Annotated in this window: 41 protein-coding genes (2 of these 41 running past the window's edge); 24 read left to right on the forward strand and 17 right to left on the reverse strand. The window is 73.2% G+C overall.

The window, feature by feature from the left end:
* The 11 genes in view from ABD333_RS06130 to ABD333_RS06180 are tightly spaced (at most 20 nt apart) and all read left to right on the forward strand, a layout consistent with a single transcriptional unit that may run on beyond the window.
* Positions 1–391 carry the 3' end of an isochorismate synthase gene (locus ABD333_RS06130; RefSeq protein WP_344538445.1) on the forward strand. Its footprint begins 806 nt before the window's first position, so 391 of the gene's 1,197 nt are visible here — the last part of the coding sequence; its start codon lies beyond the left edge, outside the window; it ends in the stop codon at positions 389–391.
* Positions 388–2,055, forward strand: a complete 1,668-nt coding sequence (locus ABD333_RS06135) for a (2,3-dihydroxybenzoyl)adenylate synthase (protein WP_344538447.1) — start codon at positions 388–390, stop codon at positions 2,053–2,055. Before ABD333_RS06130 ends, ABD333_RS06135 begins: the two co-directional genes overlap by 4 nt.
* Positions 2,056–2,060: 5 nt before the next feature.
* The gene (locus tag ABD333_RS06140; protein ID WP_344538449.1) at positions 2,061–2,729 is read left to right on the forward strand and encodes an isochorismatase family protein; all 669 of its coding nucleotides are present in this window, start codon (positions 2,061–2,063) and stop codon (positions 2,727–2,729) included.
* Positions 2,726–2,962 (forward strand): phosphopantetheine-binding protein, encoded by a 237-nt coding sequence (locus ABD333_RS06145; protein WP_344538451.1) that lies wholly within the window; start codon positions 2,726–2,728, stop codon positions 2,960–2,962. The genes ABD333_RS06140 and ABD333_RS06145 overlap by 4 nt, the downstream gene beginning before the upstream one ends.
* A gap of 20 nt (positions 2,963–2,982) precedes the next feature.
* Positions 2,983–3,834, forward strand: coding sequence for a siderophore-interacting protein (locus ABD333_RS06150; protein ID WP_344538453.1), 852 nt, complete (start codon positions 2,983–2,985; stop codon positions 3,832–3,834).
* A gap of 18 nt (positions 3,835–3,852) precedes the next feature.
* Entirely contained in the window at positions 3,853–4,854 is a 1,002-nt protein-coding gene (locus tag ABD333_RS06155; protein ID WP_344538455.1) for an ABC transporter substrate-binding protein, read from the forward strand.
* A complete protein-coding gene (locus ABD333_RS06160) occupies positions 4,851–5,891 on the forward strand; it encodes a FecCD family ABC transporter permease (protein WP_344538456.1) in 1,041 nt (346 codons plus the stop codon). The genes ABD333_RS06155 and ABD333_RS06160 overlap by 4 nt, the downstream gene beginning before the upstream one ends.
* A complete protein-coding gene (locus tag ABD333_RS06165; RefSeq protein ID WP_344538458.1) occupies positions 5,888–6,934 on the forward strand; it encodes a FecCD family ABC transporter permease in 1,047 nt (348 codons plus the stop codon). Before ABD333_RS06160 ends, ABD333_RS06165 begins: the two co-directional genes overlap by 4 nt.
* The gene (locus ABD333_RS06170; protein WP_344538459.1) at positions 6,931–7,752 is read left to right on the forward strand and encodes an ABC transporter ATP-binding protein; all 822 of its coding nucleotides are present in this window, start codon (positions 6,931–6,933) and stop codon (positions 7,750–7,752) included. Before ABD333_RS06165 ends, ABD333_RS06170 begins: the two co-directional genes overlap by 4 nt.
* Before the next feature lies 1 nt (position 7,753).
* Entirely contained in the window at positions 7,754–18,082 is a 10,329-nt protein-coding gene (locus tag ABD333_RS06175) for an amino acid adenylation domain-containing protein (protein WP_344538461.1), read from the forward strand.
* On the forward strand, positions 18,079–19,455 hold the full coding sequence (locus ABD333_RS06180; RefSeq protein WP_344538463.1) for a DHA2 family efflux MFS transporter permease subunit: 1,377 nt from the start codon (positions 18,079–18,081) through the stop codon (positions 19,453–19,455). Before ABD333_RS06175 ends, ABD333_RS06180 begins: the two co-directional genes overlap by 4 nt.
* 10 nt (positions 19,456–19,465) lie before the next feature.
* On the opposite strand, the gene ABD333_RS06185 is transcribed toward ABD333_RS06180, so the two are convergent.
* Genes ABD333_RS06185 through ABD333_RS06215 form a run of 7 tightly spaced genes read right to left on the reverse strand, consistent with a single transcriptional unit; the run spans position 19,466 to position 26,314 of the window.
* Entirely contained in the window at positions 19,466–20,590 is a 1,125-nt protein-coding gene (locus ABD333_RS06185; RefSeq protein WP_344538465.1) for a M20/M25/M40 family metallo-hydrolase, read from the reverse strand.
* Positions 20,587–21,429, reverse strand: coding sequence for an acetylglutamate kinase (gene argB, locus ABD333_RS06190; protein ID WP_344538467.1), 843 nt, complete (start codon positions 21,427–21,429; stop codon positions 20,587–20,589). The genes ABD333_RS06185 and argB overlap by 4 nt, the downstream gene beginning before the upstream one ends.
* An 11-nt stretch (positions 21,430–21,440) precedes the next feature.
* Positions 21,441–22,466: an N-acetyl-gamma-glutamyl-phosphate reductase gene (argC, locus tag ABD333_RS06195; RefSeq protein WP_344538468.1), complete on the reverse strand. Its 1,026-nt coding sequence runs from the start codon at positions 22,464–22,466 to the stop codon at positions 21,441–21,443.
* A complete protein-coding gene (locus ABD333_RS06200) occupies positions 22,463–23,317 on the reverse strand; it encodes a RimK family alpha-L-glutamate ligase (protein WP_344538470.1) in 855 nt (284 codons plus the stop codon). Before ABD333_RS06200 ends, argC begins: the two co-directional genes overlap by 4 nt.
* Positions 23,314–24,618 carry a DegT/DnrJ/EryC1/StrS family aminotransferase gene (locus tag ABD333_RS06205; protein ID WP_344538472.1) on the reverse strand — a complete coding sequence of 435 codons (1,305 nt, stop codon included), beginning with the start codon at positions 24,616–24,618 and terminating at the stop codon, positions 23,314–23,316. Before ABD333_RS06205 ends, ABD333_RS06200 begins: the two co-directional genes overlap by 4 nt.
* Positions 24,615–25,703, reverse strand: coding sequence for a BtrH N-terminal domain-containing protein (locus ABD333_RS06210; RefSeq protein WP_344538474.1), 1,089 nt, complete (start codon positions 25,701–25,703; stop codon positions 24,615–24,617). Before ABD333_RS06210 ends, ABD333_RS06205 begins: the two co-directional genes overlap by 4 nt.
* Positions 25,700–26,314 (reverse strand): hypothetical protein, encoded by a 615-nt coding sequence (locus ABD333_RS06215; protein ID WP_344538476.1) that lies wholly within the window; start codon positions 26,312–26,314, stop codon positions 25,700–25,702. Before ABD333_RS06215 ends, ABD333_RS06210 begins: the two co-directional genes overlap by 4 nt.
* A 254-nt stretch (positions 26,315–26,568) precedes the next feature.
* On the opposite strand from ABD333_RS06215, the gene ABD333_RS06220 reads away from it, so the two are divergent.
* The gene (locus ABD333_RS06220) at positions 26,569–27,297 is read left to right on the forward strand and encodes a sulfotransferase-like domain-containing protein (RefSeq protein WP_344538477.1); all 729 of its coding nucleotides are present in this window, start codon (positions 26,569–26,571) and stop codon (positions 27,295–27,297) included.
* A gap of 17 nt (positions 27,298–27,314) precedes the next feature.
* The gene (locus tag ABD333_RS06225; protein ID WP_344538479.1) at positions 27,315–28,241 is read left to right on the forward strand and encodes an arginase family protein; all 927 of its coding nucleotides are present in this window, start codon (positions 27,315–27,317) and stop codon (positions 28,239–28,241) included.
* Here the strand turns inward: ABD333_RS06225 and ABD333_RS06230 are convergent.
* From ABD333_RS06230 to ABD333_RS06270, 9 genes are read right to left on the reverse strand one after another with little or no spacing between them, the layout of a single operon-like run.
* Positions 28,231–28,800, reverse strand: coding sequence for a GNAT family N-acetyltransferase (locus tag ABD333_RS06230; RefSeq protein WP_344538480.1), 570 nt, complete (start codon positions 28,798–28,800; stop codon positions 28,231–28,233). The two genes, ABD333_RS06225 and ABD333_RS06230, sit on opposite strands and share 11 nt — an antisense overlap.
* Positions 28,801–28,838: 38 nt before the next feature.
* Positions 28,839–29,840 (reverse strand): aspartyl/asparaginyl beta-hydroxylase domain-containing protein, encoded by a 1,002-nt coding sequence (locus ABD333_RS06235; RefSeq protein WP_344538482.1) that lies wholly within the window; start codon positions 29,838–29,840, stop codon positions 28,839–28,841.
* A complete protein-coding gene (locus ABD333_RS06240; protein ID WP_344538483.1) occupies positions 29,837–30,862 on the reverse strand; it encodes a transketolase family protein in 1,026 nt (341 codons plus the stop codon). The genes ABD333_RS06235 and ABD333_RS06240 overlap by 4 nt, the downstream gene beginning before the upstream one ends.
* Positions 30,859–31,710 carry a transketolase gene (locus ABD333_RS06245; protein WP_344538484.1) on the reverse strand — a complete coding sequence of 284 codons (852 nt, stop codon included), beginning with the start codon at positions 31,708–31,710 and terminating at the stop codon, positions 30,859–30,861. The genes ABD333_RS06240 and ABD333_RS06245 overlap by 4 nt, the downstream gene beginning before the upstream one ends.
* A complete protein-coding gene (locus ABD333_RS06250; protein WP_344538485.1) occupies positions 31,707–35,663 on the reverse strand; it encodes a non-ribosomal peptide synthetase in 3,957 nt (1,318 codons plus the stop codon). Before ABD333_RS06250 ends, ABD333_RS06245 begins: the two co-directional genes overlap by 4 nt.
* Positions 35,660–38,956 (reverse strand): non-ribosomal peptide synthetase, encoded by a 3,297-nt coding sequence (locus tag ABD333_RS06255; protein ID WP_344538486.1) that lies wholly within the window; start codon positions 38,954–38,956, stop codon positions 35,660–35,662. The genes ABD333_RS06250 and ABD333_RS06255 overlap by 4 nt, the downstream gene beginning before the upstream one ends.
* Positions 38,953–44,481 (reverse strand): amino acid adenylation domain-containing protein, encoded by a 5,529-nt coding sequence (locus tag ABD333_RS06260; RefSeq protein WP_344538488.1) that lies wholly within the window; start codon positions 44,479–44,481, stop codon positions 38,953–38,955. The genes ABD333_RS06255 and ABD333_RS06260 overlap by 4 nt, the downstream gene beginning before the upstream one ends.
* Complete coding sequence (locus ABD333_RS06265) at positions 44,478–45,779, reverse strand: MFS transporter (protein WP_344538490.1); 1,302 nt, start codon at positions 45,777–45,779, stop codon at positions 44,478–44,480. Before ABD333_RS06265 ends, ABD333_RS06260 begins: the two co-directional genes overlap by 4 nt.
* Positions 45,776–45,940 carry a lysine biosynthesis protein LysW gene (locus ABD333_RS06270; protein ID WP_344538491.1) on the reverse strand — a complete coding sequence of 55 codons (165 nt, stop codon included), beginning with the start codon at positions 45,938–45,940 and terminating at the stop codon, positions 45,776–45,778. Before ABD333_RS06270 ends, ABD333_RS06265 begins: the two co-directional genes overlap by 4 nt.
* 412 nt (positions 45,941–46,352) lie before the next feature.
* Here ABD333_RS06270 and ABD333_RS06275 point away from each other — a divergent pair, with 412 nt between their 5' ends.
* Entirely contained in the window at positions 46,353–47,057 is a 705-nt protein-coding gene (locus tag ABD333_RS06275) for a LuxR C-terminal-related transcriptional regulator (RefSeq protein ID WP_344538492.1), read from the forward strand.
* A gap of 167 nt (positions 47,058–47,224) precedes the next feature.
* On the opposite strand, the gene ABD333_RS06280 is transcribed toward ABD333_RS06275, so the two are convergent.
* On the reverse strand, positions 47,225–47,599 hold the full coding sequence (locus ABD333_RS06280; RefSeq protein ID WP_344538494.1) for an ectoine synthase: 375 nt from the start codon (positions 47,597–47,599) through the stop codon (positions 47,225–47,227).
* A gap of 471 nt (positions 47,600–48,070) precedes the next feature.
* Here ABD333_RS06280 and ABD333_RS06285 point away from each other — a divergent pair, with 471 nt between their 5' ends.
* The 10 genes from ABD333_RS06285 to ABD333_RS06330 form a co-directional block, all read left to right on the forward strand.
* A complete protein-coding gene (locus ABD333_RS06285; RefSeq protein WP_344538496.1) occupies positions 48,071–48,754 on the forward strand; it encodes an RNA polymerase sigma factor in 684 nt (227 codons plus the stop codon).
* A gap of 1 nt (position 48,755) precedes the next feature.
* The gene (locus ABD333_RS06290) at positions 48,756–48,989 is read left to right on the forward strand and encodes an anti-sigma factor family protein (RefSeq protein WP_344538498.1); all 234 of its coding nucleotides are present in this window, start codon (positions 48,756–48,758) and stop codon (positions 48,987–48,989) included.
* A gap of 95 nt (positions 48,990–49,084) precedes the next feature.
* Positions 49,085–49,345, forward strand: coding sequence for an anti-sigma factor family protein (locus ABD333_RS06295; RefSeq protein WP_344538500.1), 261 nt, complete (start codon positions 49,085–49,087; stop codon positions 49,343–49,345).
* 181 nt (positions 49,346–49,526) lie between these two features.
* A complete protein-coding gene (locus ABD333_RS06300) occupies positions 49,527–50,411 on the forward strand; it encodes an AfsR/SARP family transcriptional regulator (protein WP_344538502.1) in 885 nt (294 codons plus the stop codon).
* 121 nt (positions 50,412–50,532) lie between these two features.
* Positions 50,533–52,101: an FAD/NAD(P)-binding protein gene (locus ABD333_RS06305; protein ID WP_344538503.1), complete on the forward strand. Its 1,569-nt coding sequence runs from the start codon at positions 50,533–50,535 to the stop codon at positions 52,099–52,101.
* A gap of 17 nt (positions 52,102–52,118) precedes the next feature.
* Entirely contained in the window at positions 52,119–52,556 is a 438-nt protein-coding gene (locus ABD333_RS06310) for a hypothetical protein (protein WP_344538505.1), read from the forward strand.
* Positions 52,553–53,710, forward strand: a complete 1,158-nt coding sequence (locus ABD333_RS06315) for an FHA domain-containing protein (protein WP_344538507.1) — start codon at positions 52,553–52,555, stop codon at positions 53,708–53,710. Before ABD333_RS06310 ends, ABD333_RS06315 begins: the two co-directional genes overlap by 4 nt.
* 167 nt (positions 53,711–53,877) lie before the next feature.
* Positions 53,878–55,428 (forward strand): beta-propeller fold lactonase family protein, encoded by a 1,551-nt coding sequence (locus ABD333_RS06320; RefSeq protein ID WP_344538508.1) that lies wholly within the window; start codon positions 53,878–53,880, stop codon positions 55,426–55,428.
* Positions 55,429–55,453: 25 nt separating this feature from the next.
* Positions 55,454–56,035: a DM13 domain-containing protein gene (locus tag ABD333_RS06325; RefSeq protein ID WP_344538510.1), complete on the forward strand. Its 582-nt coding sequence runs from the start codon at positions 55,454–55,456 to the stop codon at positions 56,033–56,035.
* Between the two features lie 202 nt (positions 56,036–56,237).
* Positions 56,238–57,671: the 5' portion of a beta-ketoacyl synthase N-terminal-like domain-containing protein gene (locus ABD333_RS06330; RefSeq protein ID WP_344538512.1), read on the forward strand. It continues 8,451 nt past the right edge of the window; only the first 1,434 of its 9,885 coding nucleotides appear in the window; its start codon is at positions 56,238–56,240; its stop codon lies beyond the right edge, outside the window.

Raw genomic sequence — 57,671 nt, forward strand, 5'->3', positions numbered from 1 at the left:
CGGGACGCCCACGATGTGGCACCTGTCGAGCCGGATCACCGGCCGGCTGGCCGATCCCGCCGACCCGGCCTCGTCCGCGCTCGGCCTGGCCGAGGCGCTGCATCCCACGCCCGCGGTGTGCGGGGTGCCCACGGCCCTCGCCCGCGACACCATCGCCGACCTGGAACCGGAGGACCGCGGGTACTACGCGGGCCTCGCCGGCTGGACCGGCCTGGACGGCGACGGTGAGTGGATCATCGCCCTCCGGGGCGCCGAGGTCTGCGACCGCACCGTCCGGCTGCACGCGGGCGCGGGCGTCGTCGCGGGCTCGGACCCGGCGGGCGAGCTCGCCGAGACGACCGCCAAGTTCGCGACGATGCTGCGCGCCCTCGGTCTGGAGGGCGCCGCGTGACCGGCGACGACGCGCCCGGCGGCGAAGGGCCCGGCCCGGACCACGTTCCGTGGCCCGCCGACGTGGCGGCCCGCTACCGCGCCGCCGGGTACTGGCGCGGCCAGACGTTCGGCGCGCTGCTCACCTCGCTCGCGCACGCCCACGCCGGGCGGCTCGCCGTCGCCGGTGAACGAGCGGGGACGGTGACGCGCTGGACCTACGCCGAACTCGACGAACGCGCGCACCGGATCGCGGCCGGACTGGCCGGCCTGGGCATCGGTCCGGGCGACCATGTGGTGCTCCAGCTGCCGAACATCCCCGAGTTCATGCCCGTCGTCTTCGGGCTCTGGCGCGCGGGCGCCCGGCCGGTGTTCGCCCTGCCCGCCCACCGCCGCACCGAGCTGCGGCACTTCGCCGCGCAGACCGGGGCGGTCGCGATCCTCACCGTGGAGTCGCACGAAGGGCACGAGCACGCGGCCACCGCGCGCGCCGTCGCCCGGGACGTGGCGTCCCTGCGGCACGTGCTGGCCGTCGGCTCGGCGGAGTTCGACGACCTGGCGGCGACGGCGCCTCGCGAGCTGCCCGATCCCGACCCCGCGGGCGTGGCGTTCCTGCAACTGTCCGGCGGCAGCACCGGCGTGCCGAAGCTGATCCCGCGCACCCACGACGACTACCTCTTCAGCGTCCGGGAGAGCGCCCGCATCTGCGCGCTGCGCCCGGACAGCGTCTACATGGCGGCCCTGCCGGTGGCGCACAACTTCCCGTTGAGCTCGCCCGGCGTCCTCGGCGCGCTGCACACCGGCGCGGCCGTCGTGCTGGCCCCCCGGCCGGACGCCGGCACCGCTTTCCGCCTGATCGAAGCCGAACGGGTGACGATCACCGGCGTCGTGCCGCCGCTGGCCGCCGCGTGGGTGCAGGCCGCGAGCGGCACCGGGCGCGACCTGTCCAGCCTTGAGGTGCTGCTGGTCGGCGGCGCCAAGTGCGGACGCGAGCTGGCCGGGCGGATCGCCCCCGCGCTCGGCTGCCGTCTGCAACAGGTGTTCGGGATGGCCGAGGGCCTGGTCTGCTACACGCGGCTGGACGACCCCGACGAGCTCGTGCTCGGCACCCAGGGGCGCCCGATCTCGCCCGACGACGAGCTCCGGATCGTCGACCCCGGCGACCCTGACGCGTCCTCCGCCGACGTGGTCGGACCGGGGGAGGTGGGAGCCCTGCTGACGCGCGGTCCGTACACGATCCGCGGCTACCACCGGGCCGCCGCCCACAACGCCGCCGCGTTCACCCCGGACGGCTTCTACCGGACCGGCGACCTGGTCCGGCGCCGTCCGTCCGGGCACCTGGAGGTCGTCGGGCGCGCGAAGGAACAGATCAACCGGGGCGGGGAGAAGGTGGCGGCCGAGGAGGTCGAGGACCACCTGATGGCCCATCCCGCGGTGCTCGACGCCGCCGTCGTCGCCGTGCCCGACGAGTATCTCGGCGAACGGACCTGCGCCTACGTCGTCCCGGCGGCGGGCGCCGCGCCCACCGCCCCCGAGCTGCGCCGCTTCGTCCGGGAGCGCGGCGTGGCGACGTTCAAGGTCCCGGACCTGGTCCGGGTGGTCGACGCGTTCCCGGCGACCGGCGTCGGCAAGACCAGCAAGCGCGACCTGAGGGCGGCGCTCGCCGCCCTCCGCGAGGACGGGTGATCTTCATGTCCCTGCCAATGATCCAGCCCTATTCGCTGCCCACCGCCGAGGAGGTCCCCGCCGGCCGGGTGGAGTGGCGGCCCGACCCGGACCGGGCGGCGCTCCTGGTCCACGACATGCAGCGCTACTTCCTGGCGCCGTACGCGGGCGCGCCGCTGCCGGACGTGACCGCCAACATCGCGCTGCTCGTGGCCGCCGCCCGCGCGTACGGCGTGCCGGTGTTCTACACCGCGCAGCCGGGACGGCAGGAACCCACCGACCGCGGCCTGCTCACCGAGTTCTGGGGCGAGGGCATCGGCGCGGTGATCGACGACGACCCCGCCGCCGCCGACATCGTGTCGCCGCTGGCACCCGCTCCGGGCGACCGCGTGCTGACCAAGTGGCGCTACAGCGCCTTCCAGCGCAGCACGTTCGCCGAACAGCTCGCCGTGCACGACCGCGACCAGCTGCTGATCACCGGCGTCTACGCCCACATCGGCTGCCAGGCGACCGCCGTGGAGGCGTTCATGCGCGACATCAGGCCGTTCCTGGTGGCCGACGCGGTCGCGGACTTCTCCCGCGAACGGCACGACCAGGCCTGCGAGTACGTCGCGCAACGGTGCGGCGCGGTGACCACGGCCGCCGCCGCCACGACGGCGCTGACGGCGGCCGCCCCGGTCGGGGGGAGCCGATGAGCGCCCCCGCCCTGACCGCCGAACGGGTCCGCGCCGACATCGCGGCCATGGTCGGCTGCGATCCCGCGGAGATCGGGGCCGGTGAGAACCTCTTCGACCTCGGGCTGGACTCGATGCGGCTCATGACGCTCGTCGAACGCTGGCGCGAGGCGGGAGCGCCGCACCTGGAAGTGCCCGACCTGGCGGAACGGCCCGAGCTCGCGTACTGGACGTCCCTGGTGGCGGGCACGTGAGCGCCCTGCCCGGAGGTCACGTGAGCCGGCCCGACCATCGGCACCGCCACCTGGAACGGATCGCGGAGGTGAGGGCCGGGACGACGCGTGACCGGGTCGGCTACCCGATCCGGATCCGCGAGGTCGAGGTGCTGCGCACCGCGCCGGTCGGCGCGGGCCTGATCCGGGTGACCCTCGGCGGGCCCGGCCTCGGCGGATTCGAGGCGCACGCCCCGGACGAGCACGTGAAGCTGATCTTCCCGGAGGAGGACGGCGGCCTGCGGCTGCCCGAGCCCGACGGGCTGATGCTGAAGTGGCCGCGCCCCTCCCCGACCTCCCGCGAGTACACGGTGCGGCGTTACGACGCGGCGGCGGGCGAGCTCGACATCGACGTCGTGCTGCACGAGGGCGGCCTCGGGTCCGGCTGGGCGGAGACCGTCGAGCCCGGCACGCCGGTGCACGTCGCGGGACCACCCGGCGGCGTGATCGTGCCTCACGCGTACGACCGGTACCTGCTGGCCGGCGACCTCACGGCCCTGCCGGCGATCGCCCGGTGGCTGGAGGAGCTGCCGCGGACGGCGGCGGGCTGGGCGTTCGTCGAGGTCGCCGGCGCCGCCGAGGAGATCGAGCTGCCGGCGCCCGAGGACGTCGAGGTGCGCTGGCTGCACCGCGGCGGCCGTCCGCCCGGCACCGCCGGGCTTCTCGAACGCGCCGTGCGAACGGTGCGGGTGCCCGAGGGCGAGCGCCTGTACGCGTGGCTCGCGGGCGAGGCGGGGGAGTTGAAGCCGCTCCGCCGCTGGGTCCGGGACGAGCTGCGGCTCGGCAGGAACGACCACGACATCACCGGCTACTGGAAACGCGGCGTCGCCGACTACGACGACGACGATCACTGAACGAGTAAGGAAACCCCCATGTCAACTCGTCGAACAGCCCGTCTCAGCGGAGCCCTGCTGCTCTCGCTCGCCCTGGTCGCGACGGGCTGCTCGTCCGGCGACGCCGGCGGCTCGTCCGGCGCCAAGGGCGCCACCCGGGTCATCAAGGCGGACAACGGCGACATCAAGGTGCCGGTCAAGCCGGAACGGGTCGTGGCGACCGGCTACGCCGTCCCCGCCCTGATCGAGGCCGGCGCCCCGCTGGTCGGGATCTCGACCTGGAAGCGCGGCGTGCCGATGATGGACGCCCAGACCAGGGCCACCTACGACAGGCTGGAGAAGGTGGCGGGCGAGGCCGCGGCCGAGACCAACTACGAGGCGATCGCCAAGGCCCGGCCCGACGTGATCGTCATCGGCGTGCCGGCCCCGGTCCTCGGCGACATCGACGTCAAGCGCCTGCGGTCCATCGCGCCCGTCGTCGCGATCGGCCCGACGGTCCCGTCCGCCTGGCGCGACCTGTCGCGCCGCCAGGCCGACGCCGCGGGCGTGCTCAAGGGCCTCGACGCCTCCAAGTCCGCGTACGAGACCAAGGCCGCCCAGCTCGCCACCAAGTACAAGGACGTCCTGCCGAAGCTGAAGCTCGCCCACATCGGCGCGTACGGCGAGGTGGCCAAGGGCAACTTCCAGCGCGAGTTCGACAGGTCCTGGGGCACGAACGTCGCCAACGACGTCGGCGCCAAGTACTACGGCCAGGTGAAGGTGAAGGGGCCGGGCTCGAAGTCCGTGAGCGAGTACCCCTCGATCGAGGAGCTCCCGGCGGCGCTCAAGGACGCCGACGCCATCACCTACTCGGTCAACCCCGACGGGTCGATCCCGCCGCCCGTCAAGTACGTGCTCGACTCCGACCTCTGGAAGAACCTTCCCGCGGTCAAGGCAGGCAAGACCTACGCCTTCCGCTACACCGAGGCCGCGAGCTACAAGCAGGCCATGCAGACCCTCGGCGCGGTCGACCAGGCGTTCGCTCCGCTGCTCAAGCAGTGACGGCCGTCGAACAGCGGCCGCTCTCGCCGCCCGGATCACCGGGCGCCGCGCCGGGCGCCGCGACCTCGCAGGTCGCGGCGCTCGTCGCCGGGCTGGCCGGACTCGTCGTCGTGGCGCTGCTGAGCATGGCCGTCGGCTCCCACGCCGTCGCGCCCGGCGAGGTGGTGCGGGCCCTCGTGGCCTACGACGGCTCCAGCGACCAGATGATCGTCCGGGACGTGCGGGTGCCCCGGGCGCTGCTGGCCATCGGCGTGGGCGCCGCGCTGGGCGTGGCGGGCGTGCTCGTCCAGGCGTTGTCGCGCAATCCGCTCGCCGATCCGGGAATCCTCGGGGTCACCGCGGGCGCCGGCTTCGCCATGACGCTGGGCGCCGCCCTCGGGATCGCCACCTCGCCCGGCGCCGAGCTGGTGATGACCACGGCCGGCGCGGTGCTCGCCACCGTGCTGGTCTCCTCGGTCGGGCGCACCTCGCCGCTGCGGCTGGTGCTCACCGGAGTCGCGCTGACCGCGGTCCTCAAGGGCGTCTCGCTCGGGATGCGGCTGATGCTGCCGGACGTCTTCGACAAGTACCGCTTCTGGACGGTCGGGTCGCTCGCCGGACGCGAGCAGATCCCGATGGCCGCGCCCCTGGTCACGATCGGGCTCGCCCTCGTCGCCGCGCTGCTGCTCGGGCGCTCGCTCAACGCCGTCGCGCTCGGCGAGAGCGTGGCGCGCACGCTGGGCACCAACGTCACGCGGGTGCGCTTCGCCGCGCTGGCGCTGATCACGATCCTGTCGGGCGCCGCCACCGCGGTGGCCGGGCCGATCATGTTCGTCGGCCTGATCGTGCCGCACGTGGCCCGCGTCCTCGCGCGAAGCTCGGTCCCCTGGCTCACGGTGTACGCGGCGATCCTGGGGCCGATCCTGCTGCTGGTCGCCGACGCCGTCTCCCGGGTCCTGCTGCCGACCGGCGAGATGCCGGTGGCGGTCGTGACCGCGTTCCTCGGGGGGCCGGTGCTGATCTGGGCCGTCCGCAGGTACGGGGCGGGGACGCTGTGAGCACCGTCGTCCTGCGCGGCGCGGGCCGCGCCCTGCCCGTCCGGCGGCGCACGCTGGCCCTGTCGGCGATCATGACCGGGCTGATGCTCGGCCTCGGGCTGCTCGGCCTCTGCTACGGCGCGGACTGGACGGCACCGGGGGAGGTGGCCGCCGCGCTCGCCGGGACCGGTGACCACGTGGTCGTCGTCCGTGACTGGCGGCTGCCGCGCGTGCTGGCCGCCCTCGTCTTCGGCGCCGCCCTCGGGGTGTCCGGCGCGATCTTCCAGAACATCACCCGCAACCCCATGGGCAGCCCGGACGTCATCGGCCTCGACGAGGGCGCCTACACCGGCGCGCTCGTGGCGATCACGCTGCTGTCGGGGACGTCGGTGCAGCTCGCGTCCAGCTCGGTGCTGGGCGGGCTCGTCACGGCGGGCGCCGTCTACCTGCTGGCGACCGACCGCCGCGGGCGTACCAGGGGATCGGTGGCGTCCCTGTCCGGGCTGCGCCTGATCGTCATCGGCATCGCCGTGAACGCGATCCTCAACGCCGCCAACTCCTGGATCGTGCTGCGCGCCGAACTGGAGGTCGCGATGGCCGCGCTCGGGTGGAGCACGGGCTCGCTCAACGGCGTCGACTGGGCCGACCTGACGATCCCCCTCTGGATCATCGGGGTGCTGCTGGTGGTCATCGCCTCTCGCGCCCACTCCATGCACCAGGCGGCGCTGGGCGACGCCGTCGCGGCGGCCACCGGGGTCGGCCTGGACCGGCTCCGGCTGGTGATGGTGCTGGCCGGCGTCGGCCTCACCGCGACGGTGACGGCGGTGGCCGGGCCGATCGTGTTCATCGCGCTGGCCGCCCCGCAGATCGGACGCCGGCTGGCCCGCGCCCCCGGCGTGCCGCTGCTGCCCGCCGCCCTGACCGGCGCCGTGCTGCTGCAGACCGCCGACCTGATCGCCCAGGCGCTGCTCGCGCCCGAGTCGCTCCCGGTCGGCGTGGTCACCACCGCGATCGGCGGTTGCTATCTGATCTGGCTGCTGACCCAGGAAGTGAGGCGACGTTGACACGCCTTCGCGCCCAGGACCTCACGCTGCGCTACGGCGAACGCGTGGTCTCCACACGGCTGGACCTGGACGTTCCCGACGGGAAGTTCACCGCCATCGTCGGCCCCAACGCGTGCGGGAAGTCGACGCTGCTGCGCGCGTTCGTCCGGCTGATGAGGCCCGCCGAGGGCACGGTCGGGCTCGACGGCCGCGACCTCGGCTCGTACGGCGGCAAGGCCCTGGCCAGGCGGCTCGGCTTCCTGCCGCAGGACCCGGTGGCGCCCGACGACATCACGGTGCGGCAGCTGGTCGCCCGTGGCCGCTACCCGCACCAGTCGCTGCTGGCGATGTGGTCCGAGGACGACGAGAAGGCGGTGGCCGAGGCGATGGAGGTCGCCGAGGTGGCCGGCCTCGGCGACCGGAAGGTGCACGAGCTGTCGGGCGGCCAGCGGCAGCGGGCGTGGATCGCGATGGTCCTCGCCCAGGGCACGCCCTGCCTGCTGCTGGACGAGCCGACGTCGTTCCTCGACATCACCCACCAGTACCGGCTGCTCACCCTGCTGGCGCGGCTGCGCGACGAGGGCCGGACGATCATCGCCGTGCTGCACGACATCAACCAGGCCGGGCGCTTCGCCGATCATCTGGTCGCGATGCGCGACGGCCGGATCGTCGCCCAGGGCGCCGCCGCCGACATCGTCGACGCGGCCCTGCTGGACAAGGTCTTCGACCTGCCCTGCGTCGTCATGCCCGACCCGGTCACGGGCGCGCCCATGGTCGTGCCGACCCTCGCCCCTCAGCCGGTTGCCCACGAGCCCGCTCCGACGAGCCCAGGAGTCTGAGTTGAGCACTGCCCCCGCCCCCGTCGACACCGCGGCGACCGCCGAGCGGGCGCTGGAGCTGACCAGCGCCCAGCTCGGCATCTGGAACGCCCAGCGTCTGGAACCGGACTCGCGCTACTACGTCGTCGGGGACGTCATCGAGGTCTCCGGAGACCGGCCCGTGAACGTCCGCCTGCTGGCCGAGGCGATCCGCGCCACGACCGGCGAGGCGGACAGCCTGCGGCTGCGGGTGTTCGACACCCCGGACGGGCCCCGGCAGGTGATCGGCGGGGAGCCCGCCCGGGCGCCCGAGATCGTCGATCTGTCCGCCGAGCCAGATCCGGCCGCGGCGGCGCAGGCGTTCGTGGAGGCCGAACGGGAACGCGCCGCCGACACGTCCCGGGGGATGGTGGGCGCGCCGCTGTTCTTCCAGACGGTGATCCGGCTGTCCGACCGGGAGGCGTGGTACACCCAGCTCGGTCACCACCTGGTCTTCGACGGCTATACCGCCGCGATGCTGGCCCGCCGTACGGCCGCGCACTACACCGCGCTCGTCAACGGCGACGAGGCGCCGCCGTCGCCGTTCGGCCGGTTCGCCGACGTGGTCGAGGCCGACCGGGACTATCTGGCGAGCGAGGAGTCCGGCCGGGATCGCGCGTACTGGCTCGACCGGCTCACCCCGCTTCCCGACCTCGGTGCGGGCACCGGCCCGGCGGCGGGCCCGCCGGACCGGACGCTGACCGCGCGCGCGGTGATGCCGCCCGAGGCGTTCGCGCGGCTCCGCGCGTTCGCCGATCGCGAGCACGTCGCCTGGGGTGAGGCGCTGATCGCCTGCTACGCCGCGTTCCTGCACCGCATCCAGGGATCTTCGGACGTCGTGTTCGCGCTGCCGCTGATGTGCCGCACCGGCGCGGCGCTGCGCACGCCCGCCATGGCGGTGAACGTGCTGCCGCTGCGCGTCGCCGTCCACGGCGGTGACCGGCTGGGCGAGCTGAGCAGGCGGGTCGCAGAGGCGATGCGGGAGATGCGCCGCCACCAGCGGTACCGGGGCGAGAACCTGCCACAGGACCTGGCCGTCCCTGGCGCGGGTGCACTGCTGCACGGACGCGGTGTCAACCTCAAGCTGTTCGATCTGAAGCTCGACTTCGCCGGGGCGCGTGGGGTGATGCGCAACGTCGCCGGCGGGCCGCCCGAAGACCTGGGATTGAGCGTCCTGCCGGACGGTGAGGGCGGGCTGCTGCTCGGCTTCGAGGTGGACGCCCGCGCCAACGACCAGGACGGCGTCGACCGCAAGCTGAACGTTCTGCTGACCCTCCTGGACGCGCTGACCGGGCCCGAGGACCCCGCGATCGGGCAGGTCCGGCTGGTGCCGGATGCCGAGCGGGCGAGGCTGCTCGGCGCCTGGTCGGCGCCCGCCCTTCGCGGCGAGCCGCCGGCCGTGCCGGGCGCGCTGAACGCGCTGGCCGAGGCGCAGCCGGGCGAGATCTCCCTCGTCTGCGGCACCGACCGGCTGACCACGGCGGAGCTGGCCGAACGCGTGCACCGGCTGGCCCGGGCGCTGCGGGCCAGGTCGATCGGGCCGGACGACGTCGTGGCGCTCGCCCTGCCGCGTTCGTCCGCGTTCGTCGTCGCCCTGCTCGCCGTCCTGGACGCGGGCGCCGCGTTCCTGCCGCTGGACCTGGAACACCCGCCGGGACGGCTCCGGGAGCTGATCGACGACGCCCGGCCCGCGGTCGTCCTGACCCCGGAGGTCATGGACGAACTGGTGACCAGCGGAGCCGCGCTGTCCGGCGCCCCGCTGGCCGAGGCCGAACTGGCCGCGCCGAGACATCCCGAACACCTCGCCTACGTCATCTACACGTCCGGCTCGACCGGGCGGCCCAAGGGAGTGCTGGGAAAGGCCGGCGCGCTCGCGGGACTGCTGCGCCACCAGCGAGCGACGATCATCGCCGAGGCGGAGCGGGCGGCGGGCGGGCGGCGGCTGCGCACCGCCCACACCTACTCGTTCGCGTTCGACTCCGCGCTCGATCAACTGCTCTGGATGCTCTGCGGGCACGAACTGCACCTCTACGGCGCCGATCTGACGCGCGACGCCGACGCACTGCTCGCCGCGTACACCCGGGACCGCGTCGACGTCGTCGACACCACTCCCTCGATGGCCGCGCCGCTGATCGACGCGGGACTGCTCACGGGCGGGCACCGTCCGGCGCTGCTCATGCTCGGCGGCGAGGCCACGCCACCGGCGTTGTGGGGCAGGGTCGCGGCGTCCGGCGTCGCCGCGCGCAACATGTACGGGCCGACCGAGGCGACGGTCGACAGCGTGACCGCCCGCATCGACGGCGGCACACCGACGATCGGGCATCCGCTCGCGGGCACGCGGATCTACGTGCTCGACAACGCGTTGCAGCCGGTGCCGCCCGGGACCGGGGGCGAGCTGTACCTGGCCGGACCGCATCTCGCACGCGGTTACCTGGACCGGCCCGGGATCACCGCCGAGCGCTTCGTCGCCGACCCGTTCGAGGGGCCGGGCGAGCGGATGTACCGCACGGGCGATCTGGCCCGCTGGGTGCCCGGGCGCGGCGTGGAGTACCTCGGCCGTGCGGACGACCAGGTCAAGATCCGCGGCCATCGGGTGGAGACCGGCGAGGTCGAGGCCGCACTGGGCGCGCTGCCCGGGATCAGCGCCGCCGCGGCCGTGGTCCAGTCCGCCCGGCTGATCGGGTACGTCGTCCCGGCCGCATCCCACCGTGAGGCCGTCACGCCGGAGTCGGTACGCGCCGCCCTCGCCGAGCGGGTGCCGGGCCATCTGATTCCCTCGGCCGTGGTCGTGCTGGCAGAGCTGCCGCTCACCGTCAACGGCAAGGTCGACCGTTCCGCACTGCCCGCCCCGACGTCCACGGGTGGCGGACGAGCGGCGCGCGACGAACGGGAACGCCTGGTCTGCGAGGCCGTCGCCGGTGTGATGGGCCTCGACCGGGTCGGGATCGACGACGACTTCTTCGCGCTGGGCGGCGACAGCATCACAGCGATCGGCGTCAGCGGCCGGCTGCGGGCGGGCGGCCTGGAACTGCGGCCGCGTGAGCTGCTCGCCCGGCGGAGCCTCGCCGACCTCGCCGCCGCGAGCACCCGGATCGAGGACGCCGCCGCCGTGACGCCGGGCGATCCGGTTGGCCCGGTGCCCGCGCCGCCGATCGTGCGCGGCCTGCTCGACCCGCACCCGAACGTCGAGGTCATCGCCGGGTACGCGCAGTGGACCGCGATCACGCTGGCCGAGCCGCTCGCCCGCGAGGCCCTCGTCGATGGTGTCCAGGCCGTTCTGGACCGGCACGACGCGCTGCGGCTGCGCCTGGCGGACGAGCTGATCATCAGTCCGCGCGGCGCCGTATCCGCCGCCGGCGTCGTCACCGAGGAGCCGGTGGACGATGACGTCGAGGCCGTGGCGGCCCGGCTGTCCTCCTCACTCGATCCGCAGGCGGGTGAACTGCTGCGGGTGTGCCTCCTGCGTTCGGCGAATCGGTTGGTCGTCGTCGCCCACCATCTCGTGATCGACGGCGTCTCGTGGCGGATCCTGCTCCCTGACCTGCACGCCGCCTGTGAGGGCCGCGCCGCCGACCTGCCGCCCGTCGGCACGTCCTGGCGGCGGCACTCGATCCTGCTCGCCGAGCAGGGCGAGTCGGGCGCGCGCCGGTCTGAGCTCGATCACTGGCGCCGGGCCGTCGACCCCGCCTGCCGCCCGCTCGGCCTCCGGCCGCTGGACGCTGCGCGCGACACCGCGGCGACCGCCGGGCGAACCACCACGACGGCGTCCGCCGAAGTGACCACGGCGGTGCTGACCAGCCTGCCCGCGGCCTACCGCGCCGGAGCCGACGACGTGCTGCTCGCCGCGCTCGTGCTCGCGCTGCGGTGCTGGCGCCGCGACCACGGCCTGCCCGCGACGGACGCCCTGACGATCACGGTGGAGGGCCACGGACGCGACCCGCTGGCGGACGGGATCGACCTGTCGCGGACCGTCGGCTGGTTCACCGGCGAGTACCCCGTCCGCGTCCCGGCCGAGGGCGACCTCCACGACGCGCTGGCCGGAGGCGACGCCGCCGGGCGGCTGGTGCGCGCGGCCAAGGAGGCCAAGCGGGCCGTGCCGGGCGGCGGACTCGGCTATGGCGTGCTGCGTCACCTCGATCCGCGGACGCGCGCCGAGCTCGCGGCGACGCCGCCGCCCGAGGTGCTGCTGAACTACCTCGGCCGTTTCACCGCGCGGCCCGGCCCTGGCTGGCACCTGCCGGACAGCGACGCGTTCTCCGTGATCGAGCCACCGGGCAAGGCACTGGAGCAGGCGCTCGCGCTCAACTGCTTCGTCCACGAGGAGGGCGTGCCGCGGCTGTCGGTCGAGTGGACCGCCGCGAGCCGTGTGCTGGACGCCGGCTCGGTGGCGGCGCTCCAGCGGGCCTGGGACACCGCGCTCACCGCGCTGGCCGCCCACGCCGAACGGATCGGGCCGGACGGCGGCGGGCTCAGTCCCTCCGACCTGCCCCTGGTGGACCTCGACCAGGCGGCCATCGACGTCCTCGAACGCCCCGGACGTGTCGCGGACGTCCTTCCGGCCACGCCCCTCCAGGTGGGGCTGTCGTTCCACACGCTCGCGCGCGGCGACGACGACACCGACGTCTACGTCGTCCAGGCGGTGATGTCGCTGGTCGGGACGCTGGACAAGGGGCGCATGGCGGCGGCGGCCGAGGAGCTCCTGCGCAGGCACCCGGCGCTGCGCATCCACCTGGCGACCACGCTGCCGGGCGACATCGTCCAGGTGGTGCCCGCCAGGGTCCGGTTGAGCTGGCGGTACGTCGACCTGTCGGGACACGCCCCGGACGCGCGCGCCGGCCGGCTCGCCGCGCAGCTCAAGGTCGAGCGGGAACGCCCGTTCGACCCGGAGCGGCCACCGCTGATCCGCTTCCTGCTGTGCGGGACCGGCCCCGGCGACCACCGGCTGGTCATCACCAACCACCACGCGCTGCTCGACGGATGGTCCATGCCGCTGGTCGGCCGGTCCCTGCTGGCGATCTACGCCGAGCTCGGCGGGGCGCCGGCGGCCCCCGCCGCGACGTCCCTCGCCGGCTACTACCGGTGGCTGGCCCGCCAGGACCGCGAGGCCTCGCGGCAGGCGTGGCGCGACGAGCTCGCGGGCGTCGACGACGGTACCCTCCTCGCGCCCGCCACGGCGGACGCCGCGGTCGAGCGGCCCGGCCGGGTGACGGCCGGCCTCGGCGCCGAGCTCAGCGACCGGCTGCGCGCGTTCGCCCGGGAGCGCGGGGTCACGCTGACGGCGGTGCTGCAGACCGCGTGGGGACTGCTGCTCGGCAGGCTGACCGGGCGGCGGGACGTGGTCTTCGGCTGCCCGGTGTCGGGCCGCCCGGCCGAGGTGGACGGCGTCGAGTCGATGATCGGCCAGCTCGGCACCACGATCCCGGTACGGATCCGGTGCACGCCGTACGACACCGTGGGCGCGGTCCTGCGCGACGTTCACGCGCGGAACGTGGCGCTCAGCGACCATCACCACCTCGGGCTGCCGGACATCCAGCGCCTCGCGGCAGCCGGCGACCTCTTCGACACGATGCTGGTGATGGAGAACTTCCCGCTGTCGAGCAGGCGGCGGACCACCCTCGCACCCGGCCTCGACCTCGCGGGCGTGGACATCATCGACGCCACGCATTACCCGCTGACCGTCATCGTGATCCCCGAGGACGAGATCGTCATCGGGCTCGGCTACCAGCCCCGCGCGTTCGACGAGGAGACCGTCCAGGGCTACGGCCGGCGGCTGCGCACCCTCCTGCTCGAACTGGTCGCCGACCCGGAACGGCCTGTCGGCAGGCTGCCCATGCTCGGCCCCGACGAGACACGCCGCGCGCTGCGCGCCGGGGACGGCGGCGTGCCCGCCAAGGCCCGCCTGAGCTGCCTTGAGGAGTTCGGGGCGTGGGTGCGCCGCAAGCCTGACGCCGAGGCGCTGGTCTGCCGCGACCGCAGCCTGACGTACGCGGAGCTGGACCGCGAGGCCAACCGGCTCGCGCACACGCTCATCGAACGCGGCGTCCGGCCGCAGGACCCGGTCGCGGTCCTGCTCGGCCGCGACATCGAGATGACGGTGGCGTTGTTCGGCGTGCTCAAGGCCGGTGCGGTGTACGTGCCGATGGACGTGAGCTACCCCGCGGACCGCCTCGGCTACATGCTCGGCGACATCGCGCCCGCGGCGGTCGTGACCACCGGCGACGCGCTCGCCGGTCTCGGCGGCGAGCTTCCCGCCGCCCGGCGGACGCCCGTGCTCAGGCTGGACGAGCCCGGCGCCCTGTCCACGCGGCATACCGATCCCGCCGAGGCGCGGCGCGGCCTCACCGAGGACGCGCTCGCCTACGTCATCTACACCTCCGGCACGACCGGGCGGCCGAAGGGCGTGGCGGTGCCGCACCGCGGCGTGCCCGATCTGATCGCACTCCAGGAGGAGGTCGTCGGCGTCACCGAGCACGACCGCTATCTGCACTTCGCCTCGACCGGCTTCGACGTCGCGTTCTGGCAGACCATGGTGCCGCTGCTGTCGGGCGGCACGTCGGTCATCGCGCCGGACGAGGTGCGCGTGCCCGGCGAGGAACTGCTCGGCTACATCAGCGAGCACCGCGTGACGGGCGTCAACCTGCTGCCGTCGTTCCTCGGCGCGATGCCCGACGACCTGACCGTGGACCCCGGCGTGTTCTTCGTGGTCGGCGCCGAACGGCTCGACCCCGAGCTGGCCCGGCGGTGGGGGAACGGGCGGCGGGCGCTGTTCAACGCCTACGGCCCGACGGAGGTCACGGTCAACTCGGTGACCTGGCGGTACGAGGCGGATGACGCCGGGCCGCTGCCGATCGGACGACCCGACCCCCACGTCCGCGCCTACGTTCTGGACGGCGGCCTGATGCCGGTCGGCACCGGCGTGACCGGTGAGCTGTACCTGGCCGGTCCCAAGCTCGCCCAGGGGTACGTCGGACGGCCGGGTCTGACGGCGCAGGCCTTCGTCGCCGATCCCTTCGGCGGCCCGGGGGAGCGGATGTACCGCACCGGAGACCTCGTGCGCATGAGGCCGGACGGGCAGCTCGTCTTCCTCGGGCGCGCCGACCACCAGGTCAAGCTCCGCGGTTTCCGGATCGAGCTCGGGGAGATCGAGACCGTCCTCAGCCGGCACCCCGCCGTCCGGGCGTGCGCCGTCATCGCGCGGGAGGGCCGCCTCGTCGGCTACGTCATCCGGGCGATCGGCGCCGAGCTCGATCCGGCACGGGTGCGTGCCGACCTGGCGCGGGAACTGCCCGCGCACATGGTGCCCACGGCACTGGTCGAGATCGACCGGCTGCCGCTGAGCCCCAGCGGCAAGCTCGACCGGGACGCCCTGCCCGCGCCCGAGGCGCCCGCCGCCTCGCCCGCGCGTGAGCCCGCCACGCCCGCCGAGACGGTGCTGCTCGGCATCGTGCGCGACGTGCTCGGCACCGCCGAGGTCGGCCTCGACGACTCGTTCGTCGACATCGGCGGGGACAGCATCGTGTCCCTTCAGCTCGTGTCGCGGGCCCGCCGCCAGAGGCTGCTGCTGAGCCCGCGCGACGTCTTCGAAGGGGGCACGATCGCCGGGATCGCGGCGCTCGCCGAGGGCCTCGACGACGGTGTCACCGAGGAGGCGCCGGCGACCGGTGACGCGCCCCTGACCCCGATCATGCGGGACCTGCTGAGCCGCGGCACGACGATCGACGCGTTCTGCCAGTGGACGGAGATCTGCGTCCCGGCGGGCGGCGACGCGTCCACGTGGCGGGCCGTGCTCGACGCGGTCCTCGCGCGGCACGACGTCCTCCGCGCCCATCTGGCCTTCTCAGAGGAATCGGGCGAGCCGGTCCTGCGCATCGCGGCGGCCGGGGCCGTCACGGGATCTCAGATCCTGACGGTCGTCCGCGCGGGCGAGTCCGACGACCTCCGTCCGCTGCTCGACCGGCACATCGCCGCCGCACGTGACGAGATGGACGTGCGGACGGGGCCGCTGCTGCGCGTCGTCTGGGCGGACGCCGGCCCTGAGCGGCCCGGCCGCCTCGTGCTCGTCGCGCACCACCTGGTCGTCGACGGGGTTTCCTGGCGCATCCTGCTCGACGACATCGCCCACGCCTACGAGTCCCACGGCGTTCCGGCGCTGGCGAGGCACGGCGAGTCGTTCCTCGGCTGGGCACGGTCGCTACGCGAGGCCGTCGACTCCCGGAGTCCAGAGCTGCCGCACTGGCGGCGGATCGCCGCGGCGGCCACCGCACCGCCCCTCGACCCGGAAAGGGACACGGCCGCGACAGCCGTCCACCACGAGATCCACCTGAACCCCGGCACGACGCGGATGCTGCTCACCACCCTGCCCGCCGCCTACCGGACGACCCCGGACACGGTGCTGCTCACGGCGCTCGCGCAAGCGGTGAGCGCCTGGCGAGGCGGGGAGCCACGGCTGGTCGTCACCCTGGAAAGCCACGGCCGGCCGCCGCACACTCCCGACATGACCCGGCCGGTGGACCTGTCGCAGACGGTCGGCTGGTTCACCGCGGCCTACCCCGCTCTGCTCGAACTCCCCGCGGCAGGCTCGGCGGACGCGCTCAAGGCGGTCAAGGAGCAGCTGAACGCGAACGGGGACGGCCTCGGCCACGGCATCCTCGGCGTCGGCGTTCAGACCGAGATCAGCTGGAACTACCTCGGCCGGTTCGCCGGAGCCCCGTCGGACGAGACGCCGTGGCGGCCGGCGCCGGACGCCGGGCCGCTGGGTTCGGGCGCGGCCGGCGACATGCCGCTGCCGCACAGCCTCATGGTCAACGCGCTGGTACGCGGCGCGAAAGGAGGCTCCCTCGGCGTCCGCTTCACCTGGCCCTCGGCCGTGTACGACCAGGCGGAGATCGAGACACTCGCCGTACGGTTCCGCAACGCCCTGACGACGCTCGCGAACGACCCGCAAGCCCTCGCCGGCGCGGGCCTCACTCCGTCGGACCTGCCCCTTGCCGACCTCGACCAAGCCGCGATCGACGCCCTCGAACGCGAGCACGAGATCGCCGACGTCCTGCCGCTGACACCCCTCCAGCAATCGGTGCTGCGGCACTCCCAGACCACCACCCCCGACCCCTACACCGTCCAGTCGACGTTCTCCCTCACCGGAGCCCTCGACATCGACGCCCTGCGAGCCGCAGGCGGCGACCTCCTCGCCCGCCACCCCAACCTGGGGGCCGTCTTCCCCTCAGACCACCTCCAGGTCATCCCGGAAGACCCCCACCTGGACTTCCGCGTCGTCGACGCCACTGACGACGTGGAGGAAATCCTGATGGCCGACCTGGCGGAACGGTTCGACCTGGCGGCAGGCCCGCTGTTCCGGCTCACCGTGGTCCGGCGCGGCCCCGGACGGGCCGAACTCGTCATGACGAGCCACCACGTGCTCTCCGACGGCTGGTCGGCTCCGCGCATGCTCACCGAGCTGTTCACCTGCTACGCGGCCCGCGTCCACGACAAGCCCCCGGAGCTGCCCGCGCCGGTCCCGCTCAGCGAGTACGTGCGCTGGCGCGCCGCCCGTGACCACGAAGCCGACCTCCGAGCCTGGCGCGCCGAACTCGACGGCCTCCCGGAAGGCGACTACCTGGCAGGCCGCGCCCGCCCCGCCACCCATGTCCCGGACCCGCTACTGCTGACCTTCGACGCCGACCTGGTCGCCGCGCTGACCCGTACGGCCGCACGGCACGGCCTGACACCCAACACCATGCTGCAAGGCGCCTGGGCGACGCTGCTCGCGGCGCGCTCCGGCTACCGCGACGTGTGCTTCGGTGCGATGGTCTCGGCCCGTACACCCGAGGTCGACGGCATCGAGGAGATCATCGGCCTGCTGGCCAACACCGTGCCAGTCCGGGCGCGCTTCACGGGCACGCTCGCAGCCGCCCTGACCGATCTGCAGGCACGACAGCAGAGGATGATCGAGCACCATCACGTCGCGCTCGCCGATCTCGAACGGCCGGCCGGCCGCCGGCGCCTCTTCGACAGCCTCGTGGTCTTCGAGAACTATCCGGTCGACCCTGACGCCCTCCGGGAGCCGGCGCCGGGGCTGACCATCACCGGGACCAGGTTCCGCGAGCGCACCCACCACCCGATCACCCTGACGGTCATGCCGGAACGGAACGTGTGGACGGGCGTGCTCGGCTACCAGGCCGGTCTCTTCTCCGAAGCCGAGGTCAGGGGCTTGGCGGACGACCTTCTCCGGATCGCCGGGCATCTCGTCCGTCCCGGGACCCTCGACGAGGACGCGGCCACCGTCCTCGCCCGGATCCAGGACGGCCCGCGATGACCGAGACGGCGGAGAGGATCGACCCCTCGCTCCGGCGCACCGCCTTCATCCTGGTGCTCGGCACGTTCATGGCCACGCTCGACGCCACGATCGTCACCGTCGGCATCGACACCCTGGCCGGCGAGTTCGGGGCGCCCGTCGCCGACATCCAGTGGGCGACCACGGCCTACCTGCTCGCCGTGGTCGCCGTGGTGCCCGCGTCCGGCTGGCTGGCCGACCGGTTCGGCGGGCGCCGGACCTGGCTGGCCGCCGTCGCGGTGTTCCTGGCCGGCTCGGTGCTCTGCGCGCTCGCCTGGTCCCTCGCGAGCCTGATCGTCTTCCGCGTCCTCCAGGGGCTGGGCGGCGGGCTGCTGCCGCCGACCGGGCAGGCCCTGCTGGCGCGGACGGCGGGCCCGCGGCGCCTGGGCCGGATCATCAGCGTCGTCGCGGTGGTCCCGCTCCTGTCACCGGTGCTCGGTCCTCTCGCCGGAGGGGCCATCCTCGCCGTGGCGAGCTGGCAGTGGCTCTTCTACGTCAACGTTCCGATCGGCCTGGCCGCGATCGTCCTGGCCCGCCGCCACGTCCCCGCGCCGCCGCCGTCCGCCCAGGCGGCCCCCTTCGACATCCGCGGTGCCGCTCTTCTCTCGCCCGGCCTCGCCGTCCTGGTCTTCGGCCTCACCGAGCTGGACGGCGGAAGGCCGGCGCTCGCGGCAACGGCCCTCCTCATCGGAGCCGGGATGCTCGCGGCCTTCGTGGTCCACGGCCTGCGGAGCCGCGGGACGCCCCTGATCGACCCCCGGCTCTTCACCCGCCCGCCTTTCGGCGCCGCCGCCCTCGCCCTGCTCATGCTCGGTGCCGCCGTCTTCGGCACGATGTTCCTGCTGCCGCTCTACCTGCAGACCGGCGGAGCGCTCTCGCCGTGGCAGACCGGCGTTCTCCTCGCGCCCCAGGGCCTGGGCGCCGTGGCCGGCTCGCTCCTCATCAAGCGGACCATCGACTCACTCGCCCCCCGGACGGCCGTGCTCATCGGCGTCGCCCTCGTCCTCGCGGGCACCGCGCCGTTCACCCAGCTGGCCCACGCGCCCCCCGACGCCCTCATCGCGCTCTCCCTCTTCGCGCGCGGCGTCGGCGCCGCCCTGATCGGGGCTCCGGTCATGGCCCTGGTCTACGGCCGGGTCGAACCCGCCGGGCTGCCCCGCGCCGCCGGTGCGCTCAACCTCCTCAACACCGTGGGCGGCTCGGTCGGAACGGCCGCCGTCGCGGTCGTCCTGCAGTCGCGCCTGTCCGCACGCGCGCCCGACATCCCGTCCGCCTACGCCGACACCTTCTGGTGGGTCCTCGGCTTCGGTCTGATCGCCGCCGTGGCCGCCACCCGCCTCCCCTCAAAAACCTGAGCGGCGGCGGTCAATACGCCGATGACGGCAATCTTGTCCGGCCGCCTCCGAGCCGGTGGACGCGCGCGGCGCCGTCATCGCGGGCGGCCGACGACAGTTCTTCCAGGGCGAACGTGAGCACCGAGATCCCGCGGAAGTACTCCGCGATGACGATGTGCTCGTCGTCGGCGTGGTCGAGATGGTTGTCACCGGGACCGTACGTGGCCATCGGCACGTCCCAGACCTCGGCGAGCGTGTTCATGTCCGACGTCGCCAGCCGCACCTGGAGCGACGGGATGCCGTGCTCGGCTCGAATTCCGGCGGTGAGGGAGCGCACGACGGGGTTGCTCCGATCGGCGAGGCAGGCGGTGACGTTGTTGACGACCGACAGCTCCCCGAGCGGCAGGTGGGTGCGCAGGCGGGCCAGCAGCCGGTCGGTGTCGAAGCCGACGGGCGTGCGGATGCTGAACTCGGCCTCCGCCGTGGCGGGGTCGCCGTTGATCGAGCAGAGCGTGGCTCCGGCCTTGGCGAAGGCGGTGTGGCCGGTTTCCGGGCCGAGCTCGGCCAGCAGGGCCGACCAGGCGGCCGCCGCGGCCTCGGCGGCCTTGTCGACCGGGCTGCTCGGGTGGGTCGGCGGGCAGCTCACCCGGTAGCGAAGGTCGAGCTTGCCCCGGTAGCCCAGCACGATCGACGTCCACCCGCTCGGCTCGCCGACGATCACGAGGTCGGGCCGGGTGTGCCGGGCACGGATCTCCATGGCGCCGCGTGAGCAGGGCGTCTCCTCCTCGACGGCGCCCACGACCACGATCCGCCCGGCGAACCGTTCCGCGTTCCGGGCCGCGCAGATCATCGCGGCCAGCGGCCCCTTGGCGTCGACCGCGCCGCGGCCGAACAGCCTGCCCTGCTCCGACCGCACCGGCACGTCCCCCGGCACGGTGTCGAGGTGGCCGATGAGCATGACCGTGGGCCCGGGGCCGCGGTCGATCTCGGCGATGAGATTGCCGACGACGTCGATCCGCGTGGCGAAGCCCAGCGTCTCCAGCGCCCCGGCCAGGTGACCGGCGAGCTCGGCCTCGTGGTAGGACGGCGACGGTATCTCCAGCATCGCGCGCAGCAGCCCCAGGGCGGTGGTGTCGTCCGCCATCCGGTTCGTCATCGCGGTCTCCCCTCCTGCGATTCTTCGGCGATCGTGATCCGCGTGCCCGAGCCGGCCAGGGCCGCCCGGACCGGTGCCGTGACCCGGCCGTCGGCGACCAGCACCTCCGGCACCCCGGCGAGCAGCGCCTCACGCGCGGCGATGAGCTTGGTCCCCATGCCGCCCCCGGTGCAGGGCGGCGGGCCGGAGGCGGGCACCGCGCACGCGGCGAGCACCGACTCGGCGCGCGCCGGATCGGCGAGCACGCCCGGCGCGCCGGTGAGCAGCACGAGCGCGGACGCTCCCACGGCGCCGGCGACCGCGGCCGCGGCCCGGTCCGCGTCGGCGTTGACCGGCAGCCCGTCCTCGGCGAGCGCCGGCGGCGAGACGACCGGCACGATGCCCCGCGCGGTCAGCGCGGACAGCACGTCCGCCGCCACCGCGACGATACGGCCGCTGTGATCGTCGCGGACGACGGTCGTCCGCCCGCCGACCACGGCGCGGTGGGCGCGTTTGCGGCGGGCGCGCAGCAGCCCGGCGTCGAGCCCCGTGAGCCCCGCCGCGCGTACGCCCTCGGCGGCCAGCGCCGTCACGAGCCGCGGCTTGACCGCGCCCGCGAGCGCGAGCGTCACCACTTCGAGCATCGCCGCGTCGGTGTGGCGGGTGGCGACGCCGTCCGGCGCCCGCAGCCGCCGCCGCGCGACGCCGAGGCGGCCGGCGAGGGAGTCGATGTCGGCCGAGCCGCCGTGCACGAGGATCACCCGCCTGCCCGCCGCGACGAGGGCACCGACGTCGGCGCAGATCCGCCGGGCGTCGACGGCCGCGTTGCCCCCGGCCTTCACGACCACTGCCCGTTCCATGCCGCCGCCTCTCAGCTCGGGTGCAGGCCGGGGAAGGCCAGGCCGAGCCGTTCCGGCCAGCCGTGCCGCACGTTCATCGCCTGGACGGCGGCGCCGGCGCCGCCCTTGACCAGGTTGTCGAGCGCCGCGACCAGCAGCGCGTGCCCGCCGCCGGGCCCGGCCGCGAACCCGACGTCGCAGAAGTTCGACCCGGCGAGGATCTTCGGCTCCGGGAGGCGGAAACGGCCGCGCCGCTCCGCGACGACGCGCACGAACGGCTCGCCGGAGTAGTGCCGCCGGTAGGACGCCCGCAGATCGCGTTCGCGCACGCCCTCGGCCAGCCGCACCCGGCAGAGCACCTGCACGCCGCGCACCGCCTCGACGGCGGTCGCCGTCATCCGGGCCGGCATCCCCGTCGCCTGGCGGATCTCGGCCTCGTGCCGGTGCCGGACGGGGGCGTAGACGCGCAGCGCTCCGCTGCGCTCGGCGTGCAGGTTCTCGCGCACCGCCGAGACGCCCGAGCCGCTCGAACCGGTGCGCGCGTCGACGGTCACGTCACCGGTGACCAGGCCGTCGGCGGCGGGCGGATGCAGCGCGAGGACGCCGGCCGTGGCCATGCACCCGGGCACGCTGATCCGGGTGGCGCCGCGCAGCTCCGCGCGGTGCAACTCGACGAGACCGCTCACGAACGTCGGGATCTCCTCGGGCGCGGCGTGCGGCGTGCCGTAGTAGTCCGCGTACACCTCCGGGTCGCGGAGCCGGAAGTCCCCCGTGAGGTCGATCAGCGTGCCCGCGGCCTTGGCGTAGGTGAGCAGGTTCCCCATGCTCTGCCCGTGCGGGACGGCCAGGAAGAGCACGTCGTGTTCCCCGAGGTCGTCCGGCGGGCTGAACGTGAGGTCGGTGAGCCCGCGCAGGTTGGGGTGGGCGCCGTCGACCCGGCGGCCGGCCTGGCTGGTGGAGAACGCGGCGGTCAGGCGCACGTTCGGATGCCCGAGCAGCAGCCGGACGAGCTCGCCGCCGATGTACCCGGCGGCCCCGACGACTCCGGCAGTGATCATTGTTCGGCCCTCGCCAGCAGGTGGCCGGCGATGTGCCCGGCCACGTCGATCCGGTCGCCGAGGGCACGCTGCAGCCCGGCGAACTCCAGTCCGTGGTTCACCTCAAGGACCAGCGGCCGGCCACCGGCGTCCTCGATCAGGTCGACGCCGCAGAGCTCGGCGCCCACGGCGCCCGCGGCCTCCGTCGCGAGCTTGGCCAGCTCCGGCGTGACCTCGCAGTACTCGGTCTCGGCGCCGCGGCTGACGTTGGTGCGCCACTGCGCGGAACGCCGGTAGCCCGCGCCGACCGCCTCGCCTCCGACGACGGCGACCCGCAGGTCACGGCCGGGCTTGTCGACCAGTTCCTGGACGTAGACGACATGGGACTGCGGTCCGGGCAGCGCCGCCACGTACTCCAGGAGGGTGGCGCCGACGTCGCGGTCCGGCACCCGCGACACCAGCCGTCCCCACGATCCGACCAGGGGCTTGATGACGGCCGGATAGCCGATCTCGTCGAGCGCGCCCAGCGCGGCCTCGGGGGTGAGGGCCAGCGCGGTCCGCGGTACCGGGAGGCCCGCCCGCGCCAGGGCGAGCGAGGTCAGCCATTTGTCGGCGCACGTCCGCGTCGCCGCCGCGGAGTTGACGACGGTCGCGCCGCCCGCCTCCAGGGTGTGCGCGGCGTAGAGCGCCCGGGTGCAGGAGATCTCCCGGTTGAGGACCACCGTGGGGCGGGCGCCGGCCGCGCCCGCGAAGGCGCTCAGGTGCCGCGGGTCCATCCGTTCGAACGGCACGGCGCGCCGCTCCAGGGCCTCGAAGATCCGCTTCTCGTCGGCGCGGACGCGCGAGGCGCACACGACCAGCGCGGCGGTCATGCCGCGGCCATCCGCGCCACCAGGTCGAGCCGGCCCCACACCTTCTCGAACCCGTCGGCGAAGCGGTCGAGCGCAGGCCCGGCGGCCGGATTGAGATGGCGCTTCTGCAACGTCAGCGAGTCGTCGATCACCTGCCGTGTCACCGGCCAGTCGCCGTCCGCGCGATCCGGGTCCGCGGCCGACCACGGATGACCCCGCCCGAAGCCGAGCCGGTCCCGGAAGACCCGCTGATCGGGCAGCGGCATCAGCTGGTAGCGCGAGACCGGCACCCCCTCCGCCCGCAGCAGGCGGTGCAGCACCCGCCGGAACGCTCCCGGCGCGACACCGCTCAGTCCCGCCGCCTCGGGATCGAGGCGGAACCGCAGGATGTGCCAGGCGTGCGTGCTGCCCTCGGCCACCGTCGGCACGGTGAGCCCCGGCAGCGGCGCGAGCCGGTCCAGGAACCGGCGTACGTTCGCCTGCCGGGCGGCCTCGTACTCGTCGAACCGGCTGAGCTGCGACAGGGTGAACGCGGCCTGCACGGCGCTGAGCTTGTGGTTCCAGCCGAGCTGGTAGGAGACGTAGTCGCGGTCCCGTCCCGCCTCGATCACCTCGCCGAACTGCCGGGCCATGCGCGCCTTCTTCGCCACGTCCTCGTCGCCCGTGACGAGCAGCCCGCCTTCACCGCAGGTTGGAAGGTTCTTGGTGACCTGAAGGCTGAACGTGCCCGCGTCGCCAAGCGATCCGACCGGCCGTCCCCGGTAGCGCGCGCCGTGCGCTTGCGCCGCGTCCTCGACCATCGCGAGGCCGTGCGCGCCCGCCAGGCCGGCGAGCGGGTCCAGGTCGGCCGGGTGGCCGTGCAGGTGGACGGGGAGGATCGCGGCGGTGCGCGGGCCGATGAGCGCCCGCACCGCCGCCGGGTCGAGGTTGAACGTCACCGGGTCGATGTCGGCGAAGACCGGCACCGCCATCTGGTGCAGCGGCGCGAGCCCGCTGGCGATGAAGCTCAGCGCCGGGACGATCACCTCGTCGCCGGCGCCGATGCCGAGCGCGGCCAGCGCGGTGCTCAGCGCCGTGGTGCCGTTCGACGTTCCGACGCACCAGCGGCTGCCGCACCGCCGCGCCCAGGTCCGCTCCAGCCGGCTGACCGCGCTCTCGCCGTCGACGTTCGACACGAGCGGCTCGCCGTCCAGCGTGCTGAGCACGGCGGCCTTGTCCTCGTCGGTGACGACCGGCCAGGGCAGTGTGCGCAGGCCGCGCGGTACGGCGGGGCTTCCGCCGAACGCGGCCAGGCGGATCGGGGTGGTCGTCGGCGTGCTCACGGGGCCTCCCGGGGCTCACGGACCGCTTCCACCGGTTCGAGGGCCTCGCGCGCCTCGGCCACTGCGGTGACCGCCGTCTCGTACGCCCGGCGCAGGGCCTTGGCGTGCCGGGCGAGTTCGGGGGCGGCCGCACGGGGTCCGGAGTGCCCGTGGGCGGCGCACATGCGCAGGCCCGTCCACGCGTGCGCCACGCTCTCGACGAGCCGTCCCGCCTCGCTCACGGCCGGGACGTTCTCCCGCATGCCCCACGAGCGCAGCAGCTCACCGTGCAGTCCCGCCTGCGCCTGCATCCCCCAACCGAACGGATACGCCTCCTGCAACGCGGCGGCCCTGCCGGACCAGGCCGCCGTCACGAGGGAATCCAGGAAGGCGTCGAGGCCTGCCAGCCCGATCGCCTGCGTGTCCCCGGCCTTCGGCTCACGCCCGAACAGAGCGAGGCTGTGGTCGAACGCCGCGGCCAGCGACGCCCGGTCGAGCACGGGGAACGGGGACCCGACCGTCACCGTGAGGTAGCGGCGGCCGATCCGCGAGTCGCTGAAGAACGCGTCCTGCACGTCGCTCGGATTGGCCGAGCTCCACGAACGCAGGAAGTCCTCGATCGGGATCTCGCCGGAGAACGCGGGCGGCATCGCGTCCGAGACGCGGGCGGTGCCCCGCTCCTCGTCGATCCCGTACACCACGAGCAGGTGGGCGGCGTGCACGTCGCCGAACGCGGGCCGGAACGGCAGGAAGAAGTTGTCGACGGCGGCGATGACCAGGCCGCCGCGTTCGAGCTCGGCGGCGAGCGGCGCCAGGGGCCGGTCGCCGTCCGGCGCGCGGTGCCAGCGCGACCCGACAGGATGATGCGGCATGAGGCTCGCCGCCAGGTCGCCGGGGACGGCGCACGGATAGTAGAACTCCTCGCTGCGGACGTCCCCCGCCTGGTAGCGGAACTCCCAGTGCAGGCCAAGGGCGCTCAGCGCGTCGTGGCCGGCGTGCAGCAGCACGGTGCCGAACGTGGCCTGCAGGCAGCTGATCAGATCGCGGCACCACAGTTCGACGTGGCCGCCGGCCCGGGCCCGGATCGCCGGAGGGGCGGTGGTCACGACGGCCTCCCCGCGAGCTCGCGCGGCGTGTCCTGCAGCGTCAGCGCGAACACGTGCAGAGCGACGTTGCGGGGCAGCCGGATGCCGGTCAGCGGCGCCGAGCGGGTCACCGGCACGCGCTGGCTCCACAACGTCGCGGGCACGCCGCGCTGCACGTGGTGCGGATAGTGCATGACCGGCGTACGGAACGCGAGCCGCTCGCCGAACCATGCCGGAGCCGCCCAGAAGTCCGACACCCGGATCGTCTCGAAGTCGACCTGCCCGTTACCGAAGTGCAGGGCGACGGTGTCCTCGACGCGGCGCTCGGCGGCGGTCAGCAGCCGGATCCAGTCGTAGCGGCCCTCGGGGAGCGGCAGGAACTGCCCGGTGCAGCGCACGTTGTCCCCGGCCGGGGTGAACTCGGGGAACGCGAACGGCACGCCGTCCACCACGACCCGGCTGCCCGGCTCCGGCAGGTGCTCGGCGGGGAACGAGTTGCGCCAGACGTTGAACCCTCCGGCGGCCTTGTCCGGGATCGTGGTGATGGCCCGGTTGTTCCAGTGCTCGGTGAGGGGCACGGGCCGGAAGCCGGCGGACACCCCGGTCAGCTGATCATTGATCACTGTGCTCACGGACGTCACGCTAGGCGGGCGTCACCTGCCGCCACATCGGCCCGAACGTGTAACCGCCGTGGGCCGTCGCGTTGACGCGCGGAGGCCCGTTCATCGCCTGGTCCAGCCGCCGTCATCGTGACGATGACGGCTCGCGGCCACCTTGGCGGAAACGGCCGGATCGGCGTGCTCAGGCCCCTCCACCCGGCCGTTCCAGCCACCTACCGTGTCACCGTCACGAGAGCTCGTGCGAAACGCGCGACCAGGGAGGCGCAATGACCGGACCAAGGTTGCTGGCGTTGTGGAGCGCGCCGCGTTCCCGCTCCACCGCGTTCCTGCGGATGATGGCCGAACGCGGCGACTACACGGTGGTGCACGAACCGTTCTCCCAGGTCGTCGATTTCGGCAGGGTGATGGTCGGGGAGCGGGAGGTGCGCGACGAGGCCGCCGCCATCGCCGCACTGCGCGCGCTGAGCACGCGGGCGCCGGTGTTCTTCAAGGACACGACCGACTTCGCGTTCCCGGGCGTGCTGGCCGACGCGGACTTCCTGGCCGAGACGACCCACACGTTCATCATCCGGCACCCCGGCGAGGCGATCGCCTCGCACTTCGCGCTGAACCCCGGCCTCGAACGCGACGAGATCGGCTTCGCACGGCTGGCGGCCCTCTACGACGCCGTCACCGAGGCGGCGGGCGCGCCGCCGGTGGTGATCGATTCGGACGACCTCATCGAACGTCCCGTGGAGACCGTGCGGTCCTACTGCCGCCTGGTCGGCCTGGACTTCCGCGCGGAGGCGCTCTCCTGGCGGCCGGGCCTGCGGGCGGAGTGGCGCAGGACCCGGCGCTGGCACGAGGCGACCAGCCGCACGGACTCCTTCGTGCGCACCGCGCGGGCCTACGCCGACACCACCGACAACAATCCGGTGCTGGCGGGCTACCTCGACTACCATTTGCCGTTCTACGAGAGGCTTCACGCCCATCGGATGATCATCGAACCGGCCTGAGACCGTGAGGATCGGCAATGGCGCGCAGCGTGGCACTGCTCGGGGTTCCGTCGAGCGCGGGCACCCATGGCCCCGGCGAGGAGAAGGCGCCCGCCGCGCTGCGGGCGGCCGGGCTCGCCGAGCGGCTGGCGGCCGCGGGCGTCACGGTGACCGACCACGGCGACCTGCCGGCCTCGGTGTTCCGGCCCGATCCCGCCCGCCGCACCGCCCAGAACGCCGAGCAGGTCGCCGCCGTGGCGCGTTCGGTGCGCGACGCCCTGCTGCCGTTGCTGGACGGGCCGGAGCTGCCGGTGCTGATCGGCGGCGACTGCACGATCACGATCGGCGCGGTGGCCGCCCTGACCGCCCGGTGGCCGGACGCCGGGCTGCTCTACTTCGACGGTGACCTCGACCTGTCCACCCCCGAGACCACGATGTCCGGGGTGCTCGACACGATGGTGCTCTCCCACCTGCTCGGCGACGGGATCGACGAGCTCCGCGACCTCGGGCCGCGGGTGCCGCTGCTGCCGGCCGAGCGGATCGTCGCGTTCGGGCACGAGCCGCGGGAGCTGAACGACGCGGGCCGCGAGCGCCTGGCCCGCTACGGCCTGCGCACCACGCCGTGCGGCGAGCTGGCCGGGGCCAAGGAGGACGAGGCCGCCGACCGCGCGCGGCGCGAGTGGGAGTGGCTGCGCGGCACCGCCGGGCCCGTGCTCCTGCACTTCGACGTGGACGTGATCGACTCGACCGACCTGCCGCTGGCCAACTTCCCGCACTTCAACGAGGGGCTCGCCGAGCCGATCGCGATGCGGTGCCTGCGCGAGTTCTGCGCCCGGCCCGGGCTCGCGGCCCTGGTCGTCACGGAGATCAATCCTGACCGCGACCCGGACGGCACCCTGCTCGACCGCTTCGTGGACGGGCTGGTGGCCGCGCTGGCCGGCACGGCCGCCGACGTCACCGCGTGAGATCGCGCCGCATCACCGGGCGTCTGGCGGCCCGCCGGGCGACCTCCACGAAGCCCTCGGCCGTGAGCGGCCCGACCAGCCCGTGGTAGGCGGCGTCGACCGGCACCGGCCCCAGCCCGTCGTCGACCGGATAGGCCTCGACGGTCGACGCGCCCCGTTCGCGCGCGTACTCCAGGGCGGCGCGCACCATGGCGCGCGCGACGCCCGCGCCGCGATGGGGCTTGAGCACGTACAGGCAGACCAGTGACCAGACCTCGCGGTCGTCCACCCGCTTGCTGATGTACGAGCGGTCAAGCCGGGGATACTCCTCGCGCGGCGCGACCGAGACCCAGCCCACCGGGACACCGTCCCGGTAGGCCACCAGTCCCGGTCGCGCGCCTGACTCGACCAGGCCCTCCAGCGAACGCCGGTTGCCCTCGCCCCACTCGGTGCGCCGCTGCTGCGGGGTCTGCCGGAAGAACATGCACCAGCACCCGTTCACCGAGCCGCGCTGACCAAGTACCGCCTCGACGTCCGCCCAGACCTCGCGCACCGCCGGCCGCACGATGATCTCGTTCATGGTCACGGTCTCCTGACGGGAGGTCACCGGCCCTGCGTCTACGGCCCGACGGTATCGGCCGTCGGGCGCAGGCCGAGCGCGAAACGCTGCTCCGGGACGACCGGCCCCTGCTGGAAGCCGAGCTGGGCGGCGTACAGATCCTCGGGCACGCCCCGCACGACGACCTCGGCCGACCCGGGACGCCCGGCGGCGTCGAACTCGACGAAGATCCCGGGCGGCTGGCCGACGATCGAGAACGTCCGTGCGGCGACCCGTTCCATGGCGAACGCGGGCTCCCCGTCCAGCGTGACCACGAGCCGGCCCTCCTCCGGGCGGCACTCGGCGTGCGCGTCGCGGGCGAGGCCGGCGAGCCCGCCGCCCTTGCCGAACAGCGGCATCAGCTGGGCGGGCATCGAGAACGCGCACCGGAACGGGGCCAGCGCCTCGGCCGTGCGCTCGGACACCGGCAGCGGCGGGCGGAAGGCCGAGATCCCGTCGCCGCGCCTGGCCGCCACGAAATCGGATGGAAAGAGTCCCAGCACGAAGTCGTTCACCTGCACGTCGATCACCAGGTGCACGCGGGTGATGTCGCTGTCGTTGCGCAGCCAGTGCGGGCGCGCGAAGTCGCCCCACCACAGCTCGCCGGGACGCCAGCGCATGCGCTCTCCGTCGATGACCATCACGACGTCGTCGTGGGTGACGATCGGCACGTGCAGCCGGAGCGAGCCGAACAGGAAGTTGGACCCCGCGTCGTTGTGCTCGCCGATGTCGGACCCCGCCGGAAGCGTCAGCAGCCGGACGAGCAGCTTCGGGCAGTCCAGCTCGGCGAGGATCGCCCGGAGGTAGGGCGCGTGCTCCAGTGCCGGTGCCGGCGCGTGGTGGTACAGGTGAGGATGCTGCGTGCCCGGCCTGTCGCCGCCCTGCTCGTACAGGGTCAGGCCCGTCCAGTCACCGTCGTGGTACGGGCCGGGCTGGGGCGCCTGAGGAAGGGAGCGCAGGCTTTCGAGGTCGCGCTGGAGCAGGGCCGGATCGTAGTCACGGCCGAGCCGTGCCGAGATCATGGAAAGATCATCTCCTTGGCTGTGGTGGGTGGGGCCGCCGGGGCGCCGCAGAGCGCCGTCGCGGCCCGCGTCACGGCGTCGGCGGTGACGCCGTACACGCGCAGCAGGTCCTCGTGGCCGCCGACGTGCTCGCAGAAACGATCACGAATGCCGACGCGCCGCAGCGGCGCGGGGGACAGCTCGGCGAGCGCCTCGGCGACCGCGCCGCCCAGGCCGCCGATGACGTTGTGCTCCTCGACGGTGACGAGCCCGCGGGTCTGTGCGGCGGCCGCGACGACCGCCTCCAGGTCGAGCGGCTTGATCGTCGCCATGTCCAGGACGCGGGCGCCGATGCCGGCGGCGGCCAGCCGGTCGTGCGCGGCGAGCGCGGCCATCAGCGGATGCGGGCCGCAGGCCAGCAGCGCGACGTCGTCGCCCGCGCGCAGCCGCGCCGCGCGCCCGAGGACGAAGCGCGCCCCGGGCTCGTGCACCGGCGGGGTGGGCTTGCGCCCCAGCCGCAGGTAGCTCGGCCCCGGCAGCGCCGCGACGGCCGCGACGGCCTGCTCGGCGGCGGCGGCGTCGGCGGGGACGACGACGGTCATGTTCGGCAGCGCGCGCATCACGGCGAGGTCTTCGAGCGCCTGGTGCGTCGCGCCGAAGTGCCCGCCCGACAGCCCCGAGTGGCTGGCCGCGATGTGCACCGGCAGGTCGTTGTAGGCGATGTCCACCTTGACCTGCTCGCCGGCCCGCAGCGCGGCGAACGAGGCCATGGTGTTGACGAACGGGATCTTGCCGCTCGCCGCGAGCGCCGCCGCCACGCTCATCAGGTTCGCCTCGGCGATGCCCAGGTCCACGTACTGGCCCGGGTGGCTGCGGGCGAACCCGCCGGCCAGCCCGCCCATGTCGGAGTCGCAGCACCAGACGCGCGGGTCGCGCCCGGCGAGCTCGGTGAGGGCGCGGCGGAAGGCCTCCCTCGTGCCGGCGCCCCGCCGCGCCTGCTGCTCCTCGTCCCGTTCCGCGCGTTCGGCGGTGTCGGCCGTCATCGGACGCCTCCCTGTCCCGGGCCGTCGCCGAGTTCGGCGAGCGCCCGCCGGTGGAGCCTCGGGGTGAGCACGCAGTAGTGGCTCTTGTCGCGGTTCTCCAGGAACGCCACGCCCCGGCCTTTCACGGTCTCGGCGAGAACGACCTTGGGCCGGCCCTCGGCGGGGCCTTCGGTGAGCGCGGTGCGCAGCGCGCCGAGGTCGTGGCCGTCCACCTCCGCGACCCGCCAGCCGAACGCCGCCCAGCGGTCGGCGAGCGGCGCGGTGCCGGAGCGGGCGTCGGTGCCTCCGTTGATCTGGAGCCGGTTGCGGTCGACGATCGCGACCAGGTTGTCCAGGCCGAGGAACGCGGCGGAGCCGGCCGCCTCCCACACGCTGCCCTCCTGGAGCTCGCCGTCGCCGAGCAGCACGAACACCCGGTTGGCGCGTCCGTCGCGCCGGGCGGCGAGCGCGAGGCCCACGCCCAGGGACAGGCCGTGGCCCAGCGATCCGGTGGGGAACTCCACTCCCGGCACGGCGCGGGTGGGATGGCCGCCGAGGCGCCCTCCCGCCCGCGCGTAGGTGGCGAGCTCGGCTTCGGCGATGAAGCCCCGTTCGGCCAGGGCCGCGTACAGGCCCGCCGCCGCGTGTCCTTTGCTGAGCACGAAGTGATCGCGGCCGGGCCAGCGTGGTTCCTCGGGGCGTACCCGCAGCACGGCACGGTAGAGGACGGCCAGGATGTCGGCCGACGACAGCGCCCCGCCGATGTGCGCGCCCTCCGGGTTCGCGGCCATGTCGATGATGCGGCGGCGGATGCGGTGCGCGCTCGCCGCGAGCTCGACAAGCCCGGTGGTCGCAATGTCGGTGGTCACTGTTCGGTCTCCTCGTTCTCGGCCAGCACGCGGTCGAGCTCGGCGGCGAGCACCGCCACATGCGGCGGGCGCATCATCGAGTAGTGGTCGCCCGGCACGTCCCGGATCACCAGGCCGCCACCCGCCAACGGCTCCCACCGCGGCAGCGGCCCGGTCTCCAGCGGCTCCTCACACGCGCGGAACGCGACGATCGGGCCCGCGAACGGGGTCAGCGAGTGGGCGCGGACGGCCCGCACCCCGGCGTCGAACGTGGCGAGCAGGCGCTCGATCTGCCCCTCGGCGGTGTCGGGCGGCAGGACGTCGGCGGCGACGGCCGCCGCGAGCACGGCCCGGCCGAGTTCGGCGCCCTCGTGGTCGCGCAGGCCGGCCGGATCGATCTCCAGCGTGCGTCCGGCCGAACGGCCGAGCTCCCAGGCGAACCAGGCGGCGATGTCGGCCGCGCCGGCCTCCTCGAACCCGTTGTCCAGGTTCGGCGGGCCCCCGTCGAGCACGGTCAGCGATCCGATCCGTTCGCCCTCGGCCCGCAGGCGCTGCGCCACGGCGAACGCGCTCACGCTGCCCAGGCAGTATCCGGCGAGTCGGTACGGGCCGTGCGCCTGCACGTCACGGATCGCCGCGACGTACCGGGTGACGGCCTCGTCCAAGTCGGTGATGGCCTGCTGTCCCGGGTCGAGTCCGGCCGCCTGCAACCCGTACACCGGAAGGTCGCCGGGCAGGTGGCGGGCCAGATCGACGTAGCTCAGCACGTTGCCGACCGCGGGCGGCAGGCAGAACACCGGTGGCCGCGTGCCGGTCGCGCGGATCGGCACGATGGGAGACCAGACCCGCGGTGCCGTGGCCGTGCGCGCGGCCCGCAGCTCACCCGCGAGCCGCTCGATCGTGGCGCCACCGGAGAACATGATCGAGACCGGCAGCTCCCGGCCGTGCCGGGCCGCGATCCTGCCCAGCATGCGGATCACCAGCAGCGAGTCTCCGCCCAGCGAGAAGAAGTCGTCGGTGACCCCGATCGGGCCGCCGCCGAGCAGTTCCTCCCAGAGCACGACCAGCTCCAGCTCCAGTCCGTCCCGGGCCGCGACCGAGCCCGCGTCGCGCACGGCCGCTCCGGCGGGTTCGGGGAGCGCCGAACGGTCGGCCTTGCCGTTGGCCGACAGCGGGATGCGGTCGAGCCAGACGAAGAGGGCGGGCACCATGTACTCGGGAAGCCGGCGCGCGAGGCGCTCGCGCAGCTCGGCGGCGGGCAGCCGCTCCTGCTCCCCGACCACGTAGCCGACGAGCCGCTCGCCGCGCGCGACCACGACCACGTCCCGCACCTCCTCCTGGTCCCGGATCGCCGCCTCGATCTCACCGAGCTCGATGCGGAAACCGCGCAGCTTGATCTGGTGGTCGAGCCGCCCCAGGAACTCGATCGCCCCGTCCGGCCGCCACCGCGCCAGGTCACCGGTGCGGTAGAGGGTGCGGCCCCACGGCGCGTCCGGACCGGCGAACGGGTCGGGCACGAAGCGTTCCGCGGTGAGCTCGGGCCGGTTCACGTACCCGTCGGCGACCTGCACGCCGCCGATGTACAGCTCGCCCGCCACCCCGATCGGCACGGGCTCGCGGTGGTGGTCCAGCACGTACAGCCGGGTGTTGTCGATCGGGCGGCCGATCGGCACGGTCGCGCCCCGGTCGCCGGGGTCGCACGGCCAGTGGCTCACGTCGATCGCGGCCTCGGTCGGTCCGTAGAGGTTGTGGAGCGAGCTCGTGGTGCCGGTCTCGTAGAACCGCCGGGCCAGTTCGGCCGGGAGCGCCTCACCGCTGCAGATGACGCGGCGCAGCCCCCGGCAGGCCGCGAGGTCGGCCGCCTCCAGGAAGACTTGGAGCATGGAGGGCACGAAGTGCAGGGTGGTCACCCGCTCCGCGCGGATCAGCCCGGCCAGGTGGGCCGGATCGCGATGGCCTCCGGGTTCGGCGAGCACGAGCCGGGCGCCGGTCATCAGCGGCCACAGGAACTCCCAGACCGAGACGTCGAAGCTGCAGGGCGTCTTCTGCAGGACGGCGTCCGTGGCGTCGAGCCCGAACGTCCGCTGCATCCAGACCAGCCGGTTGACGAGGGCCCGGTGGTTGTTGACCACGCCCTTCGGCTTGCCGGTCGATCCGGAGGTGTAGATGACGTACGCGGCGTCGGTGGGACGCGCCTCACGAGCCGCCGGAACCGCCGAGGCCACCCCGGCGCGGACGGTGTCGAGGTCGAGCACGATCGAGGCGTCCGACGGCACGCTCGCGCGGGCCGGGCCGTGGGTCAGCACGATGTCCACGGCGGCGTCGGTGAGCATGAACGACAGCCGTTCGGCCGGGTATTCGAGGTCGAGCGGCACGTAGGCCGCTCCGGCCTCCAGGACGCCCAGCAGCCCGGCCACCAGCTCGACCGAACGTTCCAGGCACAGCCCGACGCGCGTTCCAGGCCCGGCGCCGTGCTCGCGCAGCAGCCCCGCGACCTGGCCGACGCGGTCGTACAGCTCCGCGTAGGTGAGCCGCCGGTCGCCGTGCACGAGCGCCGTCGCCGCCGGTGTGGCCGCGACCTGGCGTCTGACCAGTTCGTGGACGCGGACGTCGTCCGGGAACTCGGCGGCCGTGTCGTTCCACTCCTCCAGCAGCGTGCGGCGCTCGCCGGGAGGCAGCAGCGGCAGCTCGTCGACGGGCCTGCCCGGGTCCAGCGCCGCCGCCGTCAGCAGCGTGCGGTAGTGCCCGAGGAAGCGGTCGATCCAGCCGGGGCCGAAGAGATCCGCCCGGTACTCGACGGCGATCTCCAGTTCCTCGCCGTCGCGCGTGACCGAGACGTTCAGGTCGTACTTGACCTCGCCGCGGTACGGCTCCAGCGGCTCGATCCGCAGCGGCCCGCGCGGGATCGGCGACGGCGTGTTGTCGACGGTGAACATGACCTGGAAGATCGGTGTCTCCGCAGCCGTCCGGCCGGGCCGCACCGCCGCCACGATGTGCTCGAACGACAGCCGCTGGTGCTCGTACGCGCCGAGCGTCCGCGCCCGGACCTGGGCCAGCAGCTCGCGGAACGCCGGAGCCCCCGACAGGTCGGCGCGCTGCGGCAGCGTGTTGATGAAGCAGCCGATGAGCGGCTCCAGTTCGGGCCGCGACCGCCCCGCGATCGGGCTGCCGACGACCACGTCAGTCGTGCCCGCGTACCGGCCCACGAGCACCTGGAACGCGGCCAGCATCGTCATGTAGAGCGTCGCGCCCTCCAGGGCCGACAGCTCCTCCAGATCGTCGGCGAGCGTGGCCGGCAGCCGCCGCGTGACGATCGCCCCGGCACCGGACGAGCGCCGGGCGCGCGGGAACTCGGTCGGCAGGTCGAGCAGCTCGGGCGCGCCCGCGAGCTCCTCGCGCCAGTAGGCGACGTCGGCGGCCAGCGACTCGGGGCCGAGGTGCTCGCGCTGCCAGGCCGCGAAGTCGCCGTACTGGATCGGCAGGCCGGGCAGGGTGCCGTCGCCCGCGTACAGCGCGTTCAGGTCACGGAACAGCACGCCCAGCGACCAGCCGTCCATGACCGTGTGGTGCGCCGCGATCAGCAGCACGTGCGAGTCCGGCGCGCGCAGCAGTGCGGCGCGCAGCAGCGGCCCGCGTTCCAGGTCGAACGCCGTGGTCGCGTCGGCGGCGACCGCCGCGCGCACCTCGTCCTCGCCGCCGACCTCGCGCACCGGCAGCGGCACCTCGAACGGTTCGCCGATGACCTGCACCGGTTCGCCGCCGACCTCGCGGAAGGTGGTCCGCAGCGACTCGTGCCGTGCGACGAGCGCGGTGAGCGCGCGCCGCAGCGCCGCCACGTCCAGCTCGCCGCGCAGCCGGACGGCCACCGGCACGTTGTAGGCCGGGCTTCCCGGCCGCAGCCGGTCGAGGAACCAGAGCCGCCGCTGAGCGAACGAGGCGGGCAGGGTGACCGCCCCCGTCTCCACGCTGCTCATCGGCCGCCCCCGCGCTCGGCCCGCCCGATGGGACCGGCGGGATCGCCGGACGGCACGGCCTCACCGGCCTCCGCCGCCGCGACCGCCGCCGTGACGGTCGCGGCGATCCCCTCGACCGTGGGCGCCTCGAAGATCGCGCGCAGCGGCGGCGTGACGCCGAAGGCGGCGGCGAGCCGGGCGACGAGCCGCATCGCGAGCAGCGAATGCCCGCCGAGCACGAAGAAGTCGTCGTGCGCGCCCACCCGGTCGCGCCGCAGCAGCTCGGCCGTGATCGACGCGACCGTGCGCTCGGTCTCGGTGCGCGGCGCCACGTACGCCGCCGCCACGGGGCCGTCGATCTCCTCCGGGGGAGGCAGCGCACGCCAGTCGACCTTGCCGTTGGCCGTCAGCGGCAGCTCGTCCACGAACACGAACGAGCCCGGTACCAGCTCAGCCGGGAGACGTTTACCCAGGTAGCCGCGTAGCTGGGCCTCGGTCGCCTGCGTCCGGCCTGGGGCGACCAGGTACGCGACGAGCCGTCGGGTGCCCGCCGCGTCCGGAGCGGCCGTCACGGCGGCCCGGTCGATGACCGGATGGCGGGTGATGGTGGCGGCCACCTCGTCGGGTTCGATCCGGACGCCGCGGATCTTCACCTGGCGGTCGGCGCGGCCGAGGATGTCCAGCAGCCCGCCGGGGCGGAACCGGCCGAGGTCGCCGGTGGCGTAGAGCAGGTCGTCCGGGTCTCCGGTGGCCGGGTTGACCCGCCAGGCGGGCGACTCCGGCTGGTTGGCGTAACCCAGGCTCCGGTACGGCGTGCGCAGCACGATCTCACCGACCTCGCCGACGCCGCACGCGACCCCGGCGGAGTTGAGCACGAGCGCCTGACCGCCCGGGATCGGGGTGCCGACCGGCTGGACGCCGGGGTGGCAGTCGTCCGGGACGAGGTGGGCGAGCTTGGCGAGGGTCGTCTCCGTGGGGCCGTACAGGTTGACCACGGTGCCGCCGCCGGTCGCGGCGCGCCAGGCACCGGCGAGCTCGCCGGTGAGGGGTTCGCCCGCGAAGAACGTCACGCGCAGCGCCGCGTTCTCGCCCTGCCGCTCGGCCAGCCACGCGTCGGCGAGGGCCGGCACGGTGTGGACGACGGTGACGCGCCGTTCCTCCAGCCAGGCGAGGCATCGTGCGGGCGGCAGGTCGTCCCCGCCCTCGGGCACGCACAACGTCGCGCCGCTGGTGAGCGGCAGCAGGACGTCGCGCAGCACCACGTCGAACGACAATCCCGTCAGATGGGCGCAGCGGTCGTCCGGGCCGACGCCGAACGTGTCGCGCTGCCAGCGCAGGAAGTGCGTCAGCCCGTCGCGGCGGCCGAGCACGGCCTTCGGTGTTCCGGTCGTGCCCGAGGTGAAGAACAGGTAGGCGGCCTCCGGGTCACCGGCCGTGGAGGCGGGGCCGCCGGACTGCTCGGAGGTCGCGGCGCCGGTCTCCGGGCCGACCCGTACCACGGTGAGGCCGTCGGTCCCGACCTGCGGGTCGTCGTCGCCGGCGATCACCAGGCAGGACGCTCCGGACTCGGTGAGCATCAGCTGCCTGCGCAGCCGCGGCAGGCGCGGGTCGAGCGTGAGCAGCACGCCGCCGCCGGTCAGCACCGCGGCCATCGCGGCGACGAGGCCGGGACTGCGCCGTCCGGTGACGGCGACGACCGCCCGACCCCCGGGAAGGAGATCGCGGAGCGCGCGGACACGTTCCCAGAAATCGGCGTAACTCCAGGAAAGGGCGCCGCACTCCACGGCCGTGTGGCCCGGGGTCGTCCGCACCCACTCCTCGATCAGCTCGGTGACCGGCGGCTGCGCGTCGCGGGCGAGCGGCATCGCCGGGTCGGGCAGCACGGCCGAGGTCGCGGGCGTGACCAGCGAGCACGCCGCGATCGGCGCGTCCGGCTCGGCGGTGCAGTGGTCGAGGAGATGGACGAGCTGGCCGAGCATCCCGGAGACTCGTTCTGCGCTGAAACGCGCGGTCTGGAAGAGGGCGTCCAGGCCGAGGCCGTCCTCGTTCTCCCGCACGTAGACGGTGAACGGCAACTTCGACGGCGGGTCATCGAGGTCGAGCGTCTCCACCTCCAGATCACCGAGGCCGGACGGGAGCGGCACCGTCGAGGTCTGGTTGATGAGCACCTGGTAGATCGGCGTGTGCGTGGTGCTGCGGTCGGGCTGCACGGCCTCGACGACCTGCTCGAACGGCACGTCGCCGTGCGCGAACGCGTCCATCGCGGCGCTACGGACCCGTGCGAGCAGAGCCCGCAGGCCCGGCCCGCCGGACAGGTCGACGCGCAGCGCCACCGTGTTGAGGAAGTAGCCGACGAGCGACTGCAGCTCGGGCCGCGTCCGTCCCGCGACCGGCGCGCCCACCACCACGTCCTCGGTCCCGGCGAGACGGCCCAGCAGGGCACCGAACGCCGCCGTGAGCACCATGAACGGCGTGGCGTTCGAGGACGCGGCCAGCCCGCGCACGCGGGCGGTCAGCTCCGGACCCAGTTCGGTGGACACCAGCGCCCCGGCGAACGGGCCGCCGCCGGACGCGTCGCCGTCGTGCGGGAGGTCCAGGACCGAGGGCGCACCCGCCAGGTGGTCCCGCCAGTAGGACAGGTCCGCTTCCAGCTCTTCCGCCGGGCGCGAGCGCTGCCATTCGGCGTAGTCGGAGTACTGGAGGGGCAGAGCGGGCACCTCAGGCTCGCGTCCCGCCACGTACGCGCGGTAGTGCTCGTCCAGTTCCTGGAGCAGCACGCCGTACGACCAGCCGTCGATGACCGCGTGATGCGCGACGAGCAGGAGCACGTGCCGGTCGGCCGCCTCGGCGAGCAGTACGCAGCGCAGCAACGGCCCCTCGGCCAGGTCGAACGGGGCGAACGACTCGCGGGAGATCCAGCCCGGCACGTCCGCCCGGTCCTCGGGGGCGGCGTGTTCCAGCCGTACGGCCGATTCCGCCGCTACGACCTGCACGGGCTCGCCGTCGACCTCCCGCAGCGTGGTGCGCAGGACCTCGTGGCGGCGCACCACGGCCTGAAGCGCGCGGTCGAGCGCCCGCACGTCGAGCGGTCCGCGCAACCGCAGCGCGACCGGGACGTTGTACGCCGAGCCGCCGGGGTCGAGCCGCTCCAGGAACCAGAGGCGGCGCTGGGCGTACGAGGCGGGCGCGGGACCGGTCCGCGGGCGGGCGCGCAGGCCGCCGGAGGTGCCCGCCGCCCTGTCCTGGAGCGAGTCGAGGAGCCGTTCCCGCTCGTCCGGCGACAGGCGGGCGGGGCCTGAGAGTGCGTCGGTCATCTGCTTTCCTTCGTTAGGAGGGCGAGCATCGCGTCCTCGACCACGACGGCCAGCCCGGCGATCGTCGGGTTCTCGAAGACCGCGCGGACCGGCACGTCGACGCCGAACTCCCGCTGGATCTCCCAGCCGAGGCGGACGCCGAGCAGGGAGTGGCCGCCCAGCGCGAAGAAGCCGTCGTGCACGCCGACCCGGTCCAGGCCGAGCAGCCGGCACCAGATCCCGGCGAGCGTGCGCTCGCGGCGGTTGCGCGGTTCGACGAGCTCGCCGGTGACGGCGAGGTGCGCGGCGGCCGGCTCGGGCAGCGCCCGGCGGTCGATCTTCCCGCTGGCGTTCAGCGGGAACTCGGCCAGCGCGACGAACGCGGCGGGCACCATGTATTCGGGGAGCCGTTCGGCCAGGTGGGCGCGCAGGGCGGCGGGCTCGGGCGCAGCGGCCGGGTCGGCGGGCACGAGGTAGCCGGCGAGCCGCCGCTGACCGGCGCTGTCCGACCAGAGCGCCACGGCCGCCTCGATGACGCCCGGATGCCCGCGCAGCACGGACTCGACCTCGCCGAGCTCCACGCGGAAGCCGCGCAGCTTCACCTGGTCGTCGATCCGGCCGAGGAAGTCCAGGCGCCCGTCGGGCAGCCGCCGGACCAGGTCGCCGGTGCGGTAGAGCCGTTCCGCCGGATCGTCGTGGAACGGGTCGCGGACGAACCGCTCGGCCGTCAGCTCGGGGCGGCCGAGGTAGCCGCGGGCGAGACCGGCGCCGCCGATGTACAGCTCGCCCGGCACGCCGACCGGCACGAGCCGCCCCTCGGCGTCGAGCACGTGGGCCCGCATGTTCGGCATGGGACGGCCGATCGGAGGCGAGGTGTCCCAGCCGCTGCCCGAGCACTCCTCGACGATCACGGTGACGGTGCCCTCGGTCGGCCCGTACCCGTTGAAGAACCGCCGCCCCGGCACCGACCACCGGTTGACCAGGCCGCCGGAGAACGCCTCGCCGCCCACGAACGCGATCCGCAGCGCCGGGAAGGCGTCACCGGGCAGCAGCGCCATCACCGACGGCGGCATGTCCATGACGGTGATCTCCTTCTCCCGCATGAACGCCGTCAGGTCCGTGACCGACAGCAGCGTCTCCTGCCGCGCCAGGCAGAGCCGGGCGCCGCAGGTGAGCGCGCTGAAGATCTCGAAGACCGACACGTCGAAGCCGAGCGAGGCGAACTGCAGCACGTTGTCGTGCGGCCCCATCGCGAACAGCCCGTGGACGGTCGTGACGAAGTTGCAGACCGAGCGGTGCTCGATCATCACGCCTTTGGGACGGCCCGTGGACCCCGAGGTGTAGATGACGTACGCGAGGTCGTGCGGTGCGTTCACGCTCGCGGGCCGGGTGGCCGGACGTCCCGCGATCTCACCACCGCCGGCGTCGCCGTCGAGCTCGATCAGGGGAACGGCCGCGGCGGCGAGGGCCGGCCGCAGCTCCCGCTGGGTGAGGACGAGCCGAAGGCCGGCGTCCTCGGTGATGAACGCGAGCCGGCCCGGCGGGTTGGCCGGGTCGAGCGGGACGTAACCGCCGCCCGCCTTGAGCACGGCCAGCACGGCGACGACCATCTCGGGGGAGCGGCGGAGGCACACGCCGACCCGGTCCTCCGGGCCGATCCCGAGGGCGCGCAGGTGATGGGCGAGCCGGTTGGCGCGATCGTCGAGCTCGCGGTAGGTCAGCTCGGCCTCGTCCTCGAACACCAGCGCCGCCGCGTCCGGGGTCGCGTCCACCTGGCGCTCGACGAGCTCGTGGATCGCCACGTCGTCCGGGAACGGGGACGCGGTCCGGTTCCAGTCGTGCACCAGCCGCCGCCGCTCCTCGTCGCCGAGGACGGCCAGCTCGCCGACCGGACGGTCGGGCTCGGCGAGCGCGCCGGACAGCAGCGTCGCGAAGCCGGCGAGCAGCCGGTCGACGCTCTTCTCGGCGAACAGCTCGGTCCGGTACTCGGCGCACACGCGCAGCCCGCCGCCGACCGAGGTGATCGAGATGCCGAGGTCGCCGTCGCGCGTGCTCCCGAAGTCGACCTCGGTCACCCGGGCGCGCACGCCGGCGAACGCGAACTCCGCGTCGTGGGCGTCCTCGAACGCGAACAGGACCTGGTAGACCGGGGCGCGCCCGGCCGGTCGGTCCGGGCGCAGCGCCGTGACGATCTCGCTGAACGGGACGTCCTGGTGCTCGTGCGCCGCCTGCTGAGCCGCGCGCACCCGGCCCAGCAGCTCGCGGAACGTCGGTGCGCCGGACAGGTCGGTGCGCAGCGGAAGCGGGTTGATGAAGCACCCGATCAGCCCCTCCAGCTCCGGCCGCGTCCGTCCGGCGACCGGGCATCCGACGACGATGTCCTCCGCGCCGGTGTAGCGCGACAGCAGCACGTTGAACGCGGCGAACAGCGCGGTGAACGTGGTGGTGCCCTGGGCGCGGGCGAACGCCGCGAGCCGCGCGGCCCGTTCCGCGTCGAGCGTGATGACGCGGCGGGCCCCGGCGTTCGTGGGGTTGGCGGTGGCGGTGCGGTCGGTGGGCAGGTCGAGCGTCTGAGGTGCGCCGGCGAGCGTCTTCGTCCAGAACTCCAGCCCGGGTTCCAGGCTCTCCGGCGTCACCTGCCCGCGTTCCCAGACGGCGACGTCCGCGGGCTGCACCGGCAGGTCCGGCAGGTCCGGCTCGGCTCCGCGCACGCGCGCGTCGTAGATCTCGCCGAGCTCGCGGCAGAAGACGCCGAGGGACCAGCCGTCGAAGACGACGTGATGGACCACGACCAGCAGCCGGTGGTCCTCGGGACCGCGCCGCAGCAGCGTCGCGCACAGCGGCGGGCCGGTCGTGAGGTCGAACGGGCGGCGCGACTCGGCCGTGATCCACGCGTCGGCGTCGCCGAGCTCCGCCTCGTCCAGCACCGGCAGCGGGAGAGCTCCCGGCGGATCACCGATCGCCTGTCCCGGTTCGCCGCCGGTCACCGGGAAACCGGTGCGCAGCGCCTCGTGCCGCGCCACCAGCGTGCCGAGCGCGGCGCGCAGCACCTCCGGATCGAGCGGCCCGGACAGGTCGATCGTGAACGGCACGTTGTAGGCGATGCCGGTGCTGTCGATCCGGTCGAGCAGCCACAGCTGCCGTTGGGCGATGCCGAGGGGCAGGTGTCCGGTGCGCGGCGCGGGCGCGATGGGCCGTTCGTCCGTGTGCTCCGCTCGTTCGACCAGGCGGGCCAGCTCACGGACCGTCGGTGCGGCGAGGATCGCGGACGCCGGAAGCCTCGCCGCGTACCGCCTGCGCAGGCGCGCCGTGAGACGGGTCGCCGACAGCGAGTCGCCGCCGAGCGAGTAGAAGTCGTCGAGCGCGCCGACCCGCGCGGTGCCGAGCGTCTCCGCCCAGAGCCCGGCCAGCTCGGTCTCGATCCCGGGACGCGGCTCGACGTACTCCCCGAGCCCGATGCCGGGGGCGGGAAGCGCGCGGCGGTCGACCTTGCCGTGCGGAGTCAGCGGCAGCGCGGGCAGCACGACGAACGCGGCCGGGACCATGTAGCCGGGCAGCCGGTCCGCCAGCCGGCCGCGCAGGTCGTCGAGCCCGCCGCCGCCGGACGGCACGACGTAGCCGACGAGGCGCCGCTGCCCGGGCGAGTCCTCGCGCAGGGCGACGGCGGCTTCGGCGACGCCCGGGTGCTCGCCCATGGTCGCCTCGATCTCGCCCGGTTCGATGCGCAGGCCGCGCAGTTTCACCTGGTCGTCGATGCGGCCGAGGAAACTGAGGGTGCCGTCCGGCCGCCGGGCCGCCAGGTCGCCGGTCCGGTAGAGGCGCCCGGGACCGAACGGGTCGGGCACGAACCGTTCCCGGGTGAGCTCGGGCCGGTTGAGATAGCCGAGAGCCAGCCCGGCACCGCCGACGTGAAGCTCACCGGGCACGCCCACGGGCACCGGCCGCAGGCGTTCGTCCAGCACGTGGGCGTACGTGCCCGCGATGGGCCGGCCGATCGGCGGCTCGGGGCGCTCGTCGTCCGCCGTCGCGGCGGGTACGGCGATCGCGGTCGAAACGACGGAGTTCTCGGTCGGCCCGTAGTGGTTGACCAGTGTGAACGGCAGGCCGGGAGGCGGGCGCCGGTGCAGGGTGTCGCCGCCGGTCAGCAGAACGCGGAGCGCGCAGTCGCGGGGCCACGCCTCCTCCAGGGCGACCTCGGCGAGCGGCGTCGGCAGGAACGCCACGGTGATCCGCTCTTCGGTGAGCCAGCGGATCAGCACGGTCGGGTCCGCCGTGGCCGCCTCGTCGGCGAGATGCAGCGCGGCGCCCGAGGCGAGCGTCGGCCAGATCTCCCACACCGAGGCGTCGAACGCCACGCTGGCGAGCTGCGGCGTCCGGTCGCCGGGGGCGAGGCGGTAGGTGTCGCGATGCCACTGGACGAGGTTGTCCAGCCCGGCGGCCGGGATCTCGACGCCCTTGGGCCGTCCGGTCGAGCCCGAGGTGTAGATGACGTAGACACGGTCGCCCGGATCGGTGCCGGAGGGCGAGGGCGGCGGGGTGGCCGGAAGGCGGCTGATCTGCGCCTCGGCGGTGTCGAGCTCGACGCGGACGGTTTCGGTCGCGGGAAGCCGGTCCCTCAGTGCGGTCTGCGTGAGAACGACCGACGGCGAGGCGTCGGCCAGAACGAACTCCACGCGCGCCCGGGGATAGTCCGGGTCGATGGGCAGATAGGCGGCTCCGGCCTTGAGGGCGGCCAGCATCCCGACCACCATCTCGGGAGAACGCGTCGTGAACAGCGCGACCAGGTCTCCGCGTCCGGTGCCCGACTCCAGCAGACGGCGTGCCAGCCGGTTCGCCCGTTCGTCCAGCTCGCGGTACGTGACGGTCGTGCCGCCCGCCACGAGCGCGATCGCCTCCGGGGCGCGGGCGGCGTGCCGGGCGATCTGCTCGTGCACCGGGACGAACGGGCGTTCGGCGCGCGGAGCGCCGCGGGCGTGGCCGAGGGCCGTGCGCAGCTCGTCGTCGGAGAGGATCGGCAGGTCGCCCACCACTGCGTCGGGGGCCTTCGCCATCGCTTCGAGGAGAGTGCCGAGACTCGACACGAGCCGCTCGGCGCCCTCGGCGTCGATGAAGAGGTCGGCCCGGTGGTCGGCCGTGACCGTATGCTCGCGCTCGTCGAAGACCAGCACCAGGTCGGCCTCGGGCACGGGACCGCCCGCGAGCGCGAAGCCCACGGTGGGCGTATCCGTGCCGCGCGGCTCCGGGGGCTCGCCCGCGTCGAGCCGTTCGGCCAGCGAGGCGAACGAGTCGAGCACGCCGCGTTCAGGGTCGTAACGGAAGCGGAGCGCGCGAGCGGGCGCGTCGGTGAGGGAGACCCGGAGGACGATGTCGGTGGCCGCAGAGTAGCGCGCGAGCAGCACCTCAACCGCCGCGAGCACCGACGTGACGGGAGCGACGCCTTCCGGCCCCGGTGGCAGCCGGCACATCACGCGGGCGCGGCGGGTCGTGGCCCCCGGCCACCGCACCAGGCTTCTCGGCAGGGGCACCCCGCGGGGCGTGTCGGTCATCGCAGTACCTTCCCGGCCTGCTCGGCCTCGTCGGCCTGCTCCTCCTCACCCGGCGCCGGCGGCATCTCGCGCAGCGACCTGATGGGGGAGAAGACGATCCAGAGCGCGGCGGCGAACGTCCCCGCCGCGCCGACGAACAGCGTGGGGTGCAGGCCGATGGCGCCGCCGAGCACACCGCCGAGCAGCGAGCCGACCGGCACCGTCCCCCAGGCCACGAACCGGTAGCTGGCGTTCATCCGGCCGAGCATCGCGGGCGGCGTGAGGGTCTGGCGCAGGCTGACCACATGGATGTTGGCGAGCGTCGTGCCCGCGCCGCCGATGAAGAACGAGACGACCAGCAGCGCGAACACCACCGGCTCGGGACCGAACGTGAACGGCACGATCAGCGGCGCCGCGCATCCGGCCAGCATGGACAGGCTGACGGTGGTGCCGAGGCCGAGCCGCCCGGAGAGGCGGCTCGCCGCCATCGAGCCGAGCAGCGCGCCCACGGCGCCGCCGCCGAGCACGAGCCCGATCTGACCGGCGGTCATGTGCAGCTCGCGCGTCGCGTACAGCAGGAAGGCCGTCTCCATGACGAGCCAGAACATGTTGTAGGTCCCGGCCTCCAGCACGCACGGGCGCAGCCAGCGGTTGCCGAACGTGAAGCGCAGCCCCTCGCGGATGTCGCGCATCACCGGCCGCCGACCGGTGCCGTCGCGCTCCGGAGGCCGTTCCTTGGTACGGATCGCCAGCAGGCTTCCGGCGGAGAGCAGGAACGACACCGCGTCCACCACCAGTGTGACCGGCGCCGTGAGCAGGCCGACCAGCGCGCCGCCGAGCGCCGGGCCGCCGACCTGGGCCGCCGAGGCGCTCAGCTGCAGCTTGCCGTTCCCCTCCACCAGCTCGTCCGTGGTCACCAGCGACGGCAGGTACGCCTGGTAGGTCACCTCGAACAGCACGGTCAGGGCGCCGAGCACGAGCGCGGCGGCCACCAGGTAGGTCATGTCGAGGCGGTCGAAGGCGTGCAGCAGCGGGATGGTGCCGAGCACCGCCGCGCGGCCGAGCGAGCTCACCACCATCAGCGGCCTGCGCCGCCGCCGGTCGATGAGCACGCCGACGAACAGCGTGAGCACCAGGAACGGAAGGTAGGAGGCGGCGTTGAGCACGCCCATCTCGAAGGGGGAGGCGTCCAGGGTCAGCACCGCGGTCAGCGGCAGGGCGAGCAGCGTGACCTGGCTGCCGAACTGGGAGATGGTCTCGCCGCTCCAGAACTTGACGTAGTCGGCGTTGCGCCACAGGCTCGCGCCGCCCGGGCTCATTCGCCCCAGTCCTCTTCGATCTCGGGTGCGAGGGCCACGAGCACGGGCTCCACGGTCACGATCTCCAGCTCACTGCGGCAGTCACCGCACTCCACGATCTCGCTCAGCCGGGGAGCATCGGGCAGGGTCACCGAACCGTCGCACTCAGGGCAGCTGATCACGGTCTCTCCTCGTCGCCGTCCCGCGGCCTCGTCGCCGCGGCGTCCGTCCCGGAGAGCCTCGCCCGGGGAGGCCGCCCGCCACATCCGAGCGGGGCTGACGTCGCCGTGGCCTTGAGGAGTACGGGCGCGTCCACAGGGAGGACGGCGGGGTAATGCTCGTGATGACGGAGCCGTAATGATCACGTTGCCGGGTGAGCGGGAACCTCCGTTAATGAGGAACCGTCTCAAGGGAAAGGGCGCTGGAAAAGGCTTGGCCGACCGGGCCGCGAAAGCATCTTGACAAAGCTCAGAACTCGGGCATAGCTTCCGGGTTGGATCGCGCGACCCAGGCTCCCCGCCGACGTGGAACCGTCGCTGTCGTTGGGCCCGCGATGGGGCGACATTACCCAAATGGGGGCCTGTAGTAATGCCAGTGAAAGTACTGGTCTGCGATCAACTTCCGATCATCCGCGACGGACTGCGCACCGCACTCGATGCCGAATCCGACATCACCGTGATCGACACCACCGACAGCGCCATCCACGCGATCATGCTGGTCCGCCGGCACCGGCCGAACGTCGTCATCACCGGCCTGCACCTCAAGGGCATGCCGGGGCTGGAGATGATCAGACGGCTGGCCGCCGAGGACCTCCAGCCACCGCCGCGGTTCGTGGTCTTCGCCATGAGCGACAGCGACGAGATCATCGACGATGTGCTGAAGGCCGACGTCAACGGGCTGCTGGTCAAGGACTCCACCGGCGAGGAACTGGGCTCCGCCGTCCGCGCGGCCGCCCGCGGCCAGACCATCGTCGCTCCCCAGGTGGCGCAGCGGCTCGTCGACTGGTTCCGGTGCCGTGCGCCGGTGCGGCGCGAGGAACGGCTCGGCTCGGCCCTGGCGGGGCTCACGCCGCGCGAACGCCAGGTGCTGGAGCTGGTGGCCCGCGGCCTGTCCGCCGCCGAGGTCGCCGCCGAGCTCGTCATCGGCGTGACGACCGTGCGAACCCATCTCTACCGGCTGCGTCACAAGCTCAATGTGCGAGATCGTGCCCAGCTCGTCTCGTTCGCCTATCGCGCCGGTCTCATGCCGATCCAGGACGGCCCGGATCTGCCGGATCTGGCGGAACGGCCGACCGGCTGATTGCCGATCCGGGCAGGACGATCCAGATATGAAACGCGCAATCACGTTACCGTACTGATATATGTACCTATCCCCGCCAGACAATACTTTATTGCGGCTGGTTGCCGTGTTCGCGGCTGGGTGGTCCGCCCGGTGGCGGTGGCACCGGGCGGACCCGTCGGTGGTCTCTAGTAGTGGGAGTATTCGGCTGCTTCGAAGTTGTGCCGCTCGTCGCCGCGCAGCGGCGGGTTGAACACGCTGACCAGTTCCATGTCGCCCTCGGGGTCGGCGCGCAGGAGATGCTCGTCGTGGTCGTCGAGCGCGTAGATGACCCCCGGTTCGAGGTCGAACTTGGTGCCGTCGCTGCTGATCACCTGGCCGCGGCCGGAGATGCAGTAGCAGGCCTCCAGGTGCCGGAGGTAGTGCAGCGGCGACTCCGAGCCCGCACGGACGACCGTGTGGGCCACGGTGAAGCCCATGTTGTCGGCCTCGGTGAGGAACCGGTAGCTGAGCCCGTTGCCCCACTCGACGGCCGTCAGCTCGCTTCTCGCACGTACGATCATGTCAATCCCCTTCCGGTCGCGCGGTGGCCACTGTCATGCCTCCTCGGATGTTCGTGAGGCCGGTGCTGCCAAGGTCCGCCGACCGGCGTCTCCGCGCCGTCGTCGCGGCGTGGTCGCGCCGTGGACTTGATGTCACAGAGCCGTGCGCGGACGCCTATGGTCACGGGCGGCGCGGTGACGCAGGCGGCCGGGATCGCCATCCTGATCATCACCGTGCCGCCGGCCTGGCCGCGGCCCACGCTGGTGACCCGGCGCCGTAGGGATGATCGAGTTTGCGCCGATTGGTTTCGTCCCATTCACAGTGACCATTAATTGTCGTCCCATTTATGGCGAGTGTGGTGGCCTGGTCCGGTCGCCGGCATCGCGGACGTCGTGTCGAGAGCGGTATGACCTGCGGATCGCTCGATGAACAGGGGTCAGGAAGAGCGATGCGTGCGCATTTAATTTAATCAATGCGGTACGATTTGCCGGGTGTGTGCCGATCCCGGGCGTTCGGTACGGCCATTCCCGTCTGACGCGGAACTGGTCGGCCGGCTACGCCAGAAGGACGAAGACGCCTTCGCTCTCATCGTGGACGAGTGGTCGGGCGGCATCCTCCGTCTGGCGCGGTCCATCGTGTCCACCGGCGAGTCGGCGACCGAGGTCGTCCAGGACACGTGGCTCGCCGTGATCCGGGGGGTCGGGTCCTTCGAGGGCCGCTCCTCCCTCAAGACGTGGGTGTACCGGATCGCGGTGAACGCCGCGAAACGCCGCGCCGCGCGCGAGGGCCGCGCCGTTCCGTGGAGCAGCCTGCCGCACCCGGACGACCTGGGGCCGACGGTCGACCCCTCCCGGTTCCGCGGCGCGGACGACCCGTATCCCGGCGACTGGTGGGCCTACCCCATGCAGTGGCCGTCCCCCGAACAGCAGGCGCTGAACAGCGAGATCCGCGACGTGGTGGCGGACGCCGTGGCGGCGCTGCCCGACCGCCAGCGGGTCGTGATCACGCTCCGGGACATCGAAGGACACGACTCGGACGAGGTGTGCGAGATCCTGGACATCTCGACGGGTAACCAGCGGGTGCTGCTGCACCGCGCCCGCGCCGTCGTCCGCCATAGGCTTGAGGACTATTTCGCCGGGGACGGCGAGTCGGGAAGACGGCCGCACAATGCCTGAGATGACCTGCCGCGAACTGGTCGAACTGATCACCGCTTATCTGGACGGCACCCTCGACCCGGACACCGAGCGGCGATTCACCGCCCACCTGGCGATGTGCGACGGCTGCGTGAACTATCTCGAGCAGATCCGCCAGGCCGTCGAGGCCGTGGGCGCGCTGCCCGTGGAGCGGCTGTCCGACGAGTCCAGGGACGGCCTGATGAAAATGTTCCGCGACTGGCAGGTTGCGACGTAACGCGACAGGGGCCGAACGACTCTGAACATCCGGCGACCCCTGGATGGCCGCCGCAGGCTCGTGCCCATCAGTCGTGGACGGTTCCGATGAATCGGATGAGTTGCCGGGAAGTGGTCGAACTGATCACCCTCCTGCTGGACGGCGCGCTCGACGATGTCGAGCACGCCGTCCTCGCCCATCTGGCGACGTGTGACGGCTGTGCGCGCTATCTCGATCAGTTTCGGCGGACCATCCGAGAACTCGGCGGCCTTCCGGCCGAGGGAATACCCGGCGAGGCCAAAGAAAACCTGCTTCAGGCGTTCCGTGACCAGCTCGCCTGGGACGAGCGCGGCGACCCCGATGATGATCTTCCCTGACGGCGTTCGCCTTCCAGGTCAGCCACGCTGATCCTTGGCTGGCCGGCCGGTCGCCGCCCCGGTTCGGAGGCCTTCGGCGATATCAACGAACGCTCCGACAAAGTTGTCACGATCTTGTAACGCCCTCCGTCGGTGTTGTCTCCATTAGAGATCCGTTCGACGCACACCCTGGGAGACAGACATGTTCATCGAGCCGGACCTCGGTCGATCCGAGCACGACCTCGCCGACACCGGAACGCCCGGCGACGCCGCGGCGGGCATCCGGCATCTGAGGCCGGTCGTCGACCGCGAGGGCGCGCTGAACGGCCTCGCCGCCGACGTCGGCGCACCCTCGACCGCGCAAGACGAGCTCCGATCCACCGGCCGGCTCACCCTCCTCGGCGGGTTCCGGCTGCTCGCCGGGAACGAACTGCTCCCGGTCAGCCTCACCGGCCAGCGGCTGGTCGCGCTCGCGGCCTGCCGCAAAGGTCCCGTCAGCCGGACGCAGGTCGCCCATCTGCTCTGGCCGGACACGACGAGCGAACGCGCCCACGCCAACCTGCGCACCGCGGTGTACCGGCTGGAGCACAGCTGCCCGGGCCTGGTGGAGACCACGAACTCGCACCTGTGGCTGGCTCCCGGCCTCCAGGTGGACGTCACGCACGTCGACCACCTCGCCAAGCGGATCCTCGCCACCAGCGGGCCGCTCGACAGCGAGCTCATCGAAGCGGCCCTGCACGCCAACCTCACCGACGACCTGCTGCCCGACTGGTGCGACGAATGGCTGGAGGAGTACCAGAGCCGGCACCGGCAGCTGCGGCTGACCACCCTGGAGACGCTGGCGCACCGGCTCTCCATCACCGGCCACCACGGAGCGGCGGTGAACACCGCGCTGGCCGCCGTGCACGCGGACGCGTTCCGCGACAGCGCCCACCAGACGCTGGTCCGCGCGTGCCTGGCCCAGGGCAACCGGCACGAGGCGTTCACGCACTTCTCCGCCTACCGGCGCGTCTTCCGCGACGAACTCGGCGTCGAGCCGACCGAGACGTTCGGCGAGCTCGTCCAGAGCGTCCGGACCGCCGTGTGACGCCGGGCGCACGCCGCCGCGACGCCTGCCGTCACAGGCTGGGAACGCGGACATTCCCGGCAGCGCGAGGCCGGCCCGCCGAGCCCCGCCGCGACAACGAACTGGAAAGCGGGTGAGTGAGATGACCGATCTGCTCGACACCTCCGGCTCTCCGCCGACCGCACCCCTCGGGCGGCAGGTTCCGCCCCTGCTCGAGACGCACGCGATGTGGACCGACGAGATGGTCGCGATGGCCGGAATCCCGGTGCACGACATGCCGTTCGTCAGCGTCGGCGGCGGCATGGGTTCGTTCATCATGGCGGACTACCTGCGCGTCGCAGGCGGCGTGCCCACCTCGGGTCTGCGGGTGCTCTCCAACCTCGACGCTCCATGGCAGACCTACGAGTACCTGACGCGGGTCTCGCAACTGCCGCGCGCCAAGAGGATCCGCTCCGACTCGTCCTCCCGGCCGGACAACCTGTGGGGATTCCCCTCGTACGCGTGGTCGGAGGCGATGCGGGGCCCGACGCTCAAGCCGCTGCTGCAGGTACTGCTCGAACCGGTGTTCGCCGACTTCTACACCCCGGTGCTGGACAACGTGCTGCGCGGCCTCGAACGCGAGGCCCACCGGATCCGGTACTGGGACATGCTGGTGCGAGGCGAGGTGCGCCTCGTTCGCAGGCGTATCGGCGGCGGCTACTTCGTGCTGCTGTGGCCGTACCGGCGCGAGGGGGAGGAGGCCGGCGGGCCGGACGAGCACATCGCGTTCCGCGCCCGGGACGTGCACCTCGCGGTCGGCTACCCGGGCCTGCGTTTCCTGCCGGACATGCAGCTCTTCCGCGAGCGGTTCAACGACTTCCACCACGTGGTGAACGGCTACGAGGACCACGAGCACGTCTACCACGCCCTCCGCACCCGTCCGGGCACCGTGCTGGTCCGGGGCGGCGGCGTGGTCACGTCCGCCGTGCTGCACCGGCTCATCACCGAACGGCTGCGGCTGGGCACCCAGACCCGGATCGTGCACCTGTTCCGCAGCTACTACGACGGCAACCACGGGCCGCACCCGTGGGCGCGCCGCCGGGGCCGCGACGGGTTCGCCTACCAGGGCTTCAACTACCCCAAGTCGACGTGGGGCGGCCAGGTGAAGGCGCGCATGCGCCGCCTGGAGGGAGGCGACCGGGCCCGCCTGTACGACCAGATCGGCGGAACCACGACGCCGTACCGCCGTCACTGGCAGCGGGCCCTGCGGGAGGCGCGGCGCGGCGGCTGGTACCGCGCCCTCAACGCGACCATCGCCGAGCTGAGGCTCGACGGCACCGGGGTGGTGGCGACGACCCAGGCGCCGGAAGGCGAGCTGGACATCAAGGCCGACTACGTCATCGACTGCACCGGGCTGGTGGGCGACATCTCCGAACACCGGGTGCTGGACGACCTGCTGCGCAACGGCGGAGCCGGCCGCAACCCGCTGGGACGGCTGGACGTCGGCCGCGACTTCGCGGTCCGCGGCGCCGACAGCCCGCCGGGACGGTTGTACGCCACGGGCGCGGCGGCGTACGGGGGCTACTTCCCCGGCGTGGACACCTTCCTCGGGTTGCAGATCGCCGCCCAGGAGGTGACCGACGACGTCGCCGCCCGCGGATTCGGCACACGCATGAGCCCGGGCCGCTCGATCGCCCAGTGGCTGAAGTGGGTCACGGGCCGGCAGATCTGACCGGAAGGAGCAAGACAGTGGTGCCGACGCTATTCGGCAGGATCCAGACGCGATGGTTCCTGCTCGCCGTCGTCGGCGGCGTGGTGACCGCGCTGGTCACTCCGGTGCTCCCGGCCGGCGGCCCGCTCGGTCAGCGGTACCAGGCGACCTTCCTGGTGCTGGTGACCGTCGCGGTGCTCGGAACCGGCTGGGAAATCATCTATCACTTCCTGATGCAATGGCGTTGGGAAAAGGACTGGCCGACACTGTTCGGGCTGCTCACGCTGGTGCCGGAAGGAATTCTGGTGGGAGCGCTGGCGATCAACGACTCGATTCCCCGGCTGCCCGGCCCGGTGCCGGCGTCCGCGTTCATCATCCATTTTCTGATCGTCTGGATAACGGTGTGGGCGGTCGCCAACGGACCCATGCGCGTGCCGTTCATCCGGTGGCGCTTCCGAGGCGGGAGGCTAGTGTGAAAACGACCCCTGACGAGACCATCAACGGGGTATCGGCCGAGCCGGTATCGCCGGACCGGGGAGTGGTCGCCCGATACGGCGACTTCACCCTGCTGTGCGACTGCGAGCCGGGGCAGCACGCGAAGGTCGGCGCGCTCCTCGCGGTGCTCGCCGAGGCGGCGGCCGGCGACGCCGACGGCTGGGACCTGTGCTGCCGGCTCAACGAGCTGGTCGAGGCCACCGGCGAGGACGGCGGCCTCCCCCCGCTGGGCGCGGTCGGGAAGGTCGGCGACGGCATCGCCGGCATCGTCCACGGCGGCGCGGAGCTGCGGGTCGGCGTCAACGGCCGCGAGATGCGGCTGGGCGGCGACCCGGTCGCCACCGACCGCATCGTGGTCGAGCCGGCCGACACGGTCCGGATGACGATCGGCGGCCGTGCCGTGGAGGTCCCCGACCGCAAGCCCTTCGAAATCGTCCACGGTGACGGTGCCGCGCCCGACCCGATCCGCGGCCAGGCCGAGCTCGAAATCGTTCGCGACGTAGACACCCCGAAACACCAGACCGACCAAAACCCCAACCCCGAGCCCCCACAAAACACCAGCACCGCCGCCCAGGACGACGGCGCGGCCGATACGGCGCCTGCGGCTAGCGTGGGCGATGATGGGCTCGCGGTCGGGGTGGACGAGGCGGCGCAGCGGGTTGAGGACTGCGTTCGCGTGCTCGGTGTGCACTGCAAGAACGCGCACTTCAACGACCCGGAGGTCGGCTACTGCACCGTGTGCGGCATCTCCATGGCGCAGGCGGTCCGCAATCCGGCGATGGGGGAGCGGCCCCAGCTCGGGGTGCTCGTCTTCGACGACGGGATGACCGTTCCGCTCTGCACGGACCACGTGATCGGCCGTGCGCCCGACAGGGACGACGCGGTCGTCGCGGGCTCGGCCGGTCCGATCACGCTCAATGATCCGCTGGTCTCCCGGGTACACGCCAGGATCGAGCTGCGTGACTGGCAGGTCCATGTCATCGACGCCGGTTCGGCCAACGGCACCTTCGTGCGCCAAGGCAACGACGCGTCCTGGAGGCGGTCCGCCCCGGGCGAACGATCCAGGCTCACCCCCGGAACGGCGGTGGCGTTCGGCCGGCGGGTGGTGCGTTACTACACGCATCGGGACCGTTAAAAGTCACGGTCTTCTGGAGTGGAGACGGCAGAGCGGGTTGACCCTCTCGGCCGTCTCTGCTCCTTTTTCGTCAATGGCGGTGGAAACGGTGGAGTGACTGTGGTGCGACGCCTCATCAGGAATATTCCGAAAGGTACGCACGTAGTCCAGCCTGAGGGAGCAGGCCGATGGACAACAGTCAGAGTGGTCAGCCGCCGTTCGCGCAGCAGACCCAGCACATTCCTCCGTTCCAGCACGTTCCTCCACCCGGCTTTCAGCCGCCCGCCGATCCGGTGTTCGGGCAGCCGCCGGCACCAAGGCGGGGGCATGGAAGGACCGTCCTGCTCGTGGCCATCGGGCTCGCCGTCGTGCTGGTGCTCGGCTTCATCGCGGGCACCATCGCCTCGGGCGGCTCCAACGCGCTCTCCCAGAACGCGGCGAACCAGCTCACGGCTCCGGACGGCGCGGACGAGTCCGGGCAGCCCCCGGCGCCGTCGAGCCCCGCCGCCGCACCCGGCGGTGGATCCGGTTCCGATCTCCGCAAGGGCGCCGTCTTCATCCAGTCGAACGCGGCCACGGGCAACGAGGTGGCGGCGTTCTCCCGGGCCTCCAACGGGAAGCTCCGGGAGGTCGGCCGGTACCGGACCGGCGGCAACGGCAGCGGCAGCTTCGAGGACACCGCGCACGGCATCGTGCTCGGCACGCCGTTCGGCGAGTCGTCGCCGCAGCAGAACCTCGACGGGGCGCAGCTGCTGTTCGTCACCAACGCGGGCAGCAACAGCGTCAGCGTGTTCCGCGTCAACGCCGACAGCCTCGAACTGGTCACCCACCAGCCCTCCGGCGGTGAGAAGCCGATCAGCCTCGCGGTCAGCAACGGGATGCTGTACGTGCTCAACAGCGGTGAGCTGGACGACCGCTTCGTGCTGCGGTTCCCGGACGTCATGCTCGACAACTGCGCCCACGGCGACCAGCCGAGCGTGACCGGCTTCAGGATCAGCCAGGAGGGCTCGCTGAAGCCGATCCCGAACTCGCGGCGGACGCTGAGCGGCAACCAGAAGTCCGGCTGCGCGCAGATCTCCTTCACCCCGGACGGCAGGAGGCTCATCGCCACCGAACGGCTGGCGAGCCTGGCCGGACGGGAGCCGGACCGGGGCGCGATCGTGACGTTCGACATGGCCTCGAACGGGACGCCCGGTGCCAAGCGGGTGCAGGACACCGCCGGTGTCGGGCCGTTCGGCTTCGCCTTCACCAAGGACGGGACGCTGCTGGTCACCGAGCAGAACCGCGCCGAGCCGGGGAAGGGAACGATGAGCAGCTACACCGTGCTCGGCGACGGGACCCTGAAGCCGGTCAGCAAGGCCGTGCCGAACCAGCAGGCCGACACCTGCTGGGTGGTGCCGACGGCGGACGGGCGGACCGCGTTCGCCTCCAACGCCCTCGGTGAGGGGACCATCTCCTCGTATTCGATCGACGACACCGGAGCCCTGAAGCTGCTGCGGGCGTCGGCCACCACGAGCGGCGACGACGATGACGACCATCTGCAGAGCGGCACGTTCGACGTGGGCCTGTCCCGGGACAGCCGTTACCTGTACGCGGTGAACGGCCACTTCGGCACCTTGCAGGCGTTCGAGGTGAAGGAGGGCGGCAGCCTCGAGTTCATCGAGAACCACAAGGTGTTCAACGTGGTTCTGCCCGAGGTCGGCGGCCAGCTCCCCCCGTTCGGGATCGCGGTCTACTAGCCGACGACGTTGATGGGAGAGGATCATGAGTGATCTCCTCAGGCGCCACCGGCTTCTGGTCGTTTCGGGCGCCCTCGCCCTGGCGGTGGCCGCCGCCCTCGGACTGGCGCTCTTCCAGCCATGGAAGCTCTGGGTCGACCAGAGCGTTGACGAGGCCGCTCCCGTGGTCGCCTCCGACCCCGCCGTGGACAGCGGCGAAAGGTCCGCCAGATCAGACCGGCCGGACGGGTCCGCAGGGCCCACCGGCTCCGCCGGGTCCACCGGACCGCAGGAGCTCTTCAGCACGAACGAATGGAACTCGGTCTCGCACGGGCAGACCACCGGAAAGGTGAAGGTCTACCGGCTGGCGAACGGCGACCGGGTGCTCCGGCTGGAGAACCTGAAGACCTCCAACGGCCCGGACCTTCGGGTGATGTTGTCGAAGGGCGGCTACGAGACCCAGCACGACCTCGGCCCTGACCGGCTTGAGCTCGGAAGGCTCAAGGGCAACAAGGGCAGCTCCAACTACACCGTCAAGCCGGGCACCGACCTGAACGAGTACAGGTCGGTCGTCGTCTGGTGCAAGCGGTTCGACGCTGTCTTCGCCGCGGCGCCGATTCGAGCGTGAGCGCGGCCATGTGACGACCGCCGGCGCGCGCAGTGTTCGGCCGGACCCAGCTCGGGTCCGGCCGAACACGTGTCTTCGCGCAGGTGGATCGGGCACATCCTGCCGCGGCCGTCCGCCTGGATCACCCGCCGGATCGTTCCACGGACGCCGCTGTGACGGCCGGCTCACGGGGTGGCCACGGCGCGGCTCGCATGCTCGTCCCATGACGGTTTCCGTGAGGCTCACCCATCCCCAACGCCGGATGTGGTTCCTGCACGCCATGGAGCCCCGGCGAACAGACCTGACCATCGCCTGCGCGGCCCGGCTGAACGAGCCGATGGCCGTTGCCGAGCTGCAGAGGCGGCTCGGAACCGCCGTCCGCGCGCATCCCATGCTCTCCGTCAACGTGACCGAACGGGACGGGCGGCCGGAATGGCTGGCCGTCGACGCCGAGGACGCGGTCCGCAACGCGCTCTCGCCGGCGATCAGGGCCGACGGCATGGACCACCTTCGCCTCCTTTACACCCGGTTCGCGGGGCGCCCGTGGGATCTCGGCCGCGACGTTCCGTGGAGCGTGCAGCTGGTGTCCGTCGGAGAGGACACGTGGCTGTTCTGCCGGTTCCACCATCTGATCTGCGACGGTGACCGGTCGATCCGCCTGTTCCTGGACGCGCTGGCCGGCGAGACGGGTTCGCCGGTCGATCTCGACCGGCTGCTCGCCGAGCCGCAGCCGCAGCCGGAGCCGCAGCCGGAGCCGCAGCCAGATACCGACCGCGGCGAGGGCGCGATCACGGACCTGACCGAGCAGATCACCGAGCTCGGCGACGTGCGGGAGCGGATCACCGAGACCGCCCGCGACGGCGTCGCGCGCTGGTCCGGCCTCTGCGACGAGACCGGCGAGCCGTCCGGCAGGGAGGCCGGGCCGTTGCTGCTTGAGCGCCTGCGCGCCGCGACGGCGCCGCTGACCGACCGGCAGTTGCTGGTCGCCGTCCCGTTCGACGGCTGCGCCGGCCCGCAGGAAGACCAGATCGGCTACTTCGGGAACCCGGGGCTCGCGCTGCTTCCCGCCGATCCGGCCGAGGGCTGGCCGGAACACGAGTACGAACGCGCGGCACGGCTCGCCGCCGTCCCGTTCCAGCAGGTCATGGCCGACCCGAGGTTCCGGTCCCTCGCACCGGTGGAGAACCCCTTCGACATCCTGCTCGTACCGAGATCGTTGTTCGCCTACCGGTCGTCCCTCGTGCGCTCGGTCACCGAGCCGGTGGCGAGCCGTACGCCCTATGCCCTCACCGTCAACCACTGGCGCGACGACCAGGGAGCTCTGCGCTTCAGCGTGGAGTCCCCGGTCTTCGAAGAGCCCGTGCTGGAGTTCCTGGGGCGGCGGATGCGCACGGCGGCGGCCGGCGAGCCGAGCACGCCCGCGCCCGCGCCCGCGTCCGGGGCCCGTCTCCCGGCCCCGGACGTGGCGGACGTGATCCAGCGGGTCGCGGACGTGGTGGCCGAGCACGGCGGCGAACCCGCGCTGGAGACGCCCGGCGGCCGCCAGATCAGCTACCGCGAGCTCTGGGCGTCCGCGTCGCGGCTCGCCCGGCTCCTCACCGACCACCTGCACGACGGCCGCCGCACCGTCGCCATCGCCGGGGACAAGCATCCCAAC

Origin of the sequence: Actinomadura fulvescens (assembly GCF_039533225.1) — a bacterium.
Taxonomy (GTDB): Bacteria; Actinomycetota; Actinomycetes; order Streptosporangiales; family Streptosporangiaceae; genus Spirillospora; species Spirillospora fulvescens.

What these genes read in the sequence shown, in the direction of transcription:
- ABD333_RS06255 (WP_344538486.1), bottom strand. Translation starts at nt 38,956, where the DNA reads ATGACCGACGCACTCTCAGGCCCCGCCCGCCTGTCGCCGGACGAGCGG.
- ABD333_RS06235 (WP_344538482.1), bottom strand. Translation starts at nt 29,840, where the DNA reads ATGATCTCGGCACGGCTCGGCCGTGACTACGATCCGGCCCTGCTCCAG.
- ABD333_RS06250 (WP_344538485.1), bottom strand. Translation starts at nt 35,663, where the DNA reads ATGAGCAGCGTGGAGACGGGGGCGGTCACCCTGCCCGCCTCGTTCGCT.
- ABD333_RS06290 (WP_344538498.1), top strand. Translation starts at nt 48,756, where the DNA reads ATGACCTGCCGCGAACTGGTCGAACTGATCACCGCTTATCTGGACGGC.
- ABD333_RS06220 (WP_344538477.1), top strand. Translation starts at nt 26,569, where the DNA reads ATGACCGGACCAAGGTTGCTGGCGTTGTGGAGCGCGCCGCGTTCCCGC.
- ABD333_RS06240 (WP_344538483.1), bottom strand. Translation starts at nt 30,862, where the DNA reads ATGACGGCCGACACCGCCGAACGCGCGGAACGGGACGAGGAGCAGCAG.
- ABD333_RS06230 (WP_344538480.1), bottom strand. Translation starts at nt 28,800, where the DNA reads ATGAACGAGATCATCGTGCGGCCGGCGGTGCGCGAGGTCTGGGCGGAC.
- ABD333_RS06325 (WP_344538510.1), top strand. Translation starts at nt 55,454, where the DNA reads ATGAGTGATCTCCTCAGGCGCCACCGGCTTCTGGTCGTTTCGGGCGCC.
- ABD333_RS06225 (WP_344538479.1), top strand. Translation starts at nt 27,315, where the DNA reads ATGGCGCGCAGCGTGGCACTGCTCGGGGTTCCGTCGAGCGCGGGCACC.
- ABD333_RS06155 (WP_344538455.1), top strand. Translation starts at nt 3,853, where the DNA reads ATGTCAACTCGTCGAACAGCCCGTCTCAGCGGAGCCCTGCTGCTCTCG.
- ABD333_RS06300 (WP_344538502.1), top strand. Translation starts at nt 49,527, where the DNA reads ATGTTCATCGAGCCGGACCTCGGTCGATCCGAGCACGACCTCGCCGAC.
- ABD333_RS06260 (WP_344538488.1), bottom strand. Translation starts at nt 44,481, where the DNA reads ATGACCGACACGCCCCGCGGGGTGCCCCTGCCGAGAAGCCTGGTGCGG.
- ABD333_RS06180 (WP_344538463.1), top strand. Translation starts at nt 18,079, where the DNA reads ATGACCGAGACGGCGGAGAGGATCGACCCCTCGCTCCGGCGCACCGCC.
- argC (WP_344538468.1), bottom strand. Translation starts at nt 22,466, where the DNA reads ATGATCACTGCCGGAGTCGTCGGGGCCGCCGGGTACATCGGCGGCGAG.
- ABD333_RS06140 (WP_344538449.1), top strand. Translation starts at nt 2,061, where the DNA reads ATGTCCCTGCCAATGATCCAGCCCTATTCGCTGCCCACCGCCGAGGAG.
- ABD333_RS06265 (WP_344538490.1), bottom strand. Translation starts at nt 45,779, where the DNA reads ATGAGCCCGGGCGGCGCGAGCCTGTGGCGCAACGCCGACTACGTCAAG.
- ABD333_RS06295 (WP_344538500.1), top strand. Translation starts at nt 49,085, where the DNA reads ATGAGTTGCCGGGAAGTGGTCGAACTGATCACCCTCCTGCTGGACGGC.
- ABD333_RS06305 (WP_344538503.1), top strand. Translation starts at nt 50,533, where the DNA reads ATGACCGATCTGCTCGACACCTCCGGCTCTCCGCCGACCGCACCCCTC.
- ABD333_RS06200 (WP_344538470.1), bottom strand. Translation starts at nt 23,317, where the DNA reads ATGACCGCCGCGCTGGTCGTGTGCGCCTCGCGCGTCCGCGCCGACGAG.
- ABD333_RS06320 (WP_344538508.1), top strand. Translation starts at nt 53,878, where the DNA reads ATGGACAACAGTCAGAGTGGTCAGCCGCCGTTCGCGCAGCAGACCCAG.
- argB (WP_344538467.1), bottom strand. Translation starts at nt 21,429, where the DNA reads ATGGAACGGGCAGTGGTCGTGAAGGCCGGGGGCAACGCGGCCGTCGAC.
- ABD333_RS06280 (WP_344538494.1), bottom strand. Translation starts at nt 47,599, where the DNA reads ATGATCGTACGTGCGAGAAGCGAGCTGACGGCCGTCGAGTGGGGCAAC.
- ABD333_RS06185 (WP_344538465.1), bottom strand. Translation starts at nt 20,590, where the DNA reads ATGACGAACCGGATGGCGGACGACACCACCGCCCTGGGGCTGCTGCGC.
- ABD333_RS06145 (WP_344538451.1), top strand. Translation starts at nt 2,726, where the DNA reads ATGAGCGCCCCCGCCCTGACCGCCGAACGGGTCCGCGCCGACATCGCG.